This window comes from Pseudomonas sp. WC2401 (assembly GCF_041200115.1).
GTDB lineage: Bacteria > Pseudomonadota > Gammaproteobacteria > Pseudomonadales > Pseudomonadaceae > Aquipseudomonas > Aquipseudomonas fragi.
Genome location: NZ_CP165623.1, coordinates 5051138 through 5108808, shown reverse-complemented (window position 1 = coordinate 5108808; position 57671 = coordinate 5051138). Strand labels below are relative to the sequence as shown.

The following is a 57671-nucleotide window of genomic DNA, read 5'->3' as shown; positions in this document are numbered from 1 at the left end:
TCAGCCGGTAACGGCGCATTGAGCGAAAGAGCTGGCATGGCGGCTATTTCATGGAGCAGCAAATTCATCAGCAGCCCCTCTCTACGGGTTTCGTCATAGAGCGCCGGAATATCCGTGGCCTGGATCAGCAACTGGTGCAGCAGGGGCGATATGCCGAAAACCTGACACTGTGCAGGGAGGCCAAGCCGGGCAGAAGCGGGCTCGCGTATGTAGGTGTTCAGCATGGTGACCGGGCCGTTCATGCTCATCTCGTGGGGCACCCCTGCCGGTACCCAGATGGCTCGTTGCGGCGGTACCACCCAGTTGCCCTGGTCGGTATACACCGTGATCACACCGCAGGCTGCATAGGCAAACTGCCCGCGGTCATGCCTGTGCAGGGCAAAGTGCTGCCCGTCGGCATAGTCAATGGCCGTGACGACAGCGTCGCGGGGGATATTTTCGCAGGTGTCGGATTCAATTTTGCGCATGGCCCGAATTTAATGATCTATGACCTGATAGTGCAAGCGGGCCGATGCTGCAAGTGTGCATAGTGGCACTTTGGTTGGTGCATGACGCCGCCCGCCTTGCCACTGGAAGTACAACCCTATGCAAAAGAAACATCTGTTCCTTGCCGTGCTGGTGACGGCCGTTTGGGGGCTTAACTTTCCCGTCACCAAACTGGGTCTGGCAGCTATTGATCCGCTGTTACTTACGGCATTGCGTTTTACCCTGGCGGCTTTGCCGTGGGTGTTTTTTGTCAAACGCCCGCCGATTGCCATCAAGTGGCTGGCCGCTTATGGCCTGATTTTTGGCGTGGCCATGTGGGCCATGATCAATCTGGGTATTGAATGGGGCGTGCCGCCAGGAACCGCCGCGCTGCTGATCCAGTTCAGTGCCTTTTTCACGATGGGCTGGGGCGTCCTGCTGTTTCGCGAGCAACTGAGCTACGCGCAGATGCTGGGCATGGGGCTCGCAGTGCTGGGGCTGATCAGCATCATCCTGGCCAGCCCCGGCCAGGGCACGACCTTGGGCTATGCCTTGCTGCTGGTCAGTGCATTGAGCTGGAGTGTCGGCAACGTCATCATCAAACAGTCAAAAGTGCGGGAAATGTTTGCCTTTGTGGTCTGGGCTAGTGTGTTCCCGCCACTTCCCTTGCTGTTGCTCACTTGGCTGGCACATGGCTCTGCGCCGTTTACCGCGCTGGTCACGCACTTTGAGTGGGTGGCGTTGTTTTCGCTGTTGTTTCAGGTCTACGCGGCGACGCACTTCTGTTATTGGGGCTGGAATCTGTTGCTGCGCGAGTACCCGGTGTCGAGGGTCGCGCCGCTGTCGTTGCTGATTCCGGTATTTGGCCTCGCGGGTTCAATGCTGATACTGGGGCACAGGGTGGGGGCCTCTGAAGGCGTTTCGATTGCGCTGATTCTTTCGGCGCTGGTGGTGGGGTTGCTCAAGTGGCCGCGGGGTTTGCGCCTGCTGCCTCGGCAGTAGGCCCGATCCTGTGCGTGGCAGTCTCGGGCCTGTCCTGGGCGACTCAGCTGGGGTGCAGTTCGGAAAGTTCGATCAAGTTCAAATCCGGGTCGCGCAGGTAAACCGAACGAATCTTGCCTGTTGCACCGGTCCGCAGCACCGGTCCTAGAATGATCGGCCAGTGCTCTGTTTGCAGGTGAGCAATAACCTGGTCCAGGCTTATGCTGGTAATAAAGCACAGGTCGAGCGCCCCGGAGACGGGGAGGTGCGCCTTGGGTTCGAACTCATGCCCGCGAACATGAATGTTGATCTTCTGGTTGCCAAAATGGAGCGCCATCCGACCCTCGCCAAACGCTTCGAAGTGCATGCCGAGGACGCGGATATAGAAGTCTTTGCAGGCCTCCAGATTAACGGTGGTCAGTACCAGGTGATCGAGATGGTGAATCATGGGCTTGCTCCAGAAAACAGTGGGTTCAAGGTAGACAGGTGTTGCGCGATTAAACGTAAAGCCGGGTGCTGACGAGGGGTTTCAGACCCGGTTTGCCGGCTCGCCACGCACAAATGCTTCGATGTTATCGATCAACTGGTCAGCCAGGCCTTGCACGGCTTCATCACTTGCCCACGCCACATGCGGAGTGAGAATAAAGTCGTTGCGATCAACCAGTTTCATCAATGGATGATCCGGGGCAGGCGGTTCTGTCATCACCACATCAAAGCCTGCTCCAGAAATGTGCCCTGCCTCCAGCGCCGGCCCCACAGCACTTTCGTCAACCAGCCCCCCGCGCGCAGTATTGATCAGCAAGGGCTTGCGGCGCATCAGCGCAAACTCGGGGGCACCGATCATGTTGCGAGTTTCAGGCAACAGCGGGCAGTGCAGGGTCAGGATGTCGGCTTCAGCGAGTGTCTGCTCAAACGGCACATACAGCGAACCGAGGCCGCTATGGCCTTTGTAGCCGGCAAATATCACCCGCATACCCAGCCCGCGTGCCATGTTGGCGACGGCCTGGCCCAGCACGCCATCGCCGATGATGCCAATCGTGGAGCCTGCCAGGTCCTTGATCGGATAGTCGAAGAAGCAGAACTGTTGCGCTTCTTGCCAGCGGCCCCTTCGTACCGCTTCACGATAGGCGCAAATACTTCTGCGCAAGGCAAAGATCAGGGCAAAGGTGTGCTCCGGCACCGTGTTGACGGCGTAGTTGCGAATGTTGCTGACAACGATGCCGCGGGCCTGGCACGCAGCAATATCGACGTTATCTGTACCCGTCGCGGCAATCGCCACCAGGCGAAGTTTGGGTGCGGTTGCGATCGTCTCTGCCGTCAGCTTGACCTTGTTGAGTACAACGATATCGGCAGCGGCGATGCGATCAGCCACTTCTTCGGCTGCCGTGCGCCCCCAGGACTGGATTTCATGCCGGAATGAGGGCGTGCGCAGCACGGTCTGCGGCGACAGCGTGTCGCGGTCAAGAATGACGATCTTCATGCCTTGTAACCCTGGCGTTCCAGTTGGGCGTCAATCCAGGTGGTATCCAGGCGCCCCTCTGCGATTTCTTGAACGATCACCTTTTCTGCTGCGCACTTGGTCAGCGCGGCGTCCAGGATGTATTGCGCAGAATCAAAGGGTACGCAAAGCAAACCGTCAGCATCTCCGAGCATCAGGTCACCCGGGTTGATGACCATGCCGCCGATTGCAATCGGCACATTGATTTCACCAGGCCCGTCTTTGTACGGCCCCCGATGGGTAACCCCGGCAGCATAGACCGCAAAGGTGCCTGCCTGGATGGCATCGAGGTCGCGAATGGCACCGTTGAGCACGATGCCGCCCAGGCCTCGCTTGATCGCCGTGGCCACCATCAACTCGCCCATCAGTGCGTTGGTAAGGTCGCCCCCACCGTCAACCACAATCACGTCACCGGGTTGTGCCAGATGCAAAGCCTTGTGGATCATCAGGTTGTCACCCGGGCGTGCTTTCACGGTAAACGCAGGCCCAACCATCCCCCCGGCTTTGTGATACGGGCGCAGATGGGCGCCGCCAGCGATCATGCGGCCCATGCAGTCACTGACGTTGGCAACCGGCACAGAGCGGAAGCCTTCGATCAGTGCTGCGGGCAGTTGGCGTGTACGCGGGAGGATTCGAAATCCGATCATTATTATTTCCCATCTTGACGGGGTGAGCGGCCGACGAGGTGACAGCCGTTGGGGCCAGGTGTGGATGCGAACCGCTTTACAGCTGAGCGATTGGAATCGGTGTCACCTGTGGATTGACGTCACTCTAGGAGAAGGCTCAGCATGTAAAAAGCGAATTTAACAAGACTATAAAGTTCGATAAAAGCGATGAATCCGATGACTTTTAAACAGCTGGAAGCGTTCTACTGGGCCGCTACATGCGGGAGCTTCGCCATCGCTTCCGAGAAGCTGCATATCTCGCAATCGTCGCTATCAAAACGTCTGGCCGAACTGGAGACAGCGCTAAAGCGGCCGCTGTTTAATCGGGATGGGCGCAGAGCCGTGCTGACGGCAGATGGTCGAGCCTTGCTGCCCCGCGCCAAGGCATTGTTGAATCATGCGGATGAAGTGGTGGCTTCTGTCGGCGCGGCGCAAGCCATCCAGGGCCGTTGCAGGTTCGGAGTAGGGGAAATCGCCGCCTCATCCTGGTTGCCGAAACTGGTTTCAGCGCTTCGCACACGGCATCCTCAACTCAAACTCGAGCCTTATGTGAACCTGGGCGTGGAACTGGAATCCAGTCTCCTGAGCGGAAAACTGGACGCGGCCATTATCGCGCGACCCTCTTCGCACCCGGCGCTGGCATCCGTTCTGCTGGCCCAGGCGGAATACATATGGGTAGCGGCCCCGGATGTCATCAAGCCGGGGTGCCTGGTCGAAGAGATTGTCGGGGAATTGCCGGTGGTCACGATGGCCCCGCATGCCGGTTCAACCCGCTTGCTCGACGACTGGTGCCGCGAGTCAGGCGCGGTAGCCTGTGACATCATCGAGTCCAACAGCATGGCAACCATTGCCGGCTTGATCTCGGCGGGTATTGCCATTGGTTACTTGCCCCGTGGCTGGCTCAAGCCCATGTTGCAAAACAAGGCCGTCATTCCCATGCCCAGCAACACCCCCCTCAAGAAGCTGGAGTACCGATTTTATTGGCGGCAGGACGATTCCCGGCCGGTGATTGCAGCCTTGCGGGAAATGTCGCTGAAAGCTGTGGATTACGACACGCCGTTTCTTATGCTTTGAGCCCGCCATTCAGCGCTGGCTGGCGTGCTGCGCTGCGCCTCTTGCCATTTAGCAATGACGAGCGGCGCCAGCACGACCCAGGGCATTGAGTGTGGTCGTGTACAGGCCAGCTGTGACTGGGGGCAGGGCATGAAGATGGGGCCCGTGCCCGGCTTGAGCGCGTGACCCATCAGCAGAAGTAGTGCCCCCTGCCTTGCGGCGATCAGGTGGCGATCAGCGCAAAGCCTCGCAGGCACGACGGATACGTGCGCAACCGTCCTGGATCACTGCTTCGCTGCTGGCAAAAGACAAGCGCACATAAGGGCTGCTGCCATAAGCCTCGCCCACGACCGTGGCAACGGCGCCATCCTCAAGCCAGTACTTGACGACATCGGCGTCGGTGCTGAGCACTTGCCCGCTAGGCGTGTTTTACCCAGCAGCCCTTTGACGTTGACGAACAAGTAGAAAGCCCCGTCCGGCACTGTGTGGGTCAGGCCAGGGACGCCCTCAAGTGCAACCTGCATGATGTCCCTGCGGCCCTTGTAGAGCCTGGCCATTGCCTTGACCGGGGCCTGATCCCCGGTAAACGCCGCGACAGCCGCCGCCTGGCTTATGGAGCTTGGGCACGTGGTGCTCTGGGAGAGCAGCTTGCCCATCGCCGAGATCAGCCATTTCGGCCCTGCGCCGAAGCCCAGGCGCCAGCCAGTCATGGCATACCCTTTGGAAGCCCCGTTGACAATCAGCATACGCTCCTTCAGGTCCGGGGCAGCTGCCGGGAATGAGGTAAAGGGTTGATCGCCATAGATGAAGTGCTCATAGATTTCGTCAGCCATGATCAACACCTGCGGGTGATCACCCAGCACCTGGGCCAGCGCTTGCAGCTCGGCAAGGGTGTAAACAGCACCGCTGGGGTTATTGGGGCTGTTGAGGATGACCCACTTGGTACGAGGCGTTATCGCCTGTTCAAGCTGGGCGGCCGTCAGCTTGAAACCGTTGTCTTCATGGCCCTGGATAACGACCGGGGTTCCGCCATTCAGGCGGGTGATATCCGGGTAGGAAACCCAGTAGGGCGCATGGACGATAACCTCGTCCCCAGGATTGAGGGTAGCCGCCAGCGCTTCAAAAATGACCTGCTTGCCGCCCGATGCGGCCACCACCTCTTCAATGCTGTACTCCAGGCCATTGTCACGGGCGAGTTTGGCGACGATGGCCTTGCGCAGGGCAGGGGTGCCCAGCGTGTGGGTGTAGTGAGTATCGCCGGACTCCATCGCTTGGCGTGCGGCCTCAACGATATGCGCCGGTGTGTTGAGGTCAGGCTCACCCACTGTAAAGTTGACGATGTCCCGGCCTTCTGCGCGAAGCTGCGCCACCAGGGCGTTGGCGGCGATACTCGGGGATGGGGCAATACTCAGCACTCGCCTGGACAAAAACGCGTCGTTCATTTTGTTTTTTCTCGCAGCAAACGGGTTTGAACCAAGGCGTTGTTGTTCCGCAACAGACCAGCAGATCCATGGGATGCACCCTGGGTTTACGGTCAAGCCGCCGGCGCTGAGGTTCAGTTCGCCGCGTGGAGGAGAGGCGCGATACCAAGCCCTCAGCGCTGGAGCATGCTCACCGTGGGGCCGATCTTAGGCTGATCAGAAATATACGTTTAGCGACATTTAATGATGATGAACCATCGCTTTTAGTGATGTTTTTTTAGCCATGCTCCTGCTTGAGCCTTCGCGGTCGGGATGCAACAGGCTGCCAGTGAGCAAGTTGTGCACGGTTCGTGAGGCAACGGGGTTATGGCGAATTAATGGCTTTGTGCTAGCATCGCCGCGCGTAGCCGGACTCTCGGCTCGCCCAGGAATCCGGTTAAGGAAGACACACGTTGAAACCCATCAAAGCGCTGCGAGTACAGGCCAATCGGCTTGCTCGCGGTTTGATGCTTGTCCTGCTGTGCAGCGCGTTCGGGGTGCAGGCTGACCAGGTGATCGGTCGCTTCAACTCGGTGGCGGGGCCTTTCAGTCACATGGAAACCCCGGCAGGCAAAGCCTACTTGAACCTGCATGAGCGCAAGGTGCAGGTGCAACTGCCCGACGACTGGCGTGAAAGCACCGTTGAAACCACGATGGAACTGGACGGCGACACGGCGGTGGTCATGAGCTACAGCACCGCCCAGTGCGAGTCGCAGACTGCTCTGGTGGTGATCTCCGGGAACACCGCCTGGGGCCCTTACCGACTGGGGGGCTGTGGCGACGTGCTGGCTTTCCAGCGCAGTGAAGACGGCAAGAGTTTCGTCGCCATGCAAATGAAAGGTCGTAGCTCTGAAGCCTGGACCTATTCCTCCAAGGACAAGAATTTCCGTGGGCCGATGAAAGTCGACCTGCCGGGGTTGCTGCATGCCCTATCCAAGGCCCGGCCGGCGGTTGCCGATACAGCGGCGGCCAAACCGGCCCCGCCGCGCACCGCGCCGTCTACACCGCCACCGACCAAACCGCTGGCGCGCGAGCCAGCCCAGGCCCCCAAGCCTGCTGTCAAGGCGTCGATCCCTTCTGCGCTGCCGCAGCCGGTAGCCAATGCGGTCGTCGAACATGCCCAGGCCACTACACCGCCCAGGCGCCGAGTGGAGATCAACCTGATCTCCAGGGTGGAGACCCGGTCGTGACCAGCCTGACACCGTTTCAGCGATTGGCTTCCCGTGCGCAGCGCCACACGCCGGTCAGGGCGTTGATGCACTGGCTGCGCCAGGACAAACAGCCCCTGCCACGGCGCCAGGAGCGGCTGCTGGCCCTGGTGATGCTGACCCTGACGCTGCTGTACCTGATGGTTGAAATGGGATTCAACGCCCGTTTGCTCGACGTGGTCGGTGGTCTGGCCAGCCACCACCAGGTGGAGTCCATCGAATTCTACGGGCGCTTGATTGCCGGTACGGCGGTGGCCCTGCTGGGGTTGGGCATGGTGCTGAAGAAGAGTTTGCGCCTGGGCTGGAGCCGTCTGCGCACGACAATCTGGGCGGCCCTGGTGATCGTCGGTTGCATCGGTACCACCTACTTTGCGCAATTGGCGCTGGTCAATCACCTGGTGGATCGCTCGACGCCCGATGAGCGGGCGCGCGCGGCCCTGGGTGTGCCGATGACGTACTTGATGATGCACCACGACTTCAAACTGACCGGCCTTAACCTCACACCCGAGGATCTGCAGCGCCCCGAAGGCAAGACCTTGCTGGCGACGTTTCCGATCATGCTGCTGTCGGCAGATCACCTGACCGAGAGCATCAAGCAGCAGGCGCAGCCGTTCTTCGAGTTGTTCGCCGAAACCGTGCGCGGCGATGCCGAGGTCAGCTATCGCCACTACCAGGACTCCCTTGCCGAACTGAACGAAAGCTATCGCCAGTACCAGCAGGGCAGCAGCCGTTACCTGGAAGCGATCAGCGCGGCTTCCATCGCCCGCCACCAGCAACAGGCCTGGAGCGACTATGTGCAGAACCTCAAGCAACGCAATCGCCGCCTGACCCCCAACAACGTGCCCCGGCGCCATGCCCACACGGTACGCCAGTCGCTGCGCGAGAAAGGCATCAACGTGGCCGACGACTGGCGGCCCAATGACCGCGCCGGTTTCAATCAGGCCGTGGCCCGGCGTGTGCAACTGCAGGCCCGCAGTACCTATGCCGCCGGCCTGGTCTCGGTCGACCGATGGATCGATCCGGGCTTGGCGCGCGCACAGTTTTTTGCGCAATTGCCGATCCAGAACAAGTGGCGCGACGCCTTGCACTTGCCGTACTTGATCACCTTGCAACCCGACCTGTCGCCCGGCGGTTTCGAGCAAACCGTGTACCGGCCGACCATCAGCTACGATGCCAAGCAATTGATCGAAGACCGCCTGGTCGACCCGCAGAACTACCGCGACAGAGGCGAAAAAGCGCAGATCGGTCGTGACAGCTACCGGGCGCTGATTGTGCCGATGATCGCCCTGTTGTTTTCCCTGCTCGGTGCCTTCACCCACATCTTCAAGTGCCTGGGTTTTTTCACCCGCACGCTGTGCTATGTCCCGCCGAGGCTTTATATGCTCGCCTTCGCTGGCTATGCGCTGGTGGTGTTGACGGTGCCGATGTACTGGACCAACAAAGTGACCGAGCAGCCGCTGTTTCTCGACCTCAAACAGCAGAACGGCTCTGCGCTGGGGCCGATGGGCTGGATCATTGCCCATAGCGTGCAGTGGACGGCGCAGGTCCAGCCGGTGTTTTACCCGCTCAACGAACGGGTGCGCCAGCAACTGCTCGGGGGCCTGACCTACGGTTATCAGCCCCAATGAATGTTTATCTTCAATCCCGAAAGGAGTCGCCCTTGTCGCGCGCACGTGCTGTATCGACCGTATTGCTTGCCTGCACCGGTTTGTTGTTGAGTGGATGCCAGAACTCGCCCTTGGGCAGCACGGCGGTTGGCGGCGTGCTCGGTTGCATTGGCGGTGCGGCGATTGCGGCCGGGACCGGCGGCCACCCGGGCACCGGTTGCGCCATTGGCGCGGCCCTGGGAGCGCCGACGGGCTACTATGTGGGCCGTCAGAAAGACCTGGAAAGCGCCCGGCAGGCCAAAGCCGCCATCGAGCGCCAGTCGAGTGATGTCGCTGTGGTCCAACTGAAGACCCGCCAGGAAGCGGTGCCGGCAGACAAGCGCAATGACGTGGGTGCCGCGAGTGTTGAAAGCGTGGACTCGATGCAGGTCAACGTGCCGCAGACCCTGGTGAAAAAGCGAGACCAGCGCCTCAAGCAGCCGCTGTCACAAGTGGGCAACTACGTGTCCAGTGCCAGCAGCAAGGCCAACATCGTCGTCACCACCCGCAGCAAGAGCGACTTCAACTACATCGTCACCAACATCAAGAAGGGTTATACCGGCAAGGTCTCGCCAGACAAGGTGACCTACGAGTACCGCGAATTGACGCGTGGCACCCAATCGGCGATCCAGGTGATGCCTAGCGCCCAGGCGTAAGGTTTCAGACAACGGGTGGCAAGGACGCATCGCCAGAAACAAGAAAGCCCGCACGGGGCGGGCTTCTTGAGGTGTTGCTCAGACTGTCTGAGACAGGTCTGGACAGCTATTTGGTGGAGCCGGGGGGATTTGAACCCCCGTCCGCCAGTACTCCGCTGTCGGTACTACATGCTTAGCCGTTTCTATTAAGTTAACCCTCAGCGACCCGAAGGGCAGGGTGCTTTGGGCGAGTTGTGTAAGTTTTAGCCGATTCGTCCACAACGTACTGCACGGCGATCCTGTTCTATATGACAATCACTTCAGGTTTACAGGCATCCCCTAGTGATTGCTGGACCCGAAGGTACCAGGAGGATGGCTAAGGCAGCTTACGCTGCGAGAGCTTGACCCTCGTAGGTTTCGTCATTGGCAACTATAGAAAGTTGCAACAGTGGATTTACGAGTTCTGTTACCAACTCGGCATGCACCTAGAGTTTCGCAACCGGCGTCGAATCCTAAACGGCCCCGATGCCTGCTGTGTGTAACCAGCAAGCTAGCGGAGTCTACGCCTTTCTGATGCAGAAGGCCAACCCAAAGGGCTTACTCACCACCTTTGTTGTTGTTGGCGATGTCCTGCAGCACTTGAGTGGTCAGTGAAATGCAGGCCTGGGTGCCTTCTTTGGTGCCTTTGGATTGTTCTTCCTTGGCCTGGGCTACGGTGCTGTCGATGTTGTCTTGCAAGTCAGAGCTGATTTCGCCAGAGCTGGCGACTGCATCATTGATCTTTTGCAGGTTGATCTGGCAAAGGTCTTCTGCCGCAAACACCGGGGAGGCCAACATCACAGCGGAAATAAACAGACCAGCAAGAGCGGTACGCTTCATGGGGAAAACTCCTTGTGCACATGGTAGGCCCGGTGCTTCCAGGCTCGGTTTTATGCCCCGATTTTCGGGGCTAAAGCTAAATGACTATAGCTGTGCTCCGGAGTTTTGCTTTGATTTGGCCATCGGCAGGACTTTTTTTTTACCCGCAAACGCTGCGTTTTGTGGACCGTATTGGTTTGCCCTGACAGGCATTCAAACGCTTACGCAGTGGTCGAGCCGCCATTGAGCGCGATGACCTGGCCGGTTAGCCAGGATGCTTCGTCAGAGCTCAAAAAGGCCACCGCAGCGCCCACGTCTTCAGGGGTGCCCGCGCGTCCCATCGCGGTGCCGGCCTTGGCCACCTCGTCGTAGCCAAAATTGTTCATGCAGCCCAGCGACAGCGCATTGGCGGTGACGCCACTGCGTCCGACTTCGTGGGACAGTTGACGCATAAATCCCAGGGCCGCTGCTTTGGCCGCCGCATAGTCGCTCAGGCCGTAGCTCAGGCCAAGGCGCCAGGATTCAGAGCTGATGATGACGATACGGCCGTGCTTGCGCTCGCACATGCCATCCACCACCAGGCGTGTCAGGCCTAGAATGGCGCGCAGGTTGAGGTCCAGCTGGCGCTCGAAGTCGCTGTCCGCCAGGTCCTTGAACTGGCGCAGCGAGCCGGGCATGCCTGGCGGCACACCGGCGTTGTTGACCAGTATGTCGATCTCGCCAAAGGTCTCGCGTGCGGTGGCCACAATCTGTTCACGCACAGAGGCCTGGGTGATGTCACCGGGAGCGGCGCATACTTCCAGGCCTTCGGCTTGCAGGGCCTTGGCGCTGCTTTCGGCGCGCTCGGCATAAAAATCGTTGATGACCACGCGAGCGCCTTGTGTGGCCAGTGCGCGAACGATGCCCAGCCCCATGCCTTGCCCCGACCCTGTGACCAGCGCCACTCGACCCGACAAATCAAACAAGCGATCTTTGGAAGTGTTCATGCGCACCCTTTTATTGGTAACGAATGGCCGGGACGGCCATGACTGTGATGGCGATTTTTGTTCCGGTACTACCGTTTCGCTACCTCTGTTTGGACGATGAAGGCAGTGCCTGAGGTCTGATCATCAGGGCGAGCAATGCAGGTGGTTTTTGGCCGGGGGCGCGCTTGTCTCGGGGCTTTCGAGCAAGCGCGCCCAGCCTGTCGGGGGGTTACAACGCCTTGGCGCCCGTTACCCGGTCCACCAGGTAAACCAGGCCGTGGTAATCAATGCCACCATGCTGGCTCAGGCCGATTTCACAGGTGCGGCTGGTGGAGATGCCTTCGCTGCAATATTGCACTGCGTCTTTCAAGGTGCGCAGCGAGTGGGCGTTCAGCTCGGGGGTGGTGAAGCCCTTGTCGCCGGCAAAGCCGCAGCAATGGATACCTTCCGGGATCACCACGTCGGTGCTGCACAGTCGCGCAATATCGATCAGGGCCTGGCTTTCGCCCAAGTGCTGGGTGCTGCAGGTGACATGCACGGCAATCGGCGCGGTTTGCGGGGTGAAGTTCAACTTATCCACAAGGTGGGTGCGAATAAAGCGTACCGGGTCGTACAGGTCGAGGCGGCTTTCGCCCAGGTCCTGCACCAGGCGCAGGGTGCAGGGGCTGGTGTCGCAGTAGATCGGGTCAAGCCCGCCACGGCTGGCATGCAGCAGGGCGCCGATCAGTTCCTGGCGCTTGTGCTCGGCCTGTTCGTTGTAGCCTTTGGACGCAAACGGCTGGCCGCAACACAGGCTGTCCATATTGTCTGGGAACACCACTTGGTAACCGGCTTTTTCAAGCAGGCCGCGGGTTTTGTCCAGCAGCGACATTTGTTCCTTGTCACCTGCCGCCGGGCCCATGACCCGTGACACGCACGCCGCCAGGTAGACCACGCGCGGGCGGGCATCCTTGACCGGCGGGGTAAAGCGGATCGCCCGTTCTGGCTGGGGCATGGCGTTTGTCCACAAGGGCACGCGGCCTTTACTGGCTTTGCTCAGGGCAGATGATATTTTTGCCAGACGCGGCGCGCCCAGCAGCATGCGCGCACCGTTGGCTACATGCAGGGTAAAGCGTGCCCCCTGCAGCGCGGTGGTGAAATGATTGGCCAGCCAGTCAGCCGTTTTGACACTGTCAGCGCTGCGTGCGCGGAGTTTTTTCACCAATTCGCCGGTATTGATGCCTACCGGGCAGCGTTGCGCGCATAAACCGGTGGCTGCGCAGGTATCAATGCCTTGATAGGCGTAGGCCTTTTCCAGCTCAGTGGTGTCGATACCCGCGCGCTTCCTGGCCTGGATATCGCGCCAGATCACAATCCGCTGCCGCGGGCTGAGGGTCAGCCCCTTGGACGGGCACACCGGTTCGCAAAAACCGCACTCGATGCACTTATCCACAATCTCGTCCGCCGCAGGCATCGGCTTGAGGTGTTTGAGGTGGATATGCGGGTCTTCGCTGAGCACCACGTCGGGGTTGAGAATGCCCTGGGGGTCGAGCAAACGCTTGAGTGCCCACATCAATTGGTAAGCGTCGCTGCCCCATTCCAGCTCGACAAAGGGCGCCATATTGCGTCCGGTGCCGTGCTCGGCCTTGAGCGAGCCGCCGAACTCCACCGCCACCAGCTGCGCGACGTCATCCATAAAGGCTTGGTAGCGCGCCACTTCCTCGGGGTTGTTGAAGCCCTGGGTGAAGACGAAGTGCAGGTTGCCTTCGAGCGCGTGGCCAAACAGGATCGCTTCGTCGTAGTGGTGCTTGTCGAACAGCTCGATCAGGCGGTTGACGCCGATGGCCAGTTGCTCGACCGGGAAGGTCACGTCTTCGATGATCACCGTGGTGCCGGTTTTGCGCACCGCCCCGACGGCCGGGAAGGTGTCTTTGCGGATCGCCCACAGCTTGGCGTTTTCTTTTGGGTCTTCGGTGAAGTCGATCTGTTTTTCAACCGGGAAATCAGCCAGCGAGGCCATGATGTGTGCCAGTTGCTCGTGCAGTAAGCTCTGCGATGCGGCGCGAGACTCGATCAATAGCGCGCAGGCATTGGCCGACAGTTGTTGTACGAAAGCCGGCATGCCGGGTTTGTCCTGCACCGAGCGCAGGCTGCGGCGGTCGAGCAGCTCGACGGCAGACACGGGCTGGTTTTTAAGGACGGTTACCGCGTTGCAGCAGGTCTCGACATCCGGAAACACGATCAGCGCCGAAGCCTTGTGCGGATGGTCGATCACGGTGTCGTAGGTCACCGAGCTTATAAAGCCCAGGGTGCCTTCGCTGCCCACCAGCAGGTGGCTGAGGATATCCAGCGGGTCGTCGAAATCCACCAGGGCATTCAGCGACAGGCCGGTGGTGTTTTTCAGACGGTATTTGTGGCGAATTTTTGCAGCCAGTTCGGCGTTAGCGCGGGTTTCACGGGCCAATGTTCCAAGCTGTTCGAGCAAGAGGGCGTGGCTTTGGCGAAAGGCGGCGACATTGGCCGCGTCTTCAGTGTCGACTCGGGTGCCGTCGGCCAGCACTACGCGCAGGCCGGCCAGGGTGTGGTAGGTGTTTTGTGCCGTGCCGCAACACATGCCACTGGCATTGTTGGCGACAATACCGCCAATTTTGCAGGCGTTGATCGACGCAGGGTCAGGGCCAATCTTGCGTCCGAATGGCGCGAGCCAGGCATTGGCCTGCGCGCCGATAACTCCCGGTTGCAGGCGGATCTGCTTGCCCTGGCCGCGGATTTCCTTGCCGTTCCAGTTGTCGCCGAGCACGATCAGCACCGAGTCGCTGATGGCCTGGCCAGACAAGCTGGTGCCAGCAGCGCGGAAGGTCACCGATACCTGATCGCGACGGGCCAGGCGCAACAGCTCGACCACTTCGTCTTCGGACTCAACGCGAATCACCAGCTTGGGGATCAACCGATAAAAGCTCGCATCGGTGCCGAACGCCAGGGTCGACAGCGCATCGGTAAAACGACGGTCCTCGGGGATCAGCCGCTCGGCATCCCGCACAAAGGCAGCGGGCAGGCTCATGCATCCTCCAGGATCAACACGATCAGGTCTTTCGGGCCGTGGGCGCCATAGGCCAGTACTTGCTCGATATCAGCGGTTTTCGACGGGCCGGACACTAATAGCGCATTGGTCGGCATGCCGGCGGTCCAGTTCATTTCACGCTGCACCTGATAAAAGTTGTCACGGATTTCGCTGGCCTTGAGCAGGGCAAAATGCACCGGCGGCACCAGGCTCATCAGTCGTGGTTCTTCCGGGGTTGGCCACATGATCAGGCTACCGGTGGCGGCAATTGCACCCAGGGTGGTGGTCAAGCTGGCCGGGGTGTCGTTGAACAGTTCGGCTTTCCACGCTTCTACCGGGCGGTCGTAGGCCTTAAGTGTCGGCAGCGCAGGGTTTTGCGCCCAGTGCGCCGTCACTTTTTGCCCGTGAGGTGTAGTCGGCGCGATCAGCAGGCTCGGCAATTGCCGGTCGGTGACCAGTTGCGCCAATAGCGCAGGCCAGCCTTGTTCGGTGCTGAGGTGGATTTCAGTGTGGACCGCTTCCATCAGCTTGCGCAGTTGCGGGATACGTTGCTCCGGGGTGTAGGTCCAGGGCTCTGTGACCAGCACTTCGTCGAAGTTGTCAGGCACCGGTGTGGTGCCAGTCAGGCTTTTACGCAGTTTATTGAGGATGTTTTGCTTGGCGCTCATCGTGTTTCTCCCGACTTTTTCGCCAGATGCTCGCGGGCCATATCGTGCAGCGAACGGGCGGCAGGTTTGGGCGCGCTGTGGTTTTGCGTCCACGGGCCTACCTTGCTCGGCGTCAGGGCACGCAGGCGGGTGGCGGCCTTGAGGAAGGTGCGATAAAGGGCCGGGGAACTGTTGAGCTTGGCCCACATGTTCCAGATCAGGCGCTCTTTACGCGAATACTTGCTGCCCTGGCCGCGCATGATGCGCGGTACGGTATCGGGGGCTTTGACGTTTTCTTCGCGCAGGCGCCGCAGCAATGCCGGGATCGGAATTTTTACCGGGCACACTTCGCCACAGGCACCGCACAGCGACGAGGCGCTCGGGTGATCCGGGACTTTTTTCAGGCCTACCATATGCGGCGTGATGATCGCGCCAATCGGGCCGGGATACACCTCACCGTAGGCATGACCGCCAATGCGGGTGTAAACCGGGCAGTGATTCATGCAGGCACCGCAGCGAATGCAGTTCAGTGTCTGGCGCAATTCGCTGTCGGCAAACGCCTGGCTGCGGCCGTTGTCCAGCAGCACCAGATGCACTTCTTCAGGGCCGTCCAGTTCGCCGGGTTTGCGTGGGCCGGAGATCATATTGACGTAGGTGGTGATCGGCTGGCCGAGGGCCGAGCGGGTCAGCAAGGACAGCAGCGGTACAACGTCGCGCAGGTTCTCGACCACTTTCTCGATACCGGTGACGGCAATATGCACCGGCGGCACGGTAGTCGACATACGCCCGTTGCCTTCGTTTTCCACCAGCAGCAGGGTGCCGGTTTCAGCGACGGCAAAGTTGACGCCGGACACGCCGATATCGGCTTCAAAGAACTTCTGGCGCAGTACCCGGCGGCCGATCTGGATCAGTTGATCCACGTCCTTGGTGTATTCCACACCGAGTTTCTCGTGAAACAGGTCGGCCACTTGCCCGGCGTTTTTATGGATCGCGGGCATGATGATGTGGGACGGTTTTTCGTTGTCGAGTTGAACGATATATTCGCCCATGTCGGACTCAAGGCATTCAATGCCCTGGGCGCCGAGCACATGGTTCATCTCCATCTCTTCGCTGACCATCGACTTGCCTTTGATCACCTGTTTGGCGGCGCGGCGGCGGGCGATGGACATGACGATTTCATTGGCTTCGTCGACGGTTTCAGCCCAATGAACCTGCACGCCATTACGGGTCAGGTTGGCTTCCAGGCGTTCCAGCAGGTCAGGCAGTTTGGACAGGGCGCGGGCGCGGATGGCGTTGCCCAGGGCGCGCAGGTGTTCGCGCTCATGGGCGTCGCTGAAGGCAACAGCGCGCTTGGTCATCAGAGAATCCATTGCACTGCGGAAGTTGTTTCGCAGTTGCTTGTCACCCAGGGCTTCGTGAGCGCGCTCGCGGAAGTCTTCTTCAACCGCGACGGTGGGAATCAGGGTGCTGGCGTTCATTGGCCACCTCCGGTGCGCTGCCACAGGAAACTGGCCAGATGCTGGCCGCGCAGGGGCTCTTTCTGTTTTTCCAGCGAGCCGTTGATATTCATCAGGCAGCCGCAATCGGCGGTGAGCACTTGATGTGCACCGGTTTCAATCAAGGAGCGGGTCTTGTCGGCGACCATTGCGCCGGAAATATCCGGCATGCGTACGCTGAAGGTCCCGCCAAAACCGCAGCATTCACTTTCATGGCTGTGGTCGATGCGCTCCACATTGCTCAACTGCGCAAGCATTTCGCGACCGTGCAGGTGGGTGTTCATTTCACGGCGTGCCGAGCATGAGGTATGCAGCGCGACCTTGACCGGGGCGCCGTGGTCCTTGAACTGGACCTTGCACACAAACAGCAAAAATTCGGTGAGTTCAAAGGTGCGTTCGGCCAGGGCGTGAACCTTTTTCAGGGTCTCGGGCTCGTCCTTGAACAGGTCTTCATAGTGTTCGCGCAGCATGCCGGCGCAGGAGCCGGACGGCACGACCACCGGGTAGTCTTCGGCGAACAGGGCCAGTTGCGATCGGGCTACTTCCCGGGCCTGTTCGGTGTAACCCGAGGTGTAGGCCGGTTGGCCACAGCAGCTTTGGCCTTGCGGGTAGTCGACTTCGATACCTTCGCGCTCGATCAGGTGGATGGCGTCCATCCCGGCTTCGGGGAAGAACAGATCGACCACGCAGGTGCCGAACAGGTAAACCTTGCGCGGTTTTTGCGCGGGGTATTGGCGGGGTACAGGCAAGGGCGGGGCGACACGGGTCGCATTCGGCACGGCGTTGTAAAAAAGCTCGCTCATCAGGCGTCTCCGGGTGGTCCCGGTTATGTGTCCACCGAGGTGGACCGGGTCGTGAATTACTGACGCCGGGGCATGCCCCGGCGCCATTAACGTGCAGTAACCATAGCGCTTATCAGTGAACCAGCATGCCGGTGAACCAGTAGGCCTGGGCCAGGGTGATCAGGCCGACGATGGTGGCGAAAAACAGGCTGTGCTTGAGGGTGAAGCGAAACAGGTCGGATTCCTTGCCCACCAGACCGGTCGCGGCGCAGGCCACGGCGATCGATTGCGGGGAAATCATTTTGCCGGTTACGCCGCCGCTGGTATTGGCAGCCACCATCAGGGTGTCGCTGACGCCGATCTGGTGCGCGGTGGTGGCCTGCAGCGAGCTGAACAGGGCGTTGGACGAAGTATCGGAACCGGTCAGGAACACGCCCAGCCAGCCGAGGAACGGCGAGAAGAACGGGAACGCGGCGCCTGTACCTGCCAGCACCAGGGCCATGGTCGAAGACATGCCCGAGTAGTTGGTGACAAAGGCAAAGGCCAGCACCATGCCGATGGACAGGATCGGCCAGCGCAGCTCGTAGAAGGTCTCTTTTAAAGTGGTCAGACCAGTCTTGATGTCGATTTTCAGGATCAGCATCGAGATCAGCGCCGAGAAGAAAATCGCCGTGCCGGTGGCGGAAATCGGGTCCAGTTTGAACACGGCGGCAATGGCGGTCGGCGCGTTGACGATCGGTGCGGTCTTGATCACCAGTTGATCCAGGTGCGGGATCGCGAAGTTAAACACCCAGCCGTACATCGAACCGCCAGCTGAGAACATCGCCTTGAACGGCTTGAGGGTCCAGATGGTGACCAGTACGGTCAGGATCAGGAACGGCGACCAGGCTTTAAGAATCTGCATCAGGCTGTAAGGCGAAGCCATCAGGTTGGTCGGTTTGCCGAAACCACCTGCGCTGGCGGTAACGATTACGTCAGAGCTAACGCCAGCAATTCGTGCGCCTGCGCTACGTTTTGGCTGCCAGACTTTGAGGAACAGGGTCAGGCTTACCAGGCTGGCCAGGGCCGAGGTGATGTCCGGCAGTTCCGGGCCAATGTAGTTGGAGGTGTAGTACTGGGTGATGGCGAAGCTCAAGCCGGCCACCAGGGCTGCGGGCCAGGTTTCACGCACGCCGCGCAGGCCGTCCATCATGAACACCAGCCAGAACGGCACGAACAGCGACAGCAGTGGCAACTGGCGGCCGGCCATTGCGCCGATCTTGAAGGCGTCGATACCGGTGACCTGGCCGGCCACGATGATCGGGATGCCCAGGGCACCAAAGGCCACTGGGGCGGTGTTGGCGATCAGGCACAGACCAGCGGCGTACAGCGGGTTAAACCCCAGGCCTACAAGCAGTGCAGCTGTAATCGCTACCGGTGCTCCGAAACCGGCTGCACCTTCAAGGAAGGCACCGAAGCAGAAGCCGATCAGCAGCACTTGCAGGCGCTGGTCGTCAGTGATCGACAGCACGGAGCTGCGGATGATTTCGAACTGGCCGCTCTTGACGGTCAGTTTATAGAGGAACACCGCGGCAACGATGATCCAGGCAATTGGCCAAAGGCCATAGGCAAATCCATAGCCCGCTGCGGCGAAAGCCATGTCGACAGGCATCTGGAAGGCAAAGATGGCCACCAGAATCGACAGGACAAGGGTGATGCTGCCGGCGACGTGGCCTTTGAGGCGGAACACGGCCAGGGCGAGAAAGAAGAATACGATCGGGACGACGGCTGCGAGAGCGGACAGGCCGAGGCTGCCGAGCGGGCTGTAGAGCTGTTGCCAGGTTTGCATATGGGGTGGCCCCTAATTGTTATTGGTCGATGCTGTCGACTGCTTTTGGTATATTGGTATTACCAATTTACAATCGCTGTTGGCTAGGTTAAAAGCCTTATGAGGCATGTGTCAATTTGCCGCCTCTAAATCTTTCGTCGAGGTATTCGTTGCCAGGGCATCTGATGGGGTTTTGAGCGGTGTTTCTGATGGGTGTATGCGTGGCGCCAATCGGCGAGAATAGAGGCCCCCGGCGCGTGGTCGGGAGGGTGGAGAGCAGTTATGGGGTTTGATCAGATCCGGCAGCGCCGTTTGTCGGACGATATTGTCGAGCAGCTTGAGGGCATGATTCTCGAGGGCACGTTGAAGTCGGGTGAACGCTTGCCCGCTGAACGTGCGCTGGCGGAGCAATTTGGGGTATCGCGCCCGTCGTTGCGCGAGGCGATCCAGAAGTTGTCGGCCAAGGGGCTGCTGGTCAGTCGCCAGGGTGGCGGCAATTATGTGGCCACATCATTGGGCTCGACCTTTAGTGATCCCTTGTTGCAGTTGCTGGAAAGCAACCCTGAAGCCCAGCGCGATCTGCTTGAGTTTCGTCATACGCTTGAGGCTTCGTGCGCTTTTTACGCGGCCTCGCGGGCGACCGAGATGGATCGCGAGCGTCTGCGGCTGGCCTTTGAGCGGTTGCAGGACTGTTATGCACGGGTTGATGAAGTCAGTCGCGCAGAAGAGGGGGAGGCCGATGCCAACTTCCACCTGGCCATTGCCGAGGCAAGCCATAACGCGGTGTTGCTGCATACGATTCGCGGGTTATTCGACCTGCTCAAGCGCAACGTGGTGACCAATATTGGTGGCATGTACAAGCAGCGCAGTGAAACGCGCGACATGCTGATCAGTCAGCATCGCGAGTTGTATCTGGCAATTATCGAGGGCAGGGCGGAAGACGCCCGGGAAGTGGCGAGCCGTCACCTGGTGTATGTGCAGGAAGTGTTGGAAGAGGTGCGTCAGGAAGTTCAGCGCATGGCGCGGGCTGAGCGGCGTAATGGCTTGTAATTGAAGATGCAAACCCTGTGGGAGCGGGCTTGCTCGCGATTCAGGCAACTCGGTATATCAGGTATACCAAGTTGATTCCATCGCGAGCAAGCCCGCTCCCACAAGAGCTGAGGCAGCATCAAGGCAGTTGCTCCCACAAGTACAAGGGCAGAAGATCTAGTCTTCCTTGCCCTTGTTGCGCACCGCACGTTGCAGCTCGCGATCGGAATCGCGCTCACGTTCGGTATGACGCTTGTCGTATTCCTTCTTGCCTTTACCCAGGGCAATTTCGCACTTGATCAAGTGCTTGCTCCAGTAAAGCGAGAGGCAGACGCAGGCGTAACCCTTTTGCTGCACCGAGGCAAACAGCTTCTCAAGCTCACGCTTGTTGAGCAGCAGTTTGCGGCTGCGCGTCGGGTCGGCAATAACGTGGGTGCTGGCCGTCGTCAGAGGCGCAATATGGCTGCCGAGCAACCATGCTTCACCATCCTTGAGCAGCACATAGCTGTCGACCAGCTGTGCCTTGCCTGCACGCAGACTTTTTACTTCCCAGCCGGCCAGGACCAGACCAGCCTCGAACCGATGTTCGATGAAGTAATCGTGTCGCGCTTTTTTATTCTGCGCGATGGTCCCTGTAGGGTGTTTCTTCTGTTTAGCCATAGGGGCGGCATTATAGGCAGTTGCGAGCCTGTCGGCTACGGGCACCTGCGTGCTTGAGCGTGTAGGGTGATTCCCGGACAATGCGCCCTCTTTTTTAGTGGTTGGGCGTAGTAACGATGTCGACAGACAAGGTTTCTGTCCACGGCAGTTGGGCAAGCCGTTGGGTCTTTATTCTCGCTGCGACCGGTTCTGCCGTGGGTTTGGGCAGTATCTGGAAATTCCCTTACATGGTTGGCGTCTATGGCGGCGGCGCGTTTGTGTTGGTGTTTCTGGCCTGTATCGCGCTGATCGGTGTGCCGGTGATGCTGGCTGAAACCCTGATCGGGCGGCGTGCACGGCTTAGTCCGGCAAATGCCTTGAAGGTGTTGGCGGTCGAGGCGGGGCATTCGGGGCGTTGGTCGTGGGGGGCGTTTGCCGGGATGATTACGGCGCTGCTGATTTTGTCTTTCTATAGTGTGGTGGGCGGCTGGTCGCTGGATTACATCATCAATATGGGCAAGGGCGACTTTCAGGGCGCGACGGCCGATCAGGTCGGCCAGTACTTTGCAGAGGTGATCTCCAACCCCTGGCGCCTCACGTTCTGGCATACCGGGTTTATGCTGCTGTCTGCGTATGTGATCGCCAAGGGCGTGGTTGCGGGGCTTGAGCGCAGTTTGCGGATCATGATGCCGTTGCTGTTTGTGCTGCTGCTGGTATTGCTGGGCTACAGCATGACCACCGGGCACTTTATGCAGGGTGTGCATTTCATGTTCGACTTCAACCCCGATCGCGTACTCGACGGGTTGCTGGCCGCAATGGGCCATGCGTTCTTTTCGCTGAGCGTGGGCGTGGGATCGATCATGATCTACGGCGCGTATATGCCCAAGAATGCGTCGATCTCCGGGACTGTGGTGGGGGTGGCATTGATCGACACCTTTGTCTCATTGCTCGCCGGGCTGGCATTGTTTCCAATTGTGTTTGCGTCGGGGCTCAACCCCAGCGAAGGCCCGGGCTTGATGTTTGTGACCTTGCCTTTTGCCTTTGGCAATGTGGCGTTTGGTCAACTGATGGGCGTAGTGTTTTTTGTTCTGGTGGCGGTGGCCGCCTGGAGTTCGGCGATTTCGTTGCTGGAGCCGATGGTGGCGTACCTGGTGGAGCGCACCAGGGTGCGCCGCCTGTGGGTCACCTTCTGGCTGGCATTCAGTTGCTGGTTTGTTGGCCTGGGTACGGTGTTTTCGTTCAATATCTGGAAACAGGCCAAGTTCTTTGTGAACGAAGATTCCGGTTTTCACCTCTACCAATGGGGCGCGGCCAGTGGCCTGGATTTCTTTGGTGTCGTCGATTTCTTCACCTCGCGTATCATGTTGCCATTGGGCGGCCTGTGTTTTGTGGTGTTTGCAGGCTGGATCATGGGGCGTGGCGCGGTTCGCGATGAGTTGTCGATGCGCAGCCCGGTGATGTTCGCCCTGACTCTTTTTTTGATGCGCTATGTGGCGCCACTCGGCATTCTGATTGTGTTTGCCGCCCAGCTGTGGAAGTAACGCTGACATGACTACCCATATCCAACGCTCTGCCTTGTTGCCTTATCCAGCCCAGGCGCTGTATGACCTGGTGAACGATGTTGCGAGCTACCCGCAGTTTTTGCCGTGGTGCTCGTCTGCCGAAATCCTGGAAAGCACTGAAGTGCTGATGCGCGCCAGCCTGGGCGTGGCCAAGGGCGGCTTGAGCCAGCACTTTGTCACGCGCAACACCCTGGTGCCCGGGCAGTCCATCGAGATGAACCTTGAAGAAGGCCCGTTTACCAAGCTGCACGGCGTGTGGGTGTTCAAGCCGCTGGGTGACAAGGCGTGCAAGATCAGCCTGGACATGACCTTTGATTACGCCGGGGCCATCGTCAAGGCGACTCTGGGGCCTTTGTTCAATCAGGCGGCCAATACGCTGGTGGATGCTTTCTGCCAGCGCGCCAAACAGCTGTATGGCTGAGCCCGTGATCGAAGTTGAGGTGGTTTACGCCGCTGTTGATCGCCAGTGCCTGCTGACCGTGATAGTGGCCCAAGGCACGACGGTGCGGGCTGCGGTATTGGCGTCGGGCATCGGGCGCGAGTTTCCAGAGGTTGACCTGGCCAATTGCCCGGTGGGGATTTTCGGCAAACAGGTGGCTGACCCTGATACCCGGGTGCTACAGGCCGGGGAGCGCATCGAACTGTATCGTGCGCTGTTGGCCGACCCCAAGGAGATTCGCCGCCAGCGTGCGGCCAAGGCTGCCGAGGCCAAGCGCCTTAGCCAGCCCTGACAGCTTTATGGCAGGCAACAAAAAGCCCGGCATGCCGGGCTTTTTTGTACCGGGCGTTTATTGCTCGGTGGTATCCAGAGGTTCTGGCGTAGGAACCGGTACGGTTTCAACACCGTCCACGTCCTTCTGGATCTGATCAAGCAACGAACCAGGCTTGGCTGGAACTTCGCTCTTCTCGGCTGGTGCTTGGGTAGCCGGTTCGGTCACGTCTGTGCCACCGGTTTTGCCGAGAATGGCTTCGTCGCGGCTGACGCCAGGCTTGAAGTCACCTGACAGGCTCACGAGCTGGTCGTTCTGGTTGAAGAACACACTGATGCGTTCCTGTTGGCGTTCACCGCCGCCGGGCTGCAGGCTATACAGGTAATCCCAGCGATCAGGGTGGAATGTATCGGTCAGCAGGGCATTACCCATGATAAACCGCACTTGCCGGCGGGTCATTCCCGGGCGTAACTGGTTTATCATGTCCTGCGTGACGACATTGCCCTGTTGGATGTCGATTTTGTAAACCCCGGGGAATGAACAACCGGCGAGTGCGAGCAGTCCCACAAAGGTGAAACTGGTTAGCAAGAGCTTGGTGTTTTGCATCGGTGGGCGACTTCCACTATCTTGGCTGGGACAACGTAAACGCCGATCATACCCGTATTAAGAGAAGCTGCGAAGCGGCTTCCGCGAGAAAGCTAACCATGGTTGAAAATAGCGAACTACGTAAGGCCGGACTTAAGGTGACTCTGCCACGAGTCAAAATTCTACAGATGCTTGACTCTGCAGAGCAGCGTCACATGAGCGCCGAGGATGTTTACAAGGCACTTATGCAAGCGGGCGAGGACGTCGGTCTGGCCACGGTTTACCGTGTACTGACCCAGTTTGAGTCAGCAGGGCTGGTGATTCGCCATAATTTCGATGGCGGTCATGCTGTCTTTGAATTGGCTGATGCTGACGGCGGCCACCACGACCATATGGTCAACGTGGACAGCGGTGAAGTGATCGAGTTTTTCGACGAAGACATCGAAAAACTGCAGCACGCCATTGCAGCCAAGCACGGTGTCGAGTTGGTGGATCACAACTTGGTGCTGTACGTGCGCAAGAAGGCCAAGTAAGAGCATGTCACGCGAATTACGGTTCGCGAAACGATCGAAGGCGGCCCAAGGGCCGCCTTCGTGCTTTCTGATACCGGTTATTTCATGACCGTTCGTCGTTAAGCTGCAAGATTCTTCGCCGTGATCACCATCTTTTTGGCGTGGGCTAGGGATTCCTTGGTCAGGTCGATACCGCCAAGCATGCGGGCGACCTCTTCGACGCGCTCTTTTTTGCTCAGTTTGGCCACGGCAGTGCGGGTGGTCTCGCTTTCGCGCACCTTGTGGACAAACAGATGCTGATGGCATTGCGCGGCCACTTGCGGCAAGTGAGTGACCGTCAGCACCTGACCGCGCTCGCCCAGGCGGCGCAGCAGTTGCCCGACGATCTCTGCAGTCGGCCCGCCAATGCCCACGTCTACTTCGTCGAATACCAGGGTCGGTACGCGGGAGGTTTGTGCGGTGATCACCTGAATGGCCAGGCTGATACGCGACAGTTCGCCGCCCGAGGCAACCTTGGCCAGGGCCTTGAGGGGTTGGCCGGGGTTGGCGCTGACCAGCAGTTCAACCTGCTCCAGGCCGTGTGGGGCGGGATCACTGCTGGCTTGTGGGCGCAGTTCGATCACAAAGCGGCCCCCGGGCATGCCCAGGCGCTGGATCTCTTCTTCTACGGCAGTGCTCAGGCGTGTTGCGGCCAGGCTGCGCAGATTGCTCAGTTCCCGTGCGCACTCTTGATAGTGGCGGGTAAAGGACGTCAGTTCATTGGCCAGGCGCTCGATGTTTTCATCGTTGGCGTTGAGGGTCTCCAGCTCATCCAGCAGTTTTTGCTGCAGGGCGGCCACTTCCGTGGGCTGGACCCGATGTTTGCGCGCCAGGGTATAAATGGTGTCGAGCCGCTCTTCGAGGTACTGCAGGCGGCCCGGGTCGGCGTCGAAGTGGTCGATAAAGCGGTTGAGTTCCCCCACCGCCTCTTCGACCTGAATCTGTGCGCTGGCCAGCAGGTCAGTTGCTTCGCCCAGCGAGCCCGAGTTGCTGTTGATGCTTGAGAGGCGGTTGAGGCTGGCCGTCAATGCATTAAGTACGTTGCCGGAATCGCTTTCGCTGCATTGCTCGACCACTTGTCGACAGATGGTCAGCAGGGTTTCGGCGTTGGTCAGGTTTTTGTGTTCCTGCTCCAGCTCTTCCAGTTCGTTCTCACCCAGAGAGAGTGTTTCCAGCTCTTCAAGCTGATAGCTCAGCAGTTGATGGCGTGCGCGCTGTTCATCGCCAGAGTTGGACAGGTGCTCAAGCTCTTGTTTGGTCTGGCGCCAGCGTTGTGCCGCCAGTTGCACCTGGCGGGCCAGGTCGGTGGCGCCGGCGAATTCGTCGAGCAGGCGACGGTGGGTGTCGGGCTTGAGCAGCGACTGGTGTTCATGCTGGCTGTGGATGTCGATCAGCAGCTCGCCCAGGGCTTTGAGGTCGCCCTGGGGGCAGGGCGTGCCGTTGATATAGCTGCGCGAGCGGCCTTCGGCGGTGATGACCCGGCGCAGGATGCACGGGCCGTCGCCTTCAAGGTCGCGCTCGGCCAGCCAGGCCCGGGCTTCGGGGATTTCCTGCAGGTCGAACGTGGCCAGGATATCGGCCTTGTCGGCTCCGGGGCGCACGACGCCGCTGTCGGCGCGGTCGCCAAGGGTGAGGCCCAATGCATCGAGCATGATCGATTTGCCGGCGCCAGTCTCGCCAGTGATTACACTCATCCCGCGATCCAGTTCCAGATCGAGATGTTCAACAATGGCGTAGTTGTGTACGGACAGGTGCACCAGCATGGGAGCTGCTCCAAAACGTAATGTCTGGTTATTTATACAGTGTTTTGTTTCCTGCTGACAATGGTTGCGTTTAGTTCGATTTGCTTGTTTTTATCGGATTCTTAGCTCGTTTGGTTTTTTCAGCTGGGGCAGGGTGAGGGGGCAAACATGCCTTTTATGGTTTTTTGGCTCTTGAACCTGAGAATTGCGACCCCATATACCTTGGCACAAGCGCGAGTCGAGCTCGCGGACGATGTTTGAAAGGAGAAATCTATGGCAGACGAACAGACTATGGATACGCAGAACCAGGAAGCCGAAGTAGCTGGCGAAGATCTGGCAACCCGCGTGCAGGTGCTTGAAGAGCAGCTGGCAGCCGCTAACGATCAGGCTCTGCGCGTAGCTGCCGATCTGCAGAATGTTCGCCGTCGCGCCGAGCTGGATGTTGAGAAGGCGCACAAGTTTGCGCTGGAAAAGTTCGCTGGCGACCTGTTGCCGGTGATCGACAGCCTGGAGCGCGGTCTTGAATTGTCCAGTGCGGACGACGAGAACATTCGCCCGATGCGTGAAGGGATCGAGCTGACCCTGAAAATGTTCCAGGACACCCTGAAGCGTTACCAGTTGGAAGCGATTGATCCGCACGGCGAACCCTTCAATGCCGAGCATCACCAGGCGATGGCCATGCAGGAAAGCGCTGACGTGGAGCCAAACAGTGTGCTCAAGGTGTTTCAAAAAGGCTATCAGCTCAATGGTCGCTTGCTGCGCCCGGCTATGGTCGTAGTCAGCAAGGCGCCAGCGCCGGTTTCGCCATCGATTGACGAGCAGGCTTGAAATCGGCCGCAAGGCCCCCATTTAGAAGTCAAGCGTTAAGCAGTGCCGCAGTTGGTCATTACTGCTGCGGCAACAAAATTCAAATTTAGGGAGAGTAAACATGGGCAGAATTATCGGTATTGACCTCGGGACCACCAACTCGTGTGTGTCGGTTCTGGAAAACGGTAAAGCTAAAGTTATTGAAAACGCAGAAGGCGCGCGTACCACGCCGTCGATCGTTGCGTACGCCAATGATGGTGAAATTCTGGTTGGCCAGTCGGCCAAGCGTCAGGCAGTGACCAATCCGCATAACACCCTGTACGCGGTGAAGCGTCTGATCGGTCGTCGTTTTGACGAAGAAGTTGTACAGAAAGACATTCAGATGGTTCCGTACAAAATCGCCAAGGCTGACAACGGCGACGCTTGGGTTGAAGTGAACGGCCAGAAAATGGCTCCGCCACAAATCTCGGCTGAAATCCTGAAGAAAATGAAGAAAACCGCCGAAGACTACCTCGGCGAGCCAGTGACTGAAGCGGTGATTACCGTTCCGGCCTACTTCAACGACAGCCAGCGTCAGGCGACCAAAGACGCCGGCCGTATCGCGGGCCTGGACGTAAAACGCATCATCAACGAACCAACCGCAGCTGCTCTGGCTTACGGTATGGATAAAGCGAAAGGCGACCACACTGTCATCGTTTATGACCTGGGTGGCGGTACTTTCGACGTATCGGTCATTGAAATTGCCGAAGTTGATGGCGAGCACCAGTTTGAAGTGCTGGCAACCAATGGTGACACGTTCCTGGGTGGTGAAGACTTTGACATCCGTCTGATCGACTACCTGGTTGACGAGTTCAAGAAAGAAAGCGGCATGAACCTCAAAGGTGACCCGCTGGCGATGCAGCGTCTGAAAGAAGCTGCAGAAAAAGCCAAGATCGAACTGTCTTCGAGCCAGTCGACTGACGTGAATCTGCCTTACATCACTGCAGATGCCACCGGTCCTAAGCACTTGAACGTGAAAATTTCGCGCGCCAAGCTGGAATCGCTGGTTGAAGACCTGGTTCAACGCACCATCGAGCCTTGCCGCATCGCGCTGAAAGACGCCGGTATCGACGTTGGTTCGATCAACGACGTGATCCTGGTCGGTGGCCAGACTCGTATGCCGCTGGTACAGAAGCTGGTAACCGAGTTCTTCGGCAAGGAAGCACGTAAAGACGTGAACCCGGACGAAGCTGTTGCAATGGGTGCTGCCATCCAGGGCGCGGTATTGGCCGGTGATGTTAAAGACGTTCTGTTGCTGGACGTGAGCCCGCTGACTCTGGGTATCGAAACCATGGGCGGCGTAATGACTGCTCTGATCGAGAAAAACACCACGATTCCTACCAAGAAATCGCAAGTGTTCTCGACTGCAGACGATAACCAGGGCGCAGTGACCATTCACGTGCTGCAAGGCGAGCGCAAGCAAGCCGCACAGAACAAGTCGTTGGGCAAGTTCGACCTGGCTGACATTCCACCTGCTCCACGTGGCGTGCCTCAGATCGAAGTGACCTTCGACATCGATGCCAACGGCATCCTGCACGTAAGTGCAAAAGACAAGGCGACTGGCAAGTCTCAGTCGATCGTGATCAAGGCTAACTCGGGTCTGTCCGAGGAAGAAATCGCCCAGATGGTTCGCGATGCCGAGATCAACGCTGAGGAAGACCGCAAGTTCGAAGAGCTGGCAGCTGCACGTAACCAGGGCGACGCACTGGTTCACTCGACTCGTAAAATGATCGTCGATGCTGGCGACAAAGTAACCGAGGAAGAGAAAACTGCAATCGAAGCTGCTGTAGTTGCACTTGAAGCCGCTGTTAAAGGCGACGACAAGGCGGCTATCGAAGCCAAGGTTGAAGAGCTGTCCAAGGTATCTGCTCCGGTTGCACAGAAAATGTACGCCGAGCAGGCGAACCCGGCAGACGCAGCGGCCAAGCCAGCTGATTCGGCTGAAAAAGCGGACGACGTTGTCGACGCTGAGTTCGAAGAAGTAAAAGACAACAAGTAATCAGCTTGTTTGTCGCCCGGTTGACCGCGCTTGAGCGGTGACTGGTAGGATGTCGCCGCGCGGGAGCTTGCTCCCGCGTTGGCGTGTCTGGAGTACAAGAATTTTTACAGCATGCGACAAGGTCGAATGCTGGCGGTTTGGCCTGGATCTTTCCTGTTTTCCGGCCTGAAGTAACCGCTCCTGGCGGCCAATGCATTGGCTGTTAAACACAAACCTATATCGTTGAAAAGACGTGAGTCGGGTCTGATCCTTTCGGGCTTGGCGGGTTTGGCGAGGCTCGGGAGGGTTTTGTCGAACGTCCTTGAGAGTGCAAAGAATTATGGCAAAGCGCGACTATTACGAAATATTGGGTGTTGAACGCACCTCCACCGAGGTAGAGCTGAAGAAGGCCTATCGTCGCCTGGCGATGAAGCATCACCCGGACCGTAACCCGGATGACAAGGCTTCGGAAGAGCTGTTCAAAGAAGCCAACGAGGCTTACGAGGTTCTGTCGGATTCCAGCAAGCGTGCTGCCTACGATCAATACGGCCATGCCGGTGTTGATCCGCAAATGGGTGGTGGCGGTGCCGGCTTCGGCGGTCAGAACTTCTCCGATATTTTCGGTGATGTGTTCAGCGATTTCTTTGGCGGTGGTCGTGGCGGCTCCCGGGGCGGCGCGCAGCGTGGTAGCGATTTGCGCTATACGCTGGAGCTGGATCTGGAAGAGGCTGTGCGCGGTACCACGGTCAATATCCGCGTTCCTACGCTGGTCAATTGCAAGCCGTGTGACGGTTCGGGCGCCAAGAAGGGCTCTTCGCCGGTGACCTGTACCACTTGTGGCGGTATTGGCCAGGTGCGCATGCAGCAGGGCTTCTTCGCGGTTCAGCAAACGTGCCCGCGCTGTCACGGTCAAGGCAAGGTCATTTCTGATCCTTGCGAAAGCTGCCGTGGCGAAGGTCGCGTAGAAGAGTACAAGACCCTTTCCGTCAAAGTGCCTGCGGGCGTTGATACTGGGGATCGCATTCGTCTGTCGGGCGAAGGCGAGGCGGGCGTGCAGGGTGGGCCGACTGGCGACCTGTATGTGGTAATCGATGTACGCGAGCACGCGATTTTCCAGCGCGATGGCAAGCATCTGTTCTGCGAAGTGCCGATCAACTTTGCTGACGCTGCGCTGGGCGCTGAAATTGAAGTGCCGACCCTGGATGGCCGGGTCAAGCTGAAAATCCCGGAAGGTACGCAAAGCGGCAAGCAGTTCCGTTTGCGTGGTAAAGGCGTGGCCCCGGTACGCGGTGGCGGTGCAGGCGATTTGATGTGCCGCGTAGTGATCGAAACTCCGGTTAAACTGAGCCGTCGTCAGCGCGAGCTGATGGAAGAGTTCCGTACCACGCTGGAAGGCGATAGCAGCCATTCGCCAAACGCCACTGGCTGGTTTGAAGGCGTTAAGCGTTTTTTCGGCGACCTCTAAGGAGCGGTAGATGCGACGTATAGCTGTGATGGGCGCTGCCGGGCGCATGGGCAAGACCTTGATCGATGCGGTGCAGCAGCGTTCGCCGGTGTGCGGGCTGACAGCGGCCATCGTGCGTCCGGGCAGCTCCCTGGTGGGGGCTGATGCCGGTGAGCTGGCTTCTATCGGGCGCATCGGTGTGCCGTTGTCCGAAAGCCTGCAAGCGGTCGCGGCTGATTTCGATGTGCTGATCGACTTCACCCTGCCTGAAGTGATGCTCGCCAACCTGGCGGTGTGTCGCAAATTGGGCAAGGCGATGGTGATCGGCACCACGGGGCTCAATGCCGAGCAAAAGCAGTTGCTGGTCGAAGCTGGCCAGGATATCGCGATTGTCTTTGCTTCCAACTTCAGTGTCGGCGTCAATCTGTCGTTCAAGCTGCTGGACATGGCGGCGCGGGTGATGGGTGAAGATGCCGATATCGAAATCATCGAGGCCCATCACCGGCACAAGGTCGACGCCCCTTCGGGCACGGCGATGCGCATGGGCGAGGTGGTTGCCGATGCGTTGGGTCGTGATCTGCAAAAGGTTGCGGTCTATGGCCGCGAAGGCCATACCGGCGCCCGCGAGCGTGAAACCATCGGTTTCGCCACTGTGCGCGGCGGTGATGTGGTGGGTGACCACACCGTGTTGTTCGCCACTGAAGGTGAGCGCCTGGAAATCACCCACAAGGCATCGAGCCGCATGACCTTTGCCAAGGGCGCTGTTCGTGCTGCCTTGTGGCTGCAAGGGCGTGAGCCTGGCCTGTATGACATGCAGGATGTGCTCGACCTGCGTTGAGTTAACTCTGTAAAATCGGGCTGTTGGCGCGCCAGTAGCCCGATTTTTAACCGCTAAGCGATGTTCTGTCGCATTCCCCTGTCTTTTAGACTCTTTAGCGGTAGACCAAAAAAGCCTTTTTCTGTAAGCTACAGCTTTAGTGTGTCCACTAAAAGCGCGCAGATAATTCGATGAAGAAGCGGGGTGACGTGTCCATACGTCACTCCGCTTTTTTACAACCTGCGATCGCCCTTTCAGGCTTTATTTACGGGAGGTCTTCTTGACTAAGCAAGCCATACTCGCCCTCGCTGATGGCAGCATTTTTCGCGGCGAAGCCATTGGGGCCGACGGTCAAACCGTTGGTGAGGTGGTGTTTAACACCGCAATGACTGGCTACCAGGAGATCCTGACGGATCCTTCCTACGCTCAGCAAATCGTGACCCTGACTTACCCGCATGTTGGCAACACCGGTACTACCCCGGAAGACGCCGAGTCTGATCGTGTCTGGTCCGCAGGTCTGGTAATCCGTGATCTGCCGCTGGTTGCTAGCAACTGGCGCAACACCATGTCCCTGGCCGACTACCTGAAAACCAACAATGTTGTGGCCATCGCCGGTATCGACACTCGCCGCCTGACGCGCATCCTGCGTGAGAAAGGCGCGCAGAACGGTTGCATCATGGCGGGCGACAACATTTCTGAAGAAGCTGCCATCGCAGCTGCTCGCGGCTTCCCGGGCCTGAAAGGCATGGATCTGGCGAAAGTCGTCAGCACCGAAAAAGCCTACGAGTGGCGCTCCAGCGTCTGGAACCTGGCTACCGACAGTCACCCGACGATCGAAGCCAGCGAGCTGCCTTACCATGTGGTCGCTTATGACTACGGCGTAAAGTGGAACATCCTGCGCATGCTGGTTGAGCGTGGCTGCCGCGTGACCGTGGTGCCTGCGCAAACTCCGGCCAGTGACGTTCTGGCACTCAACCCGGACGGCGTGTTCCTGTCCAACGGCCCGGGTGACCCTGAGCCATGCGACTACGCGATCACTGCAATCAAGCAAGTACTGACCACCGAGATTCCGGTTTTCGGTATCTGCCTGGGCCACCAGCTGCTGGCCCTGGCTTCCGGCGCCAAGACCGTGAAAATGGGTCATGGCCATCACGGTGCTAACCACCCGGTCCAGGATCTGGACACCGGTGTTGTGATGATCACCAGCCAGAACCACGGTTTTGCGGTAGACGAAGCGAGCTTGCCAGCCAATGTGCGCGCCATCCACAAGTCGCTGTTCGACGGCACCCTGCAAGGTATCGAGTTGACCGACAAGAGCGCTTTCAGCTTCCAGGGTCACCCTGAAGCAAGCCCGGGCCCGAACGACGTTGCGCCGCTGTTCGATCGCTTCATCAATGAGATGGCCAAGCGCCGTTAATCAGCCTTCTGTTTGCGCCCTGTGGCGGCCCCGAACTTCGGTGGCCCCCGGGGGCATCACAAAACTGATTGACAGCTTGCCGACTGACCTGCGGATTTGAGTGACAAACCCATGCCAAAACGTACAGACATAAAAAGCATCCTGATTCTCGGCGCTGGCCCGATCGTTATCGGCCAGGCCTGTGAATTCGACTACTCCGGCGCCCAGGCCTGTAAAGCCCTGCGCGAAGAGGGTTACCGCGTCATCCTGGTGAACTCCAACCCGGCCACCATCATGACCGACCCGGACATGGCCGACGCCACCTACATCGAGCCGATCAAATGGCAGACCGTTGCCAAGATCATCGAAAAAGAGCGTCCGGATGCACTGCTGCCAACCATGGGCGGCCAGACTGCTCTGAACTGCGCACTGGATCTGGAGCGCGAAGGCGTTCTGGAGAAGTTCGGCGTAGAGATGATCGGCGCCAACGCTGACACCATCGACAAGGCTGAAGACCGTTCGCGTTTCGACAAGGCGATGAAGTCCATCGGCCTGGACTGCCCGCGCTCCGGTATTGCCCACAGCATGGAAGAGGCCAATGCGGTCCTCGAAAAACTGGGCTTCCCGTGCATCATTCGTCCGTCCTTCACCATGGGCGGCACCGGTGGCGGTATTGCCTATAACCGTGAAGAATTCGAAGAAATCTGTACGCGTGGTCTGGACCTGTCGCCAACCAAAGAGCTGCTGATCGACGAATCCCTGATCGGCTGGAAAGAGTACGAGATGGAGGTTGTCCGCGACAAAAAGGACAACTGCATCATCGTTTGCTCGATCGAAAACTTCGACCCGATGGGCGTGCACACCGGTGACTCGATCACCGTTGCTCCGGCGCAGACCCTGACGGACAAGGAATACCAGATCATGCGTAACGCCTCCCTGGCGGTACTGCGTGAGATCGGCGTTGAAACCGGCGGTTCCAACGTTCAGTTCGGCATTTGCCCGGACACCGGCCGTATGGTCGTGATCGAGATGAACCCGCGTGTATCGCGTTCGTCGGCGCTGGCATCGAAAGCTACCGGCTTCCCGATTGCGCGTATCGCTGCCAAGCTGGCGATCGGTTACACCCTGGACGAGCTGCAAAACGAAATCACCGGTGGCGCCACACCAGCGTCCTTCGAGCCGTCCATCGACTACGTTGTGACCAAGCTGCCGCGCTTCGCTTTCGAGAAGTTCGCCAAGGCTGACGCCCGTTTGACCACACAGATGAAATCTGTGGGTGAAGTCATGGCTATCGGCCGGACTTTCCAGGAATCCCTGCAAAAGGCCCTTCGCGGTCTGGAAGTGGGTGTAAGCGGTCTTGATCCAAAGCTGGACCTGAGCAACCCGGAAAGCATGGCCGTGCTCAAGCGCGAGCTGACCGTGCCGGGCGCCGAGCGTATCTGGTACGTGGCTGACGCGTTCCGCGCCGGCATGACCGTTGAAGATATCTTTGGCATGAACATGATCGACCCTTGGTTCCTGGTACAGATCGAAGATCTGATCAAGGACGAAGCAAAGATCAAGACCATGGCACTGACATCGATCGATCGCGATGCCATGTACCGCTTCAAGCGCAAGGGCTTCTCCGACGCGCGCCTGGCCGTGTTGCTGGGTGTGACCGAGAAGAACCTGCGTCGCCACCGTCACAAGCTGGAAGTGTTCCCGGTCTACAAGCGTGTTGACACCTGCGCGGCCGAGTTCGCCACCGACACCGCCTACATGTACTCCACCTATGAGGAAGAGTGCGAAGCCAACCCTTCGGATCGTGACAAGATCATCATCCTGGGTGGCGGCCCGAACCGTATCGGTCAGGGCATCGAGTTCGACTACTGCTGCGTTCACGCCGCTCTGGCACTGCGTGCCGACGGTTACGAGACCATCATGGTCAACTGCAATCCGGAAACCGTTTCCACCGACTTCGATACCTCGGATCGTCTGTACTTTGAATCCGTAACCCTGGAAGACGTGCTGGAAATCGTCCGCGTCGAGAAGCCAAAAGGCGTGATCGTCCAGTACGGCGGCCAGACTCCGCTGAAACTGGCGCGTGCCCTGGAAGAAGCCGGCGTGCCGATCATCGGTACCAGCCCTGACGCCATCGACCGTGCCGAAGACCGTGAGCGCTTCCAGCAGATGGTCGAACGCCTGAACCTGCGTCAGCCGCCTAACGCCACTGTGCGCAGCGAAGACGAAGCCATTCGTGCCGCTGGCAAGATCGGTTACCCGCTGGTGGTTCGTCCTTCCTACGTGTTGGGCGGCCGTGCGATGGAAATCGTTTACGAAGAAGACGAACTCAAGCGCTACCTGCGTGACGCAGTGAAAGTATCCAACGACAGCCCGGTGCTGCTGGACCACTTCCTCAACTGCGCCATCGAAATGGACGTGGACGCTGTCTGCGACGGTACTGATGTGGTGATCGGCGCGATCATGCAGCACATCGAACAGGCTGGCGTTCACTCCGGTGACTCCGCGTGCTCGCTGCCGCCGTACTCGCTGCCGCTGCACATCCAGGACGAGATGCGCGAGCAGGTCAAGAAAATGGCTCTGGAGTTGGGCGTTGTCGGCCTGATGAACGTGCAATTGGCTCTGCAGGGCGAAGATATCTACGTGATCGAAGTGAACCCGCGTGCATCGCGTACCGTTCCTTTCGTCTCCAAGTGCATCGGTGTTTCCCTGGCAATGATCGCGGCTCGCGTGATGGCCGGTAAAACCCTGAAGGAAATCGGTTTCACCAAAGAAATCATTCCTAACTTCTACAGCGTGAAAGAGGCGGTCTTCCCGTTCGCCAAATTCCCTGGCGTTGACCCGATTCTCGGCCCAGAGATGAAGTCCACCGGTGAAGTGATGGGCGTGGGCGATACCTTCGGCGAAGCCTTTGCCAAGGCCCAGATGGGTGCAAGCGAAGTGCTGCCGACTGGCGGTACTGCTTTCATCAGCGTACGCGACGACGACAAGCCACTGGTTGCCGGTGTTGCCCGCGACCTGATCAACCTGGGCTTTGAAATTGTTTCGACCGTTGGCACTGCCAAGTTCATCGAAGCGGCTGGCCTTAAAGTGCGCCGCGTGAACAAGGTGACCGAAGGTCGTCCGCACGTTGTCGACATGATCAAGAACGACGAAGTAACCTTGATCATCAACACCACCGAAGGTCGTCAGTCTATTGCTGACTCCTATTCCATTCGCCGCAACGCGCTGCAGCACAAGATCTACTGCACCACGACTATTGCTGCTGGCGAAGCGATCTGTGAAGCGCTTAAATTCGGTCCTGAAAAAACCGTACGTCGCTTGCAGGATCTACACGCAGGATTGAAGGCATGATCAAGTACCCAATGACGGTCCAGGGCGCCAAAGCCCTGGAAGAAGAACACGCACATCTGACCAAGGTTGTTCGTCCCAAGCTGAGCCAGGACATCGGCACGGCGCGTGAGCTGGGCGACCTTAAAGAAAACGCTGAATACCATGCTGCCCGCGAGCAGCAGGGTATGGTTGAGGCGCGTATCCGTGACATCGAAGGCCGCATGCAGAACGCGGTGATCATCGATGTAACGACGATTCCTCACACCGGCAAAGTGATTTTCGGCACCACGGTCGAGATCGCCAACGTTGAGACTGACGAAAGCGTGACCTACCAGATCGTCGGTGAAGATGAGGCTGACTTCAAGCTCGGCAAGATCTCCGTGGGTTCGCCACTGGCCCGTGCCTTGATTGCCAAGGAAGAGGGTGATGTGGTGGCGGTGAAAACACCGGGCGGCGTCATTGAGTACGAAATTGTTAAAGTAAGTCACATCTAAGAACGGCGCCCGCAGTGTGCGGGCGCACTTCTTTGGCGGCCGGCCCGGTTGTTCCGGGTTGGTGGCCTGTGGTTGTTGCACACAGAATTGTTTGCCGGTGCTGGCCGCAATGCGGTTGGCAGCGTAGTACGTTGAAGTGGCATGTAGCAGGTGAGGGGAGTGGTGCGTTGGGCGTCTCTGGCTGCCTGATGCGTTGCGCGGGCAGTTCTTGCATGACTCTCGGGCTTTGGCCCTGGAAGAGTTTCAGGGCGCGCCAGGCGCACCCTTGACCCTTGTCGACATCACTTGAAGCGATGGATGTTCGACAGTTGCTTGTTTACATTGACGTTCTTGCGGTACAGAAGCGCCATTTTGCCGATAACCTGTACCAGTTCCGCTTTGCCTGCCTTGCACAGTTCTGCAATGGCCTCCAGGCGGGATTCGCGATCCAGGATGTTGACTTTGATTTTAATCAGCTCGTGATCGCCCAATGCGCGTTCGAGTTCGGCTAAAACACCTTCAGTCAAACCATTGTCAGCCACAGTCAAAACTGGTTTCAGATGGTGGCCAATGGATTTGTACTGTTTCTTCTGCTCTTGAGTGAGCGGCATAATCTGACCCCTGTGTCTGATCTTGTAAAAAGCGGCGGCCAGTTTACCCGAGCGAGTCCCAGACCGCCCAGTTAATCACGACCCGTTTAAAATTTTTGAGGTGGCCCGTGGCCCGTTCCAAGACTAGCCTTAACTGGCTGAAAGAACATTTCAACGACCCGTACGTCAAAATGGCGCAAAAAGACGGGTATCGCTCCCGCGCCAGCTACAAATTGCTGGAGATCCAGGAGCGCGACAAGCTGATTCGTCCCGGCATGACCGTTATCGACCTGGGCGCGGCCCCGGGTGGCTGGTCGCAGGTGACCAGTCGTCTGATCGGTGGTCAGGGGCGTTTGATTGCTTCCGACATCCTGGACATGGACAGCATCCCGGATGTGACCTTCATCAAGGGCGACTTTACCGAGGACGCCGTGCTTGCACAGATCCTCGAGGCCGTCGGAAATACACAAGTAGACCTTGTGATTTCAGATATGGCCCCCAATATGAGTGGATTGGCAGCTGTCGATATGCCGCGGGCAATGTTTCTGTGCGAATTGGCACTGGATCTTGCCGGTCGCGTCCTGCGTCCAGGTGGTGATTTTCTGATCAAGGTTTTCCAGGGTGAAGGCTTCGACCAGTACCACAAGGACATTCGCAAGCTGTTTGACAAGGTACAGATGCGCAAGCCGTCTTCGTCGCGAGACAGGTCCCGCGAGCAGTATTTGCTGGGGCGCGGCTTCCGCGGTGTTGAAGGTTCGGCCAGTGATGAACGTCTGTAACAAGGGCGATAGATTTTTTTGAATCGCTTTACAGATCTGGCATAACGAATATTGTGTAGGCAAAGTTTCACAAAGGGTTACAGACGGAGCCTGCAAGGGTTGTAGGCAATGTAGTAAGTTATGCCGGTGAATATCATGCGAAGCACGCTTCAGTAGCGGGGCTTGTGCTTCAGAGGGTAGCTAATTGAACGATATGGCAAAGAATCTGATCCTGTGGTTGATCATCGCCGCTGTCCTGGTGACAGTGATGAACAACTTCTCCAGTCCAAACGAGCCACAAACCCTCAACTATTCCGACTTCATCCAGCAAGTTAAGGATGGCAAGGTCGAGCGCGTTGCCGTGGATGGCTACGTGATTACCGGCAAACGCAGCGATGGCGATACCTTCAAGACCATCCGTCCGGCTATTCAGGACAACGGTTTGATCGGTGACCTGGTGGATAACCATGTAACCGTTGAAGGCAAATTGCCTGAGCAACAAAGCATCTGGACCCAGTTGCTGGTTGCCAGCTTCCCGATCCTGGTGATCATCGCGGTCTTCATGTTCATGATGCGCCAGATGCAGGGCGGTGCCGGCGGTAAAGGCGGCCCGATGAGCTTTGGCAAGAGCAAGGCGCGGCTGCTGTCGGAAGACCAGGTCAAGACGACCCTGGCTGACGTGGCAGGTTGCGATGAAGCCAAGGAAGAAGTGGGCGAGCTGGTTGAGTTCCTGCGCGATCCGGGCAAGTTCCAGCGCCTGGGCGGTCGCATTCCGCGTGGTGTGCTGATGGTGGGTCCACCGGGTACCGGTAAAACCCTGATCGCCAAGGCGATTGCGGGTGAGGCCAAGGTGCCGTTCTTCACCATTTCCGGTTCCGACTTTGTTGAAATGTTCGTGGGCGTTGGCGCCAGCCGCGTGCGTGACATGTTTGAGCAGGCCAAGAAACACGCCCCTTGCATCATCTTTATCGATGAGATCGATGCGGTCGGTCGTCACCGTGGCAACGGTATGGGCGGCGGTCATGACGAGCGCGAGCAGACCCTTAACCAGTTGCTGGTTGAGATGGACGGCTTTGAGATGAACGACGGCATCATCGTGATTGCCGCCACCAACCGTCCTGACGTACTTGACCCGGCGCTGCTGCGTCCAGGTCGTTTTGACCGTCAGGTCGTGGTGGGCTTGCCGGACATTCGTGGCCGCGAGCAGATTCTCAAGGTGCACATGCGTAAAGTGCCAATGGGCGATGATGTCCAGCCGGCCGTTATTGCGCGTGGTACGCCGGGCTTCTCGGGTGCCGACCTGGCCAACCTGGTCAACGAGGCTTCCCTGTTCGCAGCGCGAACCGGCAAGCGTGTTGTCGAAATGAAAGAGTTCGAGCTGGCCAAAGACAAGATCATGATGGGCGCCGAGCGCAAATCGATGGTCATGTCGGATAAAGAAAAGCGCAACACGGCCTATCACGAAGCGGGTCACGCTATCGTGGGTCGCGTGGTGCCTGAGCATGATCCGGTCTACAAGGTGTCAATCATTCCTCGTGGCCGTGCCCTGGGCGTGACCATGTTCCTGCCGGAAGAAGATCGCTACAGCCTGTCCAAGCGTGCGCTGATCAGCCAGATCTGCTCGCTGTACGGTGGCCGTATCGCTGAAGAGATGACTCTGGGTTTCGACGGTGTGACCACCGGCGCTTCCAACGACATCATGCGAGCCAGCCAGATTGCCCGCAACATGGTGACCAAGTGGGGCTTGTCCGAGAAGCTCGGCCCGCTGATGTATGCCGAGGACGAAGAGTCCTACCTGGGTCGTGGTGGCGGTCAGTCTGCAAACGTATCGGGCGAGACAGCCAAGCTGATCGACTCCGAAGTGCGCAGCATCATTGACCAGTGCTACAACACGGCCAAGCAGATCCTCACAGAAAACCGCGACAAGCTGGATGCAATGGCTGACGCGTTGATGAAGTACGAAACGATCGATGCCGATCAGATCGACGACATCATGGCGGGTCGTCCGCCACGCGAGCCTCGTGACTGGGAAGATGGCAACTCGGGTACCCCGACTGCCCCTACGCTGGATAAAACCGAGCGCCCGGAAACACCTATCGGCGGCCCTGCTGCTGATCAATAAGGCTTGAAATGACTTCTGTTCAGTCCTCAACCCGGTTGCCTTGCGGCAACCGGGTTCTTGATTTGGCCCATACGCATGTTATGGGCATCCTCAATGTCACCCCTGATTCCTTTTCCGATGGCGGCCGCTTTGCACCGCTGGACGCGGCTCTGCGCCATGCAGAGGCGATGGTTCTGGCCGGTGCGACCCTGATTGATGTTGGCGGCGAGTCAACGCGCCCCGGAGCGCCTGTGGTCTCCCCGCAGGCAGAACTCGACCGGGTCGCGCCGGTTGTCGAGCGCATAGCTCGGGAACTGGATGTGATTATTTCGGTCGATACATCCGCGCCAATCGTCATGACCGAGGTTGCGCGGCTGGGAGCGGGGTTGATCAATGATGTGCGCTCGCTGCGCCGTGAAGGTGCCCTGCAGGCTGCTGCAGCCACCGGCTTGCCGGTGTGTCTGATGCATATGCTCGGTGAGCCCGGTGACATGCAGGACAATCCCCGCTACGAAGATCTGGTCGGCGAGGTGTCGGCGTTTCTGGCTGACAGCATGGCGCGCTGTGCGGCGGCAGGCATCGGGCCTGAGCGCATCGTGCTGGACCCGGGTTTTGGTTTTGCCAAAACCCTGCAGCACAATTTGAGCCTGTTCAAGCATATGGAGGCCCTGCATGCACTGGGTCGGCCTTTGCTGGTGGGCGTGTCACGTAAAAGCATGGTCGGGCAGACACTGAGCCGGCCAGTTGCGGAGCGGCTCTATGGCAGTCTGGCTCTTGCGGCATTGGCGATGACCAAGGGCGCGCGCATTTTGCGTGTCCATGATGTTGCCGAAACAGTTGATGTGGTACGGATGATCGCAGCGGTAGATTCCGCCGACTAAGAATGATGGAGCACTTATGACAAAGAAGTATTTTGGCACCGACGGTATTCGTGGTCGGGTCGGCGTTTATCCGATTACCCCTGACTTTATGCTCAAGTTGGGCTGGGCAGCGGGCATGGCGTTTCGCAGCAAGGGTGCTTGCCGCATCCTGGTAGGCAAGGACACGCGTATTTCGGGCTACATGTTTGAATCGGCCCTTGAGGCCGGTTTGTCGGCTGCCGGGGCGGATGTGATGCTGCTGGGGCCTATGCCCACGCCGGCCATTGCCTACCTGACCCGTACCTTCCATGCGGAAGCGGGCATCGTGATCAGCGCTTCGCACAACCCTCATGACGATAATGGCATCAAGTTCTTTTCCGGCGAGGGCACCAAGCTGCCTGACGACGTTGAACTGATGATCGAAGAGTTGCTGGATGCGCCGATGACGGTTGTCGACTCCGACAAGCTCGGCAAGGTCTCGCGGATCAATGATGCGCCGGGCCGTTATATCGAATTTTGCAAAAGCAGCGTGCCAAGCAGCACCAAATTCAGCGGCATGAAGATTGTTCTCGACTGCGCCCACGGTGCGACCTACAAGGTTGCGCCAAGTGTTTTCAAGGAGCTGGGTGCTCAAGTCGTTGTGCTGTCGGCTCAGCCTGATGGCCTGAACATCAACGAAAACTGCGGTTCGACCCATATGGGTCAGTTGCAGGCGGCCGTGGTGGCTGAAGGTGCGGACCTGGGTATTGCCTTTGATGGCGACGGCGACCGGGTATTGATGGTTGACCATACCGGTGCCGTGGTCGATGGCGATGAGCTGTTGTTTATCATTGCCCGTGACTTGCATGAGCGTGGCAAATTGCAGGGTGGTGTTGTCGGTACCCTGATGAGCAACCTTGGCCTTGAGCTGGCATTGGCTGACCTGGGTATTGAGTTCGTGCGCGCCAATGTGGGCGACCGTTATGTGATCGCGGCCCTGCAAGAGCGTAACTGGCTGGTAGGGGGTGAAAACTCCGGGCATATCGTGTGCTTCCAGCACACCACGACGGGCGATGCGATCATTGCGGCGCTGCAGGTGCTGCTGTCCTTGCGTCGTCGCGAAGAAAGCCTGGCCCAGTCGCGCCAGGCGCTACGCAAGTGCCCGCAAGTGTTGCTGAATGTTCGTTTTGCTGGCGGTGTCAATCCGGTTGAGCATCCCGAGGTCAAGGCGGCGTGCGCGCGAGTGACGGCGGCCATGAACGGTCGTGGTCGCGTGTTGCTGCGCAAGTCTGGAACAGAGCCTCTGGTGCGTGTCATGGTCGAAGGCGATGACGAAAACATGGTTCGCGGCTACGCCGAAGAGCTGGCAAAACTGGTAAGTGAAGTTTGTTCCTGAATTCGGCTTGCCAGCTTTGATTTGGTTGGGTAACATCTGCGCCCACTTTGACCGACGAGGTAAAGCATGCGTCGCACTATGGTAGCTGGTAACTGGAAGATGCACGGTACCCGCGCCAGCGTCGCTGAGCTGATCGACGGTCTGCGTGGTCTGGTCCTGCCAAACGATGTTGATGTTGCAGTATTTCCGCCTCAGCTGTTTATTGATCGTGTTATCAATGGCTTGCAAGGCGCAGCGATTTCGGTCGGTGCTCAGGATACTGCGGTGGAGTCGGGGCAGGGCGCGCTGACTGGTGAGGTTTCCTCTAGCCAGTTGGCAGACGCAGGTTGCAAGCTGGTGCTTGTGGGGCACTCTGAGCGCCGCCTGATACTGGGCGAGCAGGATGAGACACTCAACCGCAAGTTTGCAGCGGCCCAAGCCTCTGGCTTGACGCCAGTGCTGTGCATAGGGGAGACCCTGGAGCAGCGCGAAGCGGGACAAACGCTTGAAGTGGTAGAGCGTCAGCTGAATGCCGTGATTGACGAGTTTGGCATCGATGCTTTTGTAAATGCCGTGATTGCATACGAGCCGGTCTGGGCCATAGGCACCGGGCTGACCGCATCACCACAGCAGGCGCAAGATGTGCATGCGGCCATTCGCGCACAGCTGGCGCAAAAGAATTCTGAAGTGGCACAAGGTGTGCGGCTTCTATACGGCGGCAGCGTGAAGGCGGCCAATGCGGTCGAACTGTTCAGCATGCCGGATATCGATGGGGGACTCATTGGCGGGGCTTCCCTGAATGCAGATGAGTTCGGTGCGATCATTCGTGCCGCAGGAAACTGAAAATGCTGGATAACGTCGTAACTGTGTTTCATCTGTTGACAGCATTGGGTGTGATTGCCCTGGTTTTGCTGCAACAGGGCAAGGGAGCGGATGCTGGAGCATCTTTCGGCGCAGGTGCATCAAATACTGTGTTCGGAAGCCAAGGTTCCTCTACCTTTCTTAGTAAGTTTACTGCTATACTTGCCGCAGGTTTTTTCATAACCAGCTTAGGGTTAGGTTACTTTGCTAAAGAGAAAGCTGAACAGCTGACTCAAGTAGGTTTGCCAAACCCAGCAGTGTTGGAAGTACCAGTGCAAAAACCGGCTTCAGATGATGTTCCGGTGCTTCAAGAGCAAAAGTCGGCAACTCCTGCGACTGACGTGCCTCCAGCTCAAGAGCAAAAGTAAAACGGGTTTCATGATGTAAACGTTGTATTGCCGAGGTGGTGGAATTGGTAGACACGCAACCTTGAGGTGGTTGTGCCCATAGGGTGTAGGGGTTCGAGTCCCCTTCTCGGTACCAATTATCAAGAATGCCCGCAGTAGCGGGCTTTCTTGTATGTGGAAGGTTAGATTGACCCGTCAAGGGATCAACCGTATACTTCCGCTCCAGCTTTGTCGCGGGATGGAGCAGTCTGGTAGCTCGTCGGGCTCATAACCCGAAGGTCGTCGGTTCAAATCCGGCTCCCGCAACCAGTTTCAGCGGAGCCCCTTTTCAGGGGCTTTTTGTTAGCTGGACACTTTATAGCGTCGGTATTCAACGACGTTTCAGAGATGGGCGCTTCGCCCATTTTTTCATTTTGCACAGCATGCACAAACATGCACTAGGGGGTTCAGGTGTCGAGCAAGCTAGAACAGTTGCAGGACTTGTTGGCCCCGGTGGTCGTGGCCCTTGGCTATGAATGCTGGGGTATTGAATTTTCGGCTCAAGGCCGCCATTCAATGTTGCGTGTGTATATCGACAAGGAAGGCGGCGTACTGGTGGATGACTGCGCAATCGTGAGTCGTCAGATCAGCGGCGTTCTGGATGTCGAAGATCCTATCGCTGTTGAATACACCCTTGAAGTTTCTTCTCCTGGCATGGAACGCCCACTGTTCACGCTTGAACAGTTTGCCCAATTTGTCGGTGAGCAAGTGAAGATCAAGCTGCGCTCGCCTTTTGAAGGGCGACGTAACTTTCAGGGCCTTCTGCGCGGCGTAGAAGAGCAGGACATCGTGGTGCAGGTTGAAGACCATGAATTCCTGTTGCCGATCGATATGATCGACAAGGCCAACATTATTCCCAGTTTTGACTGAGACGCGGATCCCGCGGATCCAATGGCTTGCGAAAGGCGAGGCGTACGATGAGCAAAGAAGTACTGCTGGTTGTTGAGTCGGTGTCCAATGAAAAGGGCGTACCGGCAAACGTTATTTTTGAAGCGCTGGAGCTGGCTCTGGCCACCGCTACTAAAAAGCGTTTTGAAGACGAAGTCGAACTGCGTGTGGAAATCAATCGCCACACCGGTAACTATGAGACTTTCCGTCGCTGGACTGTGGTCGAAGACGAAGATCTGGATGATCCAGCATACGAGTTGGCTGTAGACCAGGCCCAGGCGAAACAGCCAGGCGCGAAAGCCGGCGATATTATCGAAGAGAAAATCGATTCTATCGAATTCGGTCGGATTGCTGCACAGACGGCCAAACAGGTCATCGTGCAAAAAGTTCGCGAAGCCGAGCGTGCTCAAGTAGTCGATGCCTATCGCGAGCGTCTGGGCGAAATCATTTCCGGCACCGTTAAAAAGGTGACCCGCGACAATGTGATCGTTGACCTGGGTAACAACGCTGAAGCGTTGCTGGCCCGTGAAGACATCATTTCGCGTGAGACTTTCCGTGTTGGCGTACGCCTTCGCGCATTACTCAAGGAAATCCGCACTGAAAACCGCGGTCCTCAGCTGATCCTGTCGCGTACCGCGCCAGAGATGCTGATCGAACTGTTCCGCATTGAAGTGCCAGAAATCTCCGAAGGCCTGATCGAAGTGATGGCGGCCTCCCGCGATCCTGGATCACGCGCTAAAATAGCCGTTCGCTCGAAAGACAAGCGCATTGATCCGCAAGGTGCCTGCATCGGTATGCGCGGTTCGCGCGTCCAGGCAGTGTCCGGCGAATTGGGCGGAGAGCGAGTGGATATCGTCCTTTGGGATGACAACCCGGCGCAGTTCGTGATCAACGCAATGTCGCCAGCAGAAGTGGCGGCTATTATCGTCGACGAAGATGCCCATGCAATGGACATCGCCGTTGGCGCAGACAATCTGGCCCAGGCGATTGGTCGCGGCGGTCAGAACGTACGTCTGGCCAGCCAGTTGACCGGCTGGACCCTGAACGTGATGACCGAATCGGACATCCAGGCCAAGCAGCAAGCAGAAACCGGCGATATCCTGCGCAACTTCATCGAAGAGCTGGAAGTTGATGAAGACCTGGCGCAGGTACTGGTTGATGAAGGCTTTACTAGCCTGGAAGAGATTGCCTACGTACCGGTGGAGGAAATGCTCAACATCGATGGCTTTGACGAAGATACCGTCAACGAGCTTCGCGCTCGCGCCAAGGATCGACTGTTGACTAAAGCCATCGCTACTGAGGAAAAGCTGGCAGACGCCCATCCGGCCGAAGACCTGCTCTCGCTTGAGGGTATGGACAAGGATTTGGCGATGGAACTGGCGGTGCGCGGCGTAATTACCCGCGAAGACCTGGCCGAGCAGTCTATTGACGACCTGCTCGACATCGACGGCATTGACGATGATCGTGCCGGCAAGTTGATCATGGCCGCCCGAGCCCATTGGTTCGAGTAATTAGGCGCGGCCTGAGGAGAGAAATGCATGACGCAAGTCACGGTGAAACAACTGGCCGATGAGGTCAAAACACCGGTTGAGCGCCTGTTGCAGCAGATGCGTGAGGCAGGTCTGCCGCACAACGCCGCCGAGCAGAATGTAACCGATAGTGAGAAGCAGGCTCTGCTGACTCACCTGAAAAGCAGCCACAAGGCTAAAGTGGAAGAACCGCGCAAGATCACTTTGCAGCGTAAAACCACCAGTACCCTGCGTGTAGCTGGCAGCAAAAGCATCAGCGTTGAAGTACGCAAGAAGAAAGTCTTCGTACAGCAAAGCCCGGAAGAAATCGAAGCCGAGCGCAAACGTGAGATGGATGAACGTCGTGCAGTAGAAAATGCCGCACGTCAAAAGGCTGAAGAAGAGTCCAAGCGTCGCGCCGAAGAAGAAGCGCGCCGCCAGCCTGCATCTGCTCCTGTTGCAGCTCCGGCCGCTGCAGCGCCTGCACCTGTGCAAGCCGCAGCGCCAGCACCGGCTCCAGCCGCTGATGCACGCAAGCGTGACGAACAGCGTCGCCCGGACAAACCACGCGCAGACGACAACAATCGTCGCGGCAGTGGTGACGGCGATCGCAAAAACGCTCCGCATCGTGCCTCGGTTAAAGAAAAAGCACCGACTCCACGTGTTGCTCCGCGTACTTCCGACGAAGAAAGCGACAGCTTCCGTCGCGGTGGTCGTGGCAAGGGCAAGCTGAAGAAGCGCAACGCTCACGGTTTCCAGAGCCCAACCGGCCCTGTAGTTCGTGACGTGCAGATTGGCGAGACCATCACTGTCGGCGATTTGGCTGCACAGATGTCGGTCAAGGCTGCCGAAGTCATCAAGTTCATGTTCAAGCTGGGTACTCCAGCGACCATCAACCAGGTACTGGATCAGGAAACTGCCCAACTGGTTGCTGAAGAACTGGGCCACAAAGTGACTCTGGTCAGCGACAACGCCCTGGAAGATTCCCTGGCCGAGTCCCTGAAGTTCGAAGGCGAGTCGTTCTCCCGTGCTCCGGTTGTGACCGTAATGGGCCACGTTGACCACGGTAAAACGTCCCTGCTCGACTACATCCGTCGTGCCAAGGTAGCTGCTGGCGAAGCCGGTGGTATTACTCAGCACATCGGTGCATACCACGTTGAAACCGAACGCGGCATGGTCACGTTCCTCGACACCCCGGGTCACGCTGCGTTTACCGCAATGCGTGCTCGTGGTGCCAAGGCAACTGACATCGTGATTCTGGTTGTGGCTGCAGACGACGGCGTAATGCCGCAGACCATCGAAGCTGTTCAGCATGCGAAAGCCGCTGGCGTGCCGCTGGTTGTTGCAGTGAACAAGATCGACAAGCCAGGTGCTGACCTCGATCGCATTCGCAGCGAACTGTCCGTTCACGGCGTGACGTCGGAAGAGTGGGGTGGTGACACTCCGTTTGTTTCGGTCTCGGCGAAAATGGGTACTGGCGTTGACGAATTGCTCGAAGCCGTATTGCTGCAAGCCGAAGTTCTGGAACTCAAGGCAACACCATCGGCTCCTGGCCGTGGCGTAGTGGTTGAGTCCCGTCTGGACAAAGGCCGTGGCCCTGTTGCAACCGTTCTGGTTCAAGACGGTACCCTGCGCCAAGGCGACATGGTTCTGGTCGGTTCCAACTACGGCCGCATTCGCGCCATGCTCGACGAGAACGGCAAGCCTATCAAGGAAGCCGGTCCATCCATCCCTGTCGAGATCCTCGGCCTGGACGGTACGCCAGATGCTGGCGACGAGATGAGCGTAATGACCGACGAGAAGAAGGCGCGTGAAGTTGCCCTGTTCCGTCAAGGCAAGTTCCGCGAAGTGAAACTGGCTCGTGCTCACGCAGGCAAGCTGGAAAACATCTTCGAGAACATGGGCCAGGAAGAGAAGAAGACGCTTAACATCGTCCTCAAATCTGACGTCCGTGGTTCGTTGGAAGCTCTGCAGGGCGCTCTGAGCGGCCTGGGTAACGACGAAGTGCAAGTGCGCGTAGTGGGCGGCGGTGTCGGTGGTATCACCGAGAGCGACGCTAACCTGGCACTGGCCTCCAACGCTGTACTGTTTGGCTTCAACGTGCGTGCCGATGCCGGCGCTCGCAAGATTGTCGAGCAGGAAGGCCTGGACATGCGTTACTACAACGTCATCTACGACATCATCGAAGACGTCAAGAAAGCCCTTACCGGCATGCTTGGCAGCGACGTTCGGGAGAACATCCTGGGTATCGCCGAAGTCCGTGACGTGTTCCGCTCGCCGAAGTTTGGCGCGGTTGCAGGTTGCATGGTGCTGGAAGGTGTTGTTCACCGTAACCGTCCAATCCGCGTACTGCGTGAAGACATCGTTATCTACGAAGGCGAGCTGGAATCCCTGCGTCGCTTCAAGGATGACATGTCCGAAGTGCGTGCCGGCATGGAATGCGGTATCGGCGTCAAGAGCTACAACGACGTTAAAGTCGGTGACAAGATCGAAGTGTTCGAGAAGGTCCAGGTTGCTCGCAGCCTCTAAATCGCGAGCCTCAAGAGCGAGGACGAGCCCGCGCATGCATTTGCGCAGCGCTCGGCCTGGACTCTAAACGCAACGCCCGGTCCGGCTTCTGTCAGGCCGGGCGTTTGCCGCTTTCAGAACGCATGGGTTTCCCATGGGTGAGTAACAGGTAACAAGACATGGCAAAAGAATATAGCCGTACCCAACGTATCGGCGATCAGATGCAGCGCGAGCTGGCACAGCTGATCCGTCGCGAAGTCAAAGACCCGCGCGTGGGTCTGGTCACCATTACTGCTGTTGAAGTCAGCCGTGACGTCGGTCACGCCAAGATCTTCATCACCGTAATGGGTCAGGACAGCGCTGAAGATATCGCCCAGAGCATCAAGGTGCTGAACTCGGCAGCGGGTTTCCTGCGCATGCAACTGGCGCGTGAAATGAAGCTGCGCAGCGTTCCGCAGTTGCACTTCCACTACGATGAAAGCGTCGTGCGTGGTGCTCATCTGTCCGCCTTGATCGAGCGTGCAGTGGCTGAAGACAATCAGCACCCTGAAACCACTGCTCCCGAAGACACCAAGGAGTAACCGGTGGCTCAGGTCAAGCGTATCCGTCGTAACGTCAGCGGCATCATCCTGCTGGACAAGCCACTTGGGTTCACCTCCAACGCGGCTCTGCAGAAAGTCCGCTGGCTGCTCAATGCCGAGAAGGCAGGGCACACCGGTAGCCTCGATCCATTGGCCAGCGGTGTATTGCCGCTGTGCTTTGGCGAAGCCACCAAGTTTTCGCAATACCTGCTCGATTCCGACAAGGGTTATGAAACCCTGATGCAATTGGGCAAGACCACCACCACGGCAGACGCTGAAGGCGAGGTTTTGCAGACGCGTCCGGTGACCGTTGGTCGCGCCGATATTGAAGCTGTTTTACCCAAGTTTCGTGGGCAAATCAGTCAGATACCGCCGATGTACTCTGCGCTCAAGCGTGACGGACAGCCGCTTTACAAGCTGGCCCGTGCAGGCGAAGTGGTGGAGCGTGAACCACGTTCTGTTACTATTACCCGCCTCGAATTGCTGGCCAGCGAAGGCGACACTGCGCGCTTGGCCGTCGACTGCACCAAAGGCACCTATATCCGTACCCTTGTGGAAGATATCGGTGAGCAATTGGGCTGCGGGGCATACGTTGCAGAACTGCGTCGTACACACGCCGGACCTTTCAGCCTGGCCCAGACGGTTACGCTGGAAGAACTGGAAGCGGTGCATGCCGAAGGCGGCAATGAAGCGGTCGACCGCTTCCTGATGCCATCGGACAGTGGCCTGCTCGACTGGCCGTTGCTGCACTTCTCCGAAGCCAGCGCGTTCTACTGGCTCAACGGCCAGCCAGTACGTGCTCCGGATGCTCCGAAGTTCGGCATGGTGCGGGTACAAGATCACAACGGTCGCTTTATCGGTATCGGTGAAGTGAGCGAAGACGGGCGCATTGCGCCGCGTCGACTGATTCGGTCGGAATGACCGGAGCCAGGCTGCATCGGGGTGTAATATTTCCGGCGCAGACTGGAACGAGGGTGGCTGTTATTGGGCACGGTCACATCTCACATTTAAATACGAGGATTTGTCCTCGGCCCATTGGATCTGTCTTGTTCGCAAGCAGGCCCTAATTGAAAGGAAAGCCAAATGGCACTTACAGTTGAACACAAAGCAGAAATCGTAAAAGACTACCAGCAAGCTCCAGGTGATACAGGTTCTCCAGAAGTGCAGGTTGCACTGCTGACCTTTAACATCAACACGCTGCAAGGTCACTTCAAAGCTAACAGCAAAGATCACCACTCCCGTCGTGGTCTGATCCGCATGGTAAACCAGCGTCGCAAGCTGCTGGACTACCTCAAAGGCAAGAACGTTGAGCGTTACAAAGCGCTGATCGCTCGCCTGGGTCTGCGTCGCTAATAGCGATGTTGCTAGAGGCTGGTTGTCTGTCGCACGTTTGCGGGTTTCCCGCAGGCGTGGGGCCGGCTTCCAGCCTCAAGTTTTATCTGGACTAGCCGGATTCTTACGAAAACTGCCACGGGGCTGTTTTCGTAAGCATCCTGAGTCGGGTTGATACCCGATGTTGCACATGACTTTCGCAAGAAACCCGTTCCCCAAGAGCCACAAAGAAGGTAGGACACCGTGAACCCGGTTATCAAAAAATTTCAGTTCGGTCAGTCGACCGTTACTCTCGAGACTGGCCGTATCGCCCGTCAAGCTTCCGGCGCAGTATTGGTCACCGTTGACGACGACGTCAGCGTATTGGTGACTGTGGTCGGCGCCAAGCAAGCTGATCCAGGCAAGGGCTTCTTCCCTCTGTCGGTTCACTACCAGGAAAAAACCTACGCTGCAGGTAAAATCCCTGGCGGTTTCTTCAAGCGTGAAGGTCGCCCTTCCGAGAAAGAAACCCTGACTTCGCGACTGATCGACCGTCCGATCCGTCCGCTGTTCCCAGAAGGCTTCATGAACGAAGTGCAGGTTGTCTGCACCGTTCTGTCCACCAGCAAGAAAACCGATCCGGACGTCGCTGCGATGATCGGTACTTCGGCTGCCCTGGCCATCTCCGGCATTCCTTTCGATGGCCCGATCGGCGCAGCCCGCGTTGCTTACCACGAAAGCACCGGCTACCTGCTGAACCCGACTTACGAGCAACTGGCTGCCTCCAGCCTGGACATGGTCGTTGCCGGTACCTCGGAAGCTGTATTGATGGTTGAATCGGAAGCCAAAGAGCTGACCGAAGACCAGATGCTGGGCGCCGTACTGTTCGCCCACGACGAATTCCAGGTGGTTATCCAGGCTGTCAAAGAGCTCGCTGCCGAAGCTGCCAAACCGACTTGGGACTGGGCTGCTGCCCCGGAAGCAACCGCACTGCTGGGCGCTATCCGTGCCGAGTTCGGCGAAGCGATCTCCCAGGCTTACACCATCACCGTCAAGGCCGACCGTTACGCTCGCCTGGGCGAGTTGAAGGATCAGGTTGTTGCCAAGCTGTCCGGTGAAGAAGGCCAGCCTTCTGCCAGCGAAGTCAAAGCGGCTTTCGGCGAAATCGAATACCGCACCGTTCGCGAAAACATCGTTAACGGCAAGCCGCGTATCGATGGCCGTGACACCAAGACTGTTCGCCCTCTGAACATCGAAGTCGGCGTTTTGCCAAAGACCCACGGTTCGGCCCTGTTCACCCGTGGTGAAACTCAGGCGCTGGTTGTTGCTACTCTGGGTACTGCCCGTGACGCACAGCTGCTGGACACCCTGGAAGGCGAGAAAAAAGACCCGTTCATGCTGCATTACAACTTCCCTCCGTTCTCGGTAGGTGAGTGTGGTCGCATGGGTGGCGCTGGTCGTCGCGAAATCGGTCACGGCCGTCTGGCCCGTCGTTCGGTTCAGGCCATGCTGCCTGCTGCTGACGTGTTCCCGTACACCATCCGTGTTGTATCGGAAATCACTGAATCCAACGGTTCCAGCTCGATGGCATCGGTTTGCGGTGCTTCCCTGGCACTGATGGACGCTGGTGTGCCGATGAAGGCGCCGGTTGCCGGTATCGCCATGGGTCTGGTTAAGGAAGGCGAGAAATTCGCAGTTCTGACCGACATCCTGGGTGACGAAGACCACCTGGGCGACATGGACTTCAAAGTAGCGGGTACCGCCAAAGGTGTTACCGCGCTGCAGATGGACATCAAGATCAAGGGCATCACCGAAGAAATCATGGAGATCGCACTGGGCCAGGCCCTGGACGCTCGCCTGAACATCTTGGGCCAGATGAACCAGATCATTGCCGTTTCGCGCAATGAGCTGTCGGCCAACGCGCCGACCATGATCGCAATGAAGATCGACACCGACAAAATCCGTGATGTTATCGGTAAAGGCGGCGCGACCATCCGTGCAATCTGTGAAGAAACCAAGGCTTCGATCGATATCGAAGACGACGGTTCGATCAAGATCTTCGGCGAATCCAAGGAAGCAGCTGAAGCAGCGCGTCAGCGCGTTCTGGGCATCACCGCGGAAGCCGAGATCGGCAAGATCTATGTGGGCAAGGTTGAGCGTATCGTCGACTTCGGCGCATTCGTAAACATCCTGCCGGGCAAAGACGGCCTGGTTCACATCTCCATGCTGAGCGACGCTCGCGTTGAGAAAGTGACTGACATTCTGAAAGAAGGTCAGGAAGTGGAAGTGCTGGTACTGGACGTGGACAACCGCGGCCGTATCAAGCTGTCCATCAAGGACGTTGCTGCTGCCAAGGCATCGGAAGCTTAATAGCCCCGATACCTGCGTTGAAAAAGGACCCTTCGGGGTCCTTTTTTTATGGCTGCAGTAAAGTCAGCGCCAAAGGGCCATATGCCATGAGTCGAAAGCCGCAAGTTGCATGCAGAATTAACCGACGCCATGCATTTTGCACGACGGGTTAAAAATGATGAATTTGTAAGCTGTTGTTTTGTAAGGGTTTATTTGTTTTTTGAAGTTGGCACGCGCCCTGCAATAGTACTGATAACCCTGCTGCTGCAAGACAGCGCAGACTCTAAAGAAGACAGGAGTTACTCGTATGAAGAAGTTCGCTATCGCTGCCGCAACTGCCACCGCTCTGACCCTGACTATGGCCAACGCTGCATTTGCTGCCCAGGCGACCACCCAGGCACCTATGGTGGTGGCTGCAGGCGAAGTAACCAAAGCCAAGGAAGCTACTTCTGATACCTGGATCACTACCAAGGTCAAAGCCGACCTGGTGACTGAAAAAGGCATTCCAGGTACAGACATCAAGGTTGAAACCAACAAGGGTGTAGTTTCCCTGTCCTCGATGGTGCCGGTGACTTCAGCTCAAAAAGACATCGCAGTGTCCATCGCCAAGAAAATCAAAGGCGTCAAAGCTGTATCGGCTGATGGCCTGAAAGCCGAATAAGGCATCCTTTCTCGTAGAACCGGGGGAACAAGGATCAGCAGGTGATTCAAGCAGTACGCCTGCCGACATTGTTGAAAAGGTTCATGCGACGGCCACACGGATGTGGCCATTACAGCCCCCGGCGTTCTGCGCCGGGGGCTGTTCTATTTGGGATCGGGGGTTACGAAAGTCCGCGTAGCAGCTGCCGAAGGAACGAGGCTGCGTTCGGCAGCGGAGCCGTCGCAAAACCATACACCCCCGTTGCTTCTGGCAAACCGCGTTTGTCGGGTTTACGACGACTACGTCGCCGAACGCAGCCTCGTTCCTTCGACAGCTGCTACAAAACAGCGACGTTCTGCATTACTCGCTATCCAGATGCAGCGGCGAGATCACCCGGCCATCACTCTCGGCTTCACCCAGCGTGGCATCGATAAAGTACACGCGGTCATCCGCCAGCCCGCCTTTATCCACCAGGTAATCCTTGATGCTGCTGGCACGGTCTTGCCCCAGCTGACGCAACAGCACTTCGCTTTTGCTCCAGAAGTCGATCAGTGCCGCGGTCATTTTCGCAGCCCGCTCGTCACGGCTCAGGTCTTTCCATTCTGCAGGCGGCTGTTGTTTGAGACGCGTGCGATAAATGCCCTCTAGCAGCGGGCCTTTTTCGCTCTCTGGTACGGTAAGCAGGCCGGCCTTGGCCGGAACCTTCTCACCGCGACGCTGAAGGATCTTGTAGTAGGTGTACTGGAACTCGCGCTCAAGTCGATCCTTGGCGATAAGGGGGCCGTCACTGCTCTGCGCCGCTGTGCCTTCAATCTCCAGACGCAAGGCCGGGCGCTCTTTCAGGGCCTGGGCCAGGGTGGTCAGGGCTTTTTGCGCCTCAGGGCTCAGCTCGCTCGATCCTGGCGCGAATGACACGGTGCCCAGGTCTTCGGCGCCACCGCCGTTGATCAGCCCGCCAATGAACTTGAAGGGCGCCTGGGCGGCGCGTAACACCAGGTTGCGCACGGTCTGCCAGATAATCGGCATGACGCTGAATTGCGGGTTGTTGAGGTCGCCGCTGATGGGCAGCTCGATGGAGATCTTGCCGTCGGTGTCCTTGAGCAAGGCAATTGCCAGCTTTATCGGCAGGTCCACGGCGTCCGGGCTGTCGACCTTTTCCCCCAGTTGCAGTTGTTCGACCACCAGTTTGTTCTCGGCCTTGAGCTGGCCATTGGTAATCAGGTAGTGCAGGTCGAGATTGAGACGGCCCTTGCGGATACGGTAGCCGGCGAACTTGCCGGAGTAGGGGGTCAAGGTGGTCAGTTCGACGCGCTTGAAGCTGGTGGCGATATCCAGGCTGGCCATCGGGTCAAACGGGTTGACGCTGCCCTTGATGGTCACCGGTGCATAACGGTCGACCTTGCCTGCGATATTCACCGGGGCAGGTTTGGGGTTGCGGCTGTCAATGGTGCCGATCAGGCCGTTGAGCTGTTGAACCGCCGTCTGGAAGTTGGGTGTCAGGCTGAAGTCGGCAAAGTTGGCCGAACCATCGTTGATCGCAATCGCGCCGATATGAATGCCCAGCGGTTTTTCCTTGCTGGCCGTGCTTTTGGCCGCGGTGGTGCCGGCGGGTTGCGGGATCAGCAGGTCATCGATATTGGTGGTGCGGTCATCGTTGATCATGAAACGCACATAAGGCTTTTCGAGATTGACCCTGGCAAGCGACAGGCTATCGCCGTGCTGGTACTTGACGTCCTCCAGCACCAGTTTTTGCCATTTGAGGAAGTCGCGGTTTTTCAGGGTGTCCAGTGTGTGCAGTTGGTCGACCTGGGCGCGGCCTGCCACGGTGAAAGCCAGGGGCTCGGTGCTTTTGAGGTCGACCGCCAGATCGCTGCCGAGCATGCCGCTGCGCAGCTCAAGGCGGATAAACGGGTCGATATAGGCCTGGGCGATACGCAGGTCGATATCTTTGGTGGTGACTTTGAGCCGGGCGCTGACCGGGCTCAGGTTGACGTCGCCGCTGGCGGTGAGTTTGCCCTGCTTGCCCACGCCAGTGTCGAGGTTGAGGGTAAAAGGCGAGCGGTTGAGGCTGTCGAAGTTTTTCAGCTTCACGTTGAGCGGGCCGACATCCAGCGCCACCGGCGTTTTCGGCTCCTTGTCGGCGAGGTGGACGCGATAGTCGCGCAAGTCGACATCCTTGAGCAGCACGGCCCAGGGTTTGCTCGGCGCCACGGGAGCGGGTTTCGGTGCTTCGACGGTCACCACTTCTGCGGTCTTGGCAGGTGTTTTTTCGGGCTGGCTGGCAAACAGTTTTTGCCAGTCAAGCTGGCCGTCTTTTTCCCGGGCGGCCCAGGTTTCGAGTTTCTGGCTGTTGATCTTGCCGACTACCACTTCCTGTTTGGCCAGGTCGACGCTGGTGTCGCTGACCTCCAGGCGCTCCAGACGGACCAGCGGGCGGCCATCGGGGGCATTGATTTTGAGCGGTGCGATGCTGGCCGTGGCATTGCTCAGGACCATCTCGGTTTCTTTGGACAGGTTCAGGGTGTAGTCGGTGCTGAAATTCAGTACGCCGTCTTCAAGTGCCAGTGGCAGCGCATCGCGCACATAGGGCCACCAGACTTTCATCTTGCCATCGGTGACTTTCAGTTTGCCGGTCGAGGTAATGGGCACCAGGCTCAGGGTGCCGGTCCAGTCAATCCGCCCGCCTGCGGGGCCGGCGGCTACCAGGGTCATGTCGGCGTTGTCATCGGGCAGGGTGCTGAGGTTTTTCAGCTCCAGGTCCATCGAGTCATAGAGGAATTCGATAGGTTCGCTGGGGCGCATATCGGTGAAGTGCAGGTAACCGCCCGCCAGCTTGATGTTGTCGATGCGCAGCGGGAACGGTTTGCTCTCGGGATCGGCCGGGACGGGCTCACTGGCGGGCAGCTTGAACAGCTGGGTCAGGTTGAGGGTACCGTCCTTGTTGAACAGCAGTTCGGTCTTGGGCTTGTCCAGTTCTACGGCGGCCAGGTGCAGGGCTTTTGTCCACAGGCTGTCGGCTTGCAGATTGGTGTACAGCCGCTCGAAGCCGACCTGCTCCTTGCCCGGCTCGCCAACGCGCAAGCCCCACAATGTCAGCTCCAGGCTGAAGGGGTTGAACTCCAGCCGGTCGAGTTTGGCGGGCACCGTGGCGTAGTTGGCCAGTTGCTGGTTGATGATGCGCAGGCCAATGCCGGGCAAGATCAGGAAGCCAAGCACGCTATAAAGTGCGATAGCAATCAGCACGGCGCCGAGGGCGCGGATCAATCCTTTGAGCATGTGGGACGTCGTCTATAGCAGTCGGAAGTGCCTTGGAGTATGGCACGCGATTCTGGTTCCGAGACGCTCGCCGTTCTCTGGGCGTATTTAAAATTGAAGGATCAGGGTTTTCAGCGGTGGTTGCTGATCCAGTGACGGAAAATCACTGGCCGGGGTCATGACCTGCCAGTCGCGGACCGGGCGCCCGGCCTTCTCGGCGCAACGCAAAACCTGTTCGCGCCAGTCGTCCATGCTGACTTTCGCCAGGTTGTTGCAGCAGATCAGCACACCGTCCGGTGCGGTGGCCAGCACGGCGGGTTTGAGCAGGCTTTGATAGTCGCGCAGCAGGTCGACGGTACCGAAGGCGCTCTTGGCCCAGGCCGGCGGATCAAGCAGCACCAGGTCGTATTCACGCTGTTCAAGCCGCGGGTAGGCAGGCAGCTTGTGGCGGCGCTGAATGATCGGCAAGCCGGCCAACTGGCGGATGGCCGCGAAGTAGTCGGACTGTACGAATTTCATCTTCGCCAGTTCAGGGTTGAGCAAACCGTTCTCACGACCAACCGCCAGATTGCCTTCGGCGAAATCGAGGTTGCACACCTCGCTCGCGCCGCCTGCAGCAGCACTCAGGCCCACGCCGCAGGTGTAGGAGAACAGGTTGAGCACGCTTTTGCCGGCACTGTGTTGCTTGACCCAGCCACGCGCGTTGCGCAAATCCAGGAACAGCAACGGGTCTTGCCCGGCATGGCGCCCGCGCACCCGGTAGTTAAGCCCCCACTCGTGACCCACGGTATCGGCCAGGGCGGCATCGTCGGCACGGTACACGGTGTCTTCGCGGTCGATACGCGAGTTGCCCTGGGAGCGGTCGTTGTAGACCAGCAGCAGGTCGAGGCCCAGGTGGCGATTGATGGCTGCGTGCAGCTGCAGCAGGTCATCGCGCTCAAGGCGTTGATGAAAGCTCTGCACCAGCAGTTGCGGGCCGTAACGGTCGATGGTCAGGCCGCCGGCGCCTTCCTGGCTGCCGTGGAACAGGCGATAGCAGTCGGTGCCCTGGGTGTGCAGCTCGGCCAGCAGGTCATGACGGTTATCGAGGGCGGCGCGCAGCGCCTGATTCAAGGAAGACATGCGATGCGCCTTGGGGGATGGATAAGGCGCGGCAGTTTAACAGATGCGCGAGCGCGATGGCTGCGACACGGTTTCAGCCAAGCCCCATACGCCGCCGCGCCCGCTGCACCGAGCCATTGCGCACGGCCCAGCGCAATATCGGCGCGGTACTGTTTACCCCGGCACGTATCAGCTTGCGCATCTGCGGGCGTTGATGCAGCCCCAGCTGATCGCTGGCCCAGTCCGGCAGCAGGTCAATCCCGGCCTGCATCATCAGCGCGCCAAACGGTTTGGCCAACAGGCTGGGGG

The 57671-nt window shown here is 58.4% G+C and carries 49 protein-coding genes, 2 tRNA genes, 1 other RNA gene and 1 pseudogene (2 of these 53 running past the window's edge); 33 read left to right on the top strand and 20 right to left on the bottom strand.

What is annotated here, in order from left to right; all coding sequences use genetic code 11:
- A protein-coding gene (locus AB3G35_RS23530) for a helix-turn-helix domain-containing protein (RefSeq protein WP_369782180.1) crosses the window boundary here: on the bottom strand, positions 1-467 show its 5' portion. Its footprint begins 316 nt before the window's first position; the window shows 467 of its 783 coding nt (coding positions 1-467); the start codon lies at positions 465-467; its stop codon lies off the left edge, out of view.
- Positions 468-585: 118 nt separating this feature from the next.
- Here AB3G35_RS23530 and AB3G35_RS23525 point away from each other — a divergent pair, with 118 nt between their 5' ends.
- Positions 586-1467, top strand: coding sequence for an EamA family transporter (locus AB3G35_RS23525; RefSeq protein ID WP_203304693.1), 882 nt, complete (start codon positions 586-588; stop codon positions 1465-1467).
- Positions 1468-1510: 43 nt separating this feature from the next.
- Here the strand turns inward: AB3G35_RS23525 and AB3G35_RS23520 are convergent, their stop codons facing one another.
- From AB3G35_RS23520 to AB3G35_RS23510, 3 genes are all read right to left on the bottom strand, one after another.
- Complete coding sequence (locus AB3G35_RS23520) at positions 1511-1894, bottom strand: VOC family protein (RefSeq protein ID WP_134051176.1); 384 nt, start codon at positions 1892-1894, stop codon at positions 1511-1513.
- A gap of 81 nt (positions 1895-1975) precedes the next feature.
- Positions 1976-2926 (bottom strand): D-2-hydroxyacid dehydrogenase, encoded by a 951-nt coding sequence (locus tag AB3G35_RS23515; RefSeq protein WP_169911249.1) that lies wholly within the window; start codon positions 2924-2926, stop codon positions 1976-1978.
- Positions 2923-3594 (bottom strand): RraA family protein, encoded by a 672-nt coding sequence (locus tag AB3G35_RS23510; protein ID WP_369782768.1) that lies wholly within the window; start codon positions 3592-3594, stop codon positions 2923-2925. The genes AB3G35_RS23515 and AB3G35_RS23510 overlap by 4 nt, the downstream gene beginning before the upstream one ends.
- 183 nt (positions 3595-3777) lie before the next feature.
- Here AB3G35_RS23510 and AB3G35_RS23505 point away from each other — a divergent pair, with 183 nt between their 5' ends.
- Entirely contained in the window at positions 3778-4683 is a 906-nt protein-coding gene (locus tag AB3G35_RS23505; protein WP_134051174.1) for a LysR family transcriptional regulator, read from the top strand.
- A 213-nt stretch (positions 4684-4896) separates the two neighbouring features.
- Here the strand turns inward: AB3G35_RS23505 and AB3G35_RS23500 are convergent.
- Positions 4897-6104, bottom strand: a pseudogene (locus tag AB3G35_RS23500) (pyridoxal phosphate-dependent aminotransferase).
- Between the two features lie 431 nt (positions 6105-6535).
- Between AB3G35_RS23500 and AB3G35_RS23495 the strand changes: the two are divergent.
- Genes AB3G35_RS23495 through AB3G35_RS23485 form a run of 3 tightly spaced genes read left to right on the top strand, consistent with a single transcriptional unit; the run spans position 6536 to position 9632 of the window.
- A complete protein-coding gene (locus tag AB3G35_RS23495) occupies positions 6536-7312 on the top strand; it encodes a hypothetical protein (RefSeq protein ID WP_369782179.1) in 777 nt (258 codons plus the stop codon).
- Complete coding sequence (locus tag AB3G35_RS23490) at positions 7309-8958, top strand: hypothetical protein (RefSeq protein ID WP_106116483.1); 1650 nt, start codon at positions 7309-7311, stop codon at positions 8956-8958. Before AB3G35_RS23495 ends, AB3G35_RS23490 begins: the two co-directional genes overlap by 4 nt.
- Positions 8959-8990: 32 nt before the next feature.
- Positions 8991-9632 carry a glycine zipper domain-containing protein gene (locus AB3G35_RS23485; protein ID WP_369782178.1) on the top strand — a complete coding sequence of 214 codons (642 nt, stop codon included), beginning with the start codon at positions 8991-8993 and terminating at the stop codon, positions 9630-9632.
- Between the two features lie 111 nt (positions 9633-9743).
- On the opposite strand, the gene ssrA is transcribed toward AB3G35_RS23485, so the two are convergent.
- The 8 genes from ssrA to AB3G35_RS23445 all read right to left on the bottom strand — a co-directional run bounded on the left by ssrA (position 9744) and on the right by AB3G35_RS23445 (position 19227).
- Positions 9744-10135, bottom strand: a transfer-messenger RNA (tmRNA) gene (gene ssrA, locus AB3G35_RS23480).
- 73 nt (positions 10136-10208) lie between these two features.
- Positions 10209-10490 carry a hypothetical protein gene (locus AB3G35_RS23475; RefSeq protein WP_016783464.1) on the bottom strand — a complete coding sequence of 94 codons (282 nt, stop codon included), beginning with the start codon at positions 10488-10490 and terminating at the stop codon, positions 10209-10211.
- Positions 10491-10690: 200 nt separating this feature from the next.
- Positions 10691-11455, bottom strand: a complete 765-nt coding sequence (locus tag AB3G35_RS23470) for an SDR family NAD(P)-dependent oxidoreductase (RefSeq protein ID WP_315246547.1) — start codon at positions 11453-11455, stop codon at positions 10691-10693.
- Positions 11456-11663: 208 nt separating this feature from the next.
- Complete coding sequence (locus AB3G35_RS23465; RefSeq protein WP_369782177.1) at positions 11664-14474, bottom strand: FAD-binding and (Fe-S)-binding domain-containing protein; 2811 nt, start codon at positions 14472-14474, stop codon at positions 11664-11666.
- A complete protein-coding gene (locus tag AB3G35_RS23460; protein ID WP_016783461.1) occupies positions 14471-15142 on the bottom strand; it encodes an LUD domain-containing protein in 672 nt (223 codons plus the stop codon). Before AB3G35_RS23460 ends, AB3G35_RS23465 begins: the two co-directional genes overlap by 4 nt.
- Positions 15139-16599: a LutB/LldF family L-lactate oxidation iron-sulfur protein gene (locus AB3G35_RS23455; RefSeq protein ID WP_369782176.1), complete on the bottom strand. Its 1461-nt coding sequence runs from the start codon at positions 16597-16599 to the stop codon at positions 15139-15141. The genes AB3G35_RS23460 and AB3G35_RS23455 overlap by 4 nt, the downstream gene beginning before the upstream one ends.
- A complete protein-coding gene (locus AB3G35_RS23450; protein ID WP_369782175.1) occupies positions 16596-17420 on the bottom strand; it encodes a (Fe-S)-binding protein in 825 nt (274 codons plus the stop codon). Before AB3G35_RS23450 ends, AB3G35_RS23455 begins: the two co-directional genes overlap by 4 nt.
- Before the next feature lie 112 nt (positions 17421-17532).
- Positions 17533-19227: a lactate permease LctP family transporter gene (locus AB3G35_RS23445; RefSeq protein WP_083369640.1), complete on the bottom strand. Its 1695-nt coding sequence runs from the start codon at positions 19225-19227 to the stop codon at positions 17533-17535.
- A gap of 261 nt (positions 19228-19488) precedes the next feature.
- Here AB3G35_RS23445 and AB3G35_RS23440 point away from each other — a divergent pair, with 261 nt between their 5' ends.
- Positions 19489-20256: a GntR family transcriptional regulator gene (locus tag AB3G35_RS23440; RefSeq protein WP_016783458.1), complete on the top strand. Its 768-nt coding sequence runs from the start codon at positions 19489-19491 to the stop codon at positions 20254-20256.
- Between the two features lie 156 nt (positions 20257-20412).
- On the opposite strand, the gene smpB is transcribed toward AB3G35_RS23440, so the two are convergent.
- Positions 20413-20895, bottom strand: coding sequence for an SsrA-binding protein SmpB (smpB, locus tag AB3G35_RS23435; protein ID WP_016783457.1), 483 nt, complete (start codon positions 20893-20895; stop codon positions 20413-20415).
- Between the two features lie 116 nt (positions 20896-21011).
- Here smpB and AB3G35_RS23430 point away from each other — a divergent pair, with 116 nt between their 5' ends.
- Genes AB3G35_RS23430 through AB3G35_RS23420 form a run of 3 tightly spaced genes read left to right on the top strand, consistent with a single transcriptional unit; the run spans position 21012 to position 23167 of the window.
- Positions 21012-22415 (top strand): sodium-dependent transporter, encoded by a 1404-nt coding sequence (locus AB3G35_RS23430; protein WP_029611725.1) that lies wholly within the window; start codon positions 21012-21014, stop codon positions 22413-22415.
- A gap of 7 nt (positions 22416-22422) precedes the next feature.
- On the top strand, positions 22423-22857 hold the full coding sequence (locus AB3G35_RS23425) for a type II toxin-antitoxin system RatA family toxin (RefSeq protein WP_016783455.1): 435 nt from the start codon (positions 22423-22425) through the stop codon (positions 22855-22857).
- Positions 22850-23167, top strand: a complete 318-nt coding sequence (locus AB3G35_RS23420; protein ID WP_369782174.1) for an RnfH family protein — start codon at positions 22850-22852, stop codon at positions 23165-23167. The genes AB3G35_RS23425 and AB3G35_RS23420 overlap by 8 nt, the downstream gene beginning before the upstream one ends.
- A gap of 57 nt (positions 23168-23224) precedes the next feature.
- Here the strand turns inward: AB3G35_RS23420 and AB3G35_RS23415 are convergent, their stop codons facing one another.
- Positions 23225-23752 (bottom strand): outer membrane protein assembly factor BamE, encoded by a 528-nt coding sequence (locus AB3G35_RS23415; protein ID WP_016783453.1) that lies wholly within the window; start codon positions 23750-23752, stop codon positions 23225-23227.
- A 98-nt stretch (positions 23753-23850) separates the two neighbouring features.
- Here AB3G35_RS23415 and fur point away from each other — a divergent pair, with 98 nt between their 5' ends.
- Positions 23851-24264 carry a ferric iron uptake transcriptional regulator gene (gene fur / locus AB3G35_RS23410; RefSeq protein ID WP_029611724.1) on the top strand — a complete coding sequence of 138 codons (414 nt, stop codon included), beginning with the start codon at positions 23851-23853 and terminating at the stop codon, positions 24262-24264.
- A 98-nt stretch (positions 24265-24362) separates the two neighbouring features.
- Here the strand turns inward: fur and recN are convergent, their stop codons facing one another.
- Entirely contained in the window at positions 24363-26045 is a 1683-nt protein-coding gene (recN, locus tag AB3G35_RS23405; RefSeq protein ID WP_134051140.1) for a DNA repair protein RecN, read from the bottom strand.
- Between the two features lie 252 nt (positions 26046-26297).
- On the opposite strand from recN, the gene grpE reads away from it, so the two are divergent.
- From grpE to greA, 7 genes are all read left to right on the top strand, one after another.
- Positions 26298-26852, top strand: coding sequence for a nucleotide exchange factor GrpE (grpE, locus tag AB3G35_RS23400; RefSeq protein ID WP_016783450.1), 555 nt, complete (start codon positions 26298-26300; stop codon positions 26850-26852).
- A 100-nt stretch (positions 26853-26952) separates the two neighbouring features.
- Positions 26953-28869 carry a molecular chaperone DnaK gene (dnaK, locus tag AB3G35_RS23395; protein ID WP_086798784.1) on the top strand — a complete coding sequence of 639 codons (1917 nt, stop codon included), beginning with the start codon at positions 26953-26955 and terminating at the stop codon, positions 28867-28869.
- Positions 28870-29188: 319 nt separating this feature from the next.
- Complete coding sequence (gene dnaJ / locus AB3G35_RS23390; protein ID WP_016783448.1) at positions 29189-30313, top strand: molecular chaperone DnaJ; 1125 nt, start codon at positions 29189-29191, stop codon at positions 30311-30313.
- Between the two features lie 10 nt (positions 30314-30323).
- Entirely contained in the window at positions 30324-31130 is an 807-nt protein-coding gene (dapB, locus tag AB3G35_RS23385; RefSeq protein WP_159259458.1) for a 4-hydroxy-tetrahydrodipicolinate reductase, read from the top strand.
- A 259-nt stretch (positions 31131-31389) separates the two neighbouring features.
- Positions 31390-32526, top strand: a complete 1137-nt coding sequence (gene carA, locus AB3G35_RS23380; RefSeq protein WP_016783446.1) for a glutamine-hydrolyzing carbamoyl-phosphate synthase small subunit — start codon at positions 31390-31392, stop codon at positions 32524-32526.
- Between the two features lie 111 nt (positions 32527-32637).
- Positions 32638-35859, top strand: coding sequence for a carbamoyl-phosphate synthase large subunit (gene carB, locus AB3G35_RS23375; protein WP_016783445.1), 3222 nt, complete (start codon positions 32638-32640; stop codon positions 35857-35859).
- Positions 35856-36332: a transcription elongation factor GreA gene (gene greA, locus AB3G35_RS23370; RefSeq protein WP_016783444.1), complete on the top strand. Its 477-nt coding sequence runs from the start codon at positions 35856-35858 to the stop codon at positions 36330-36332. The genes carB and greA overlap by 4 nt, the downstream gene beginning before the upstream one ends.
- Positions 36333-36613: 281 nt before the next feature.
- Here the strand turns inward: greA and yhbY are convergent, their stop codons facing one another.
- Positions 36614-36922, bottom strand: a complete 309-nt coding sequence (gene yhbY / locus AB3G35_RS23365; protein ID WP_003439595.1) for a ribosome assembly RNA-binding protein YhbY — start codon at positions 36920-36922, stop codon at positions 36614-36616.
- Between the two features lie 107 nt (positions 36923-37029).
- Here yhbY and rlmE point away from each other — a divergent pair, with 107 nt between their 5' ends.
- The 16 genes from rlmE (at position 37030) to AB3G35_RS23285 (ending at position 53027) form a co-directional block, all read left to right on the top strand.
- Positions 37030-37680, top strand: a complete 651-nt coding sequence (gene rlmE, locus AB3G35_RS23360) for a 23S rRNA (uridine(2552)-2'-O)-methyltransferase RlmE (RefSeq protein WP_016783443.1) — start codon at positions 37030-37032, stop codon at positions 37678-37680.
- A gap of 193 nt (positions 37681-37873) precedes the next feature.
- Positions 37874-39781: an ATP-dependent zinc metalloprotease FtsH gene (gene ftsH, locus AB3G35_RS23355; protein WP_016783442.1), complete on the top strand. Its 1908-nt coding sequence runs from the start codon at positions 37874-37876 to the stop codon at positions 39779-39781.
- Between the two features lie 8 nt (positions 39782-39789).
- Positions 39790-40641, top strand: a complete 852-nt coding sequence (gene folP, locus AB3G35_RS23350) for a dihydropteroate synthase (RefSeq protein ID WP_369782173.1) — start codon at positions 39790-39792, stop codon at positions 40639-40641.
- A gap of 16 nt (positions 40642-40657) precedes the next feature.
- Positions 40658-41995, top strand: coding sequence for a phosphoglucosamine mutase (gene glmM, locus AB3G35_RS23345; protein ID WP_086798774.1), 1338 nt, complete (start codon positions 40658-40660; stop codon positions 41993-41995).
- Between the two features lie 66 nt (positions 41996-42061).
- On the top strand, positions 42062-42817 hold the full coding sequence (tpiA, locus tag AB3G35_RS23340) for a triose-phosphate isomerase (protein WP_086798772.1): 756 nt from the start codon (positions 42062-42064) through the stop codon (positions 42815-42817).
- Between the two features lie 2 nt (positions 42818-42819).
- Positions 42820-43203 carry a preprotein translocase subunit SecG gene (secG, locus tag AB3G35_RS23335; protein ID WP_003439612.1) on the top strand — a complete coding sequence of 128 codons (384 nt, stop codon included), beginning with the start codon at positions 42820-42822 and terminating at the stop codon, positions 43201-43203.
- A gap of 29 nt (positions 43204-43232) precedes the next feature.
- Positions 43233-43318: transfer RNA gene (locus tag AB3G35_RS23330), tRNA-Leu, on the top strand.
- A 96-nt stretch (positions 43319-43414) separates the two neighbouring features.
- A tRNA-Met gene (locus tag AB3G35_RS23325) sits at positions 43415-43491 on the top strand.
- A 141-nt stretch (positions 43492-43632) separates the two neighbouring features.
- On the top strand, positions 43633-44091 hold the full coding sequence (gene rimP, locus AB3G35_RS23320) for a ribosome maturation factor RimP (RefSeq protein WP_016783438.1): 459 nt from the start codon (positions 43633-43635) through the stop codon (positions 44089-44091).
- Between the two features lie 47 nt (positions 44092-44138).
- Entirely contained in the window at positions 44139-45620 is a 1482-nt protein-coding gene (gene nusA / locus AB3G35_RS23315; RefSeq protein ID WP_016783437.1) for a transcription termination factor NusA, read from the top strand.
- A gap of 27 nt (positions 45621-45647) precedes the next feature.
- A complete protein-coding gene (gene infB / locus AB3G35_RS23310) occupies positions 45648-48146 on the top strand; it encodes a translation initiation factor IF-2 (RefSeq protein ID WP_016783436.1) in 2499 nt (832 codons plus the stop codon).
- Positions 48147-48304: 158 nt separating this feature from the next.
- Entirely contained in the window at positions 48305-48706 is a 402-nt protein-coding gene (gene rbfA, locus AB3G35_RS23305) for a 30S ribosome-binding factor RbfA (protein WP_016783435.1), read from the top strand.
- Between the two features lie 3 nt (positions 48707-48709).
- Entirely contained in the window at positions 48710-49627 is a 918-nt protein-coding gene (truB, locus tag AB3G35_RS23300) for a tRNA pseudouridine(55) synthase TruB (RefSeq protein WP_016783434.1), read from the top strand.
- 162 nt (positions 49628-49789) lie between these two features.
- Positions 49790-50059, top strand: a complete 270-nt coding sequence (rpsO, locus tag AB3G35_RS23295; RefSeq protein WP_016783433.1) for a 30S ribosomal protein S15 — start codon at positions 49790-49792, stop codon at positions 50057-50059.
- Positions 50060-50281: 222 nt separating this feature from the next.
- Positions 50282-52387 carry a polyribonucleotide nucleotidyltransferase gene (pnp, locus tag AB3G35_RS23290; RefSeq protein WP_016783432.1) on the top strand — a complete coding sequence of 702 codons (2106 nt, stop codon included), beginning with the start codon at positions 50282-50284 and terminating at the stop codon, positions 52385-52387.
- A gap of 286 nt (positions 52388-52673) precedes the next feature.
- A complete protein-coding gene (locus AB3G35_RS23285; protein WP_016783431.1) occupies positions 52674-53027 on the top strand; it encodes a BON domain-containing protein in 354 nt (117 codons plus the stop codon).
- A gap of 339 nt (positions 53028-53366) precedes the next feature.
- Here the strand turns inward: AB3G35_RS23285 and AB3G35_RS23280 are convergent, their stop codons facing one another.
- The 3 genes from AB3G35_RS23280 to AB3G35_RS23270 all read right to left on the bottom strand — a co-directional run.
- On the bottom strand, positions 53367-56282 hold the full coding sequence (locus AB3G35_RS23280) for a DUF748 domain-containing protein (protein WP_369782172.1): 2916 nt from the start codon (positions 56280-56282) through the stop codon (positions 53367-53369).
- An 87-nt stretch (positions 56283-56369) separates the two neighbouring features.
- A complete protein-coding gene (locus AB3G35_RS23275) occupies positions 56370-57383 on the bottom strand; it encodes a class I SAM-dependent rRNA methyltransferase (protein ID WP_016783429.1) in 1014 nt (337 codons plus the stop codon).
- Positions 57384-57456: 73 nt separating this feature from the next.
- Positions 57457-57671, bottom strand: the 3' portion of a protein-coding gene (locus AB3G35_RS23270; protein WP_106116975.1) for an oxygenase MpaB family protein. The gene runs 655 nt beyond the window's last position; the window shows 215 of its 870 coding nt (coding positions 656-870); the start codon falls outside the window, past its right edge; the stop codon is at positions 57457-57459.

Bases quoted from the DNA above. Each gene is read 5' to 3' on its own strand.
- AB3G35_RS23525 (WP_203304693.1), top strand. From the start codon at position 586: ATGCAAAAGAAACATCTGTTCCTTGCCGTGCTGGTGACGGCCGTTTGG.
- AB3G35_RS23520 (WP_134051176.1), bottom strand. From the start codon at position 1,894: ATGATTCACCATCTCGATCACCTGGTACTGACCACCGTTAATCTGGAG.
- AB3G35_RS23515 (WP_169911249.1), bottom strand. From the start codon at position 2,926: ATGAAGATCGTCATTCTTGACCGCGACACGCTGTCGCCGCAGACCGTG.
- AB3G35_RS23505 (WP_134051174.1), top strand. From the start codon at position 3,778: ATGAATCCGATGACTTTTAAACAGCTGGAAGCGTTCTACTGGGCCGCT.
- AB3G35_RS23475 (WP_016783464.1), bottom strand. From the start codon at position 10,490: ATGAAGCGTACCGCTCTTGCTGGTCTGTTTATTTCCGCTGTGATGTTG.
- AB3G35_RS23470 (WP_315246547.1), bottom strand. From the start codon at position 11,455: ATGAACACTTCCAAAGATCGCTTGTTTGATTTGTCGGGTCGAGTGGCG.
- AB3G35_RS23465 (WP_369782177.1), bottom strand. From the start codon at position 14,474: ATGAGCCTGCCCGCTGCCTTTGTGCGGGATGCCGAGCGGCTGATCCCC.
- AB3G35_RS23460 (WP_016783461.1), bottom strand. From the start codon at position 15,142: ATGAGCGCCAAGCAAAACATCCTCAATAAACTGCGTAAAAGCCTGACT.
- AB3G35_RS23455 (WP_369782176.1), bottom strand. From the start codon at position 16,599: ATGAACGCCAGCACCCTGATTCCCACCGTCGCGGTTGAAGAAGACTTC.
- AB3G35_RS23450 (WP_369782175.1), bottom strand. From the start codon at position 17,420: ATGAGCGAGCTTTTTTACAACGCCGTGCCGAATGCGACCCGTGTCGCC.
- AB3G35_RS23445 (WP_083369640.1), bottom strand. From the start codon at position 19,227: ATGCAAACCTGGCAACAGCTCTACAGCCCGCTCGGCAGCCTCGGCCTG.
- AB3G35_RS23440 (WP_016783458.1), top strand. From the start codon at position 19,489: ATGGGGTTTGATCAGATCCGGCAGCGCCGTTTGTCGGACGATATTGTC.
- smpB (WP_016783457.1), bottom strand. From the start codon at position 20,895: ATGGCTAAACAGAAGAAACACCCTACAGGGACCATCGCGCAGAATAAA.
- AB3G35_RS23430 (WP_029611725.1), top strand. From the start codon at position 21,012: ATGTCGACAGACAAGGTTTCTGTCCACGGCAGTTGGGCAAGCCGTTGG.
- AB3G35_RS23425 (WP_016783455.1), top strand. From the start codon at position 22,423: ATGACTACCCATATCCAACGCTCTGCCTTGTTGCCTTATCCAGCCCAG.
- AB3G35_RS23420 (WP_369782174.1), top strand. From the start codon at position 22,850: ATGGCTGAGCCCGTGATCGAAGTTGAGGTGGTTTACGCCGCTGTTGAT.
- AB3G35_RS23415 (WP_016783453.1), bottom strand. From the start codon at position 23,752: ATGCAAAACACCAAGCTCTTGCTAACCAGTTTCACCTTTGTGGGACTG.
- fur (WP_029611724.1), top strand. From the start codon at position 23,851: ATGGTTGAAAATAGCGAACTACGTAAGGCCGGACTTAAGGTGACTCTG.
- recN (WP_134051140.1), bottom strand. From the start codon at position 26,045: ATGCTGGTGCACCTGTCCGTACACAACTACGCCATTGTTGAACATCTC.
- grpE (WP_016783450.1), top strand. From the start codon at position 26,298: ATGGCAGACGAACAGACTATGGATACGCAGAACCAGGAAGCCGAAGTA.
- dnaK (WP_086798784.1), top strand. From the start codon at position 26,953: ATGGGCAGAATTATCGGTATTGACCTCGGGACCACCAACTCGTGTGTG.
- dnaJ (WP_016783448.1), top strand. From the start codon at position 29,189: ATGGCAAAGCGCGACTATTACGAAATATTGGGTGTTGAACGCACCTCC.
- dapB (WP_159259458.1), top strand. From the start codon at position 30,324: ATGCGACGTATAGCTGTGATGGGCGCTGCCGGGCGCATGGGCAAGACC.
- carB (WP_016783445.1), top strand. From the start codon at position 32,638: ATGCCAAAACGTACAGACATAAAAAGCATCCTGATTCTCGGCGCTGGC.
- greA (WP_016783444.1), top strand. From the start codon at position 35,856: ATGATCAAGTACCCAATGACGGTCCAGGGCGCCAAAGCCCTGGAAGAA.
- yhbY (WP_003439595.1), bottom strand. From the start codon at position 36,922: ATGCCGCTCACTCAAGAGCAGAAGAAACAGTACAAATCCATTGGCCAC.
- ftsH (WP_016783442.1), top strand. From the start codon at position 37,874: ATGGCAAAGAATCTGATCCTGTGGTTGATCATCGCCGCTGTCCTGGTG.
- folP (WP_369782173.1), top strand. From the start codon at position 39,790: ATGACTTCTGTTCAGTCCTCAACCCGGTTGCCTTGCGGCAACCGGGTT.
- glmM (WP_086798774.1), top strand. From the start codon at position 40,658: ATGACAAAGAAGTATTTTGGCACCGACGGTATTCGTGGTCGGGTCGGC.
- tpiA (WP_086798772.1), top strand. From the start codon at position 42,062: ATGCGTCGCACTATGGTAGCTGGTAACTGGAAGATGCACGGTACCCGC.
- secG (WP_003439612.1), top strand. From the start codon at position 42,820: ATGCTGGATAACGTCGTAACTGTGTTTCATCTGTTGACAGCATTGGGT.
- nusA (WP_016783437.1), top strand. From the start codon at position 44,139: ATGAGCAAAGAAGTACTGCTGGTTGTTGAGTCGGTGTCCAATGAAAAG.
- infB (WP_016783436.1), top strand. From the start codon at position 45,648: ATGACGCAAGTCACGGTGAAACAACTGGCCGATGAGGTCAAAACACCG.
- rbfA (WP_016783435.1), top strand. From the start codon at position 48,305: ATGGCAAAAGAATATAGCCGTACCCAACGTATCGGCGATCAGATGCAG.
- rpsO (WP_016783433.1), top strand. From the start codon at position 49,790: ATGGCACTTACAGTTGAACACAAAGCAGAAATCGTAAAAGACTACCAG.
- AB3G35_RS23285 (WP_016783431.1), top strand. From the start codon at position 52,674: ATGAAGAAGTTCGCTATCGCTGCCGCAACTGCCACCGCTCTGACCCTG.
- AB3G35_RS23280 (WP_369782172.1), bottom strand. From the start codon at position 56,282: ATGCTCAAAGGATTGATCCGCGCCCTCGGCGCCGTGCTGATTGCTATC.
- AB3G35_RS23275 (WP_016783429.1), bottom strand. From the start codon at position 57,383: ATGTCTTCCTTGAATCAGGCGCTGCGCGCCGCCCTCGATAACCGTCAT.